The sequence below is a fragment of the Pseudomonas putida genome (assembly GCA_029953615.1).
Lineage (GTDB): Bacteria > Pseudomonadota > Gammaproteobacteria > Pseudomonadales > Pseudomonadaceae > Aquipseudomonas.
Genome location: CP124529.1, coordinates 1,438,395 through 1,496,065, shown reverse-complemented (window position 1 = coordinate 1,496,065; position 57,671 = coordinate 1,438,395). Strand labels below are relative to the sequence as shown.

At 62.6% G+C, this 57,671-nt stretch carries 35 protein-coding genes, 2 tRNA genes, 3 rRNA genes and 7 pseudogenes (2 of these 47 cut by a window edge); 29 read left to right on the top strand and 18 right to left on the bottom strand.

The features are described from left to right. Together pnp and QIY50_06850 are read left to right on the top strand one after the other, a co-directional pair. Positions 1-260: the 3' end of a polyribonucleotide nucleotidyltransferase gene (gene pnp / locus QIY50_06855; protein ID WGV21917.1), read on the top strand. It extends 1,846 nt beyond the left edge of the window; 260 of the gene's 2,106 nt are visible here — the last part of the coding sequence; its start codon lies off the left edge, out of view; the stop codon is at positions 258-260. Positions 261-523: 263 nt separating this feature from the next. Next, entirely contained in the window at positions 524-874 is a 351-nt protein-coding gene (locus QIY50_06850; protein ID WGV21916.1) for a BON domain-containing protein, read from the top strand. Positions 875-953: 79 nt separating this feature from the next. On the opposite strand, the gene QIY50_06845 is transcribed toward QIY50_06850, so the two are convergent. After that, positions 954-1,256, bottom strand: a complete 303-nt coding sequence (locus QIY50_06845; GenBank protein ID WGV21915.1) for a putative quinol monooxygenase — start codon at positions 1,254-1,256, stop codon at positions 954-956. Positions 1,257-1,316: 60 nt separating this feature from the next. Here QIY50_06845 and QIY50_06840 point away from each other — a divergent pair, with 60 nt between their 5' ends. Further along, entirely contained in the window at positions 1,317-1,730 is a 414-nt protein-coding gene (locus QIY50_06840) for a VOC family protein (protein WGV21914.1), read from the top strand. 120 nt (positions 1,731-1,850) lie between these two features. On the opposite strand, the pseudogene QIY50_06835 reads toward QIY50_06840, so the two are convergent. The 13 genes and pseudogenes from QIY50_06835 to dksA all read right to left on the bottom strand — a co-directional run bounded on the left by QIY50_06835 (position 1,851) and on the right by dksA (position 20,610). Continuing rightward, positions 1,851-4,788: pseudogene (locus QIY50_06835) on the bottom strand (DUF748 domain-containing protein). A 78-nt stretch (positions 4,789-4,866) separates the two neighbouring features. Then, complete coding sequence (locus tag QIY50_06830; GenBank protein ID WGV21913.1) at positions 4,867-5,736, bottom strand: oxygenase MpaB family protein; 870 nt, start codon at positions 5,734-5,736, stop codon at positions 4,867-4,869. Between the two features lie 41 nt (positions 5,737-5,777). Beyond that, entirely contained in the window at positions 5,778-7,712 is a 1,935-nt protein-coding gene (acs, locus tag QIY50_06825; protein WGV21912.1) for an acetate--CoA ligase, read from the bottom strand. Positions 7,713-7,954: 242 nt separating this feature from the next. Then, positions 7,955-9,619, bottom strand: a complete 1,665-nt coding sequence (pgi, locus tag QIY50_06820; protein WGV21911.1) for a glucose-6-phosphate isomerase — start codon at positions 9,617-9,619, stop codon at positions 7,955-7,957. A gap of 229 nt (positions 9,620-9,848) precedes the next feature. Beyond that, entirely contained in the window at positions 9,849-10,712 is an 864-nt protein-coding gene (gene panC / locus QIY50_06815; GenBank protein WGV21910.1) for a pantoate--beta-alanine ligase, read from the bottom strand. Then, a complete protein-coding gene (gene panB / locus QIY50_06810) occupies positions 10,709-11,509 on the bottom strand; it encodes a 3-methyl-2-oxobutanoate hydroxymethyltransferase (protein WGV21909.1) in 801 nt (266 codons plus the stop codon). The genes panC and panB overlap by 4 nt, the downstream gene beginning before the upstream one ends. Before the next feature lie 262 nt (positions 11,510-11,771). Then, the gene (gene folK, locus QIY50_06805) at positions 11,772-12,251 is read right to left on the bottom strand and encodes a 2-amino-4-hydroxy-6-hydroxymethyldihydropteridine diphosphokinase (GenBank protein WGV21908.1); all 480 of its coding nucleotides are present in this window, start codon (positions 12,249-12,251) and stop codon (positions 11,772-11,774) included. After that, positions 12,248-13,637: pseudogene (locus QIY50_06800) on the bottom strand (polynucleotide adenylyltransferase PcnB). The gene folK and the pseudogene QIY50_06800 overlap by 4 nt, the downstream one beginning before the upstream one ends. Positions 13,638-14,475: 838 nt before the next feature. After that, positions 14,476-15,918 (bottom strand): sigma-54 dependent transcriptional regulator, encoded by a 1,443-nt coding sequence (locus tag QIY50_06795; protein WGV21907.1) that lies wholly within the window; start codon positions 15,916-15,918, stop codon positions 14,476-14,478. Positions 15,919-15,922: 4 nt separating this feature from the next. Further along, a pseudogene (locus QIY50_06790) lies at positions 15,923-18,900 on the bottom strand (ATP-binding protein). Continuing rightward, positions 18,884-19,060: a hypothetical protein gene (locus QIY50_06785; protein WGV21906.1), complete on the bottom strand. Its 177-nt coding sequence runs from the start codon at positions 19,058-19,060 to the stop codon at positions 18,884-18,886. Before QIY50_06785 ends, QIY50_06790 begins: the two are co-directional and overlap by 17 nt. A 154-nt stretch (positions 19,061-19,214) precedes the next feature. Beyond that, positions 19,215-20,102, bottom strand: a complete 888-nt coding sequence (gene gluQRS / locus QIY50_06780; protein WGV21905.1) for a tRNA glutamyl-Q(34) synthetase GluQRS — start codon at positions 20,100-20,102, stop codon at positions 19,215-19,217. A gap of 64 nt (positions 20,103-20,166) precedes the next feature. Next, positions 20,167-20,610 (bottom strand): RNA polymerase-binding protein DksA, encoded by a 444-nt coding sequence (dksA, locus tag QIY50_06775; GenBank protein WGV21904.1) that lies wholly within the window; start codon positions 20,608-20,610, stop codon positions 20,167-20,169. A 210-nt stretch (positions 20,611-20,820) separates the two neighbouring features. On the opposite strand from dksA, the pseudogene QIY50_06770 reads away from it, so the two are divergent. Both QIY50_06770 and sfsA read left to right on the top strand, forming a co-directional pair. After that, positions 20,821-21,994, top strand: a pseudogene (locus tag QIY50_06770) (pyridoxal phosphate-dependent aminotransferase). Then, a complete protein-coding gene (gene sfsA / locus QIY50_06765) occupies positions 21,994-22,707 on the top strand; it encodes a DNA/RNA nuclease SfsA (protein WGV21903.1) in 714 nt (237 codons plus the stop codon). Before QIY50_06770 ends, sfsA begins: the two are co-directional and overlap by 1 nt. On the opposite strand, the gene QIY50_06760 is transcribed toward sfsA, so the two are convergent. After that, positions 22,697-23,014 carry a Rieske (2Fe-2S) protein gene (locus QIY50_06760; GenBank protein ID WGV21902.1) on the bottom strand — a complete coding sequence of 106 codons (318 nt, stop codon included), beginning with the start codon at positions 23,012-23,014 and terminating at the stop codon, positions 22,697-22,699. The two genes, sfsA and QIY50_06760, sit on opposite strands and share 11 nt — an antisense overlap. A 148-nt stretch (positions 23,015-23,162) precedes the next feature. Here QIY50_06760 and QIY50_06755 point away from each other — a divergent pair, with 148 nt between their 5' ends. The 4 genes and pseudogenes from QIY50_06755 to QIY50_06740 all read left to right on the top strand — a co-directional run bounded on the left by QIY50_06755 (position 23,163) and on the right by QIY50_06740 (position 26,788). Next, positions 23,163-24,047 carry an ABC transporter substrate-binding protein gene (locus QIY50_06755; GenBank protein ID WGV21901.1) on the top strand — a complete coding sequence of 295 codons (885 nt, stop codon included), beginning with the start codon at positions 23,163-23,165 and terminating at the stop codon, positions 24,045-24,047. Between the two features lie 50 nt (positions 24,048-24,097). After that, positions 24,098-25,081, top strand: a complete 984-nt coding sequence (locus QIY50_06750; protein WGV23014.1) for an iron ABC transporter permease — start codon at positions 24,098-24,100, stop codon at positions 25,079-25,081. Further along, a complete protein-coding gene (locus QIY50_06745) occupies positions 25,081-25,848 on the top strand; it encodes a heme ABC transporter ATP-binding protein (GenBank protein WGV21900.1) in 768 nt (255 codons plus the stop codon). The genes QIY50_06750 and QIY50_06745 overlap by 1 nt, the downstream gene beginning before the upstream one ends. A 57-nt stretch (positions 25,849-25,905) precedes the next feature. Beyond that, a pseudogene (locus QIY50_06740) lies at positions 25,906-26,788 on the top strand (ChaN family lipoprotein). A gap of 182 nt (positions 26,789-26,970) precedes the next feature. Here QIY50_06740 and QIY50_06735 read toward each other — a convergent pair. Continuing rightward, entirely contained in the window at positions 26,971-27,243 is a 273-nt protein-coding gene (locus QIY50_06735; protein ID WGV21899.1) for a TfoX/Sxy family protein, read from the bottom strand. Positions 27,244-27,483: 240 nt separating this feature from the next. Further along, a pseudogene (locus tag QIY50_06730) lies at positions 27,484-29,047 on the bottom strand (AAA family ATPase). A 116-nt stretch (positions 29,048-29,163) separates the two neighbouring features. On the opposite strand from QIY50_06730, the gene mrcB reads away from it, so the two are divergent. The 20 genes and pseudogenes from mrcB (at position 29,164) to QIY50_06630 (ending at position 57,164) form a co-directional block, all read left to right on the top strand. Beyond that, positions 29,164-31,485, top strand: a complete 2,322-nt coding sequence (gene mrcB / locus QIY50_06725) for a penicillin-binding protein 1B (GenBank protein WGV21898.1) — start codon at positions 29,164-29,166, stop codon at positions 31,483-31,485. A gap of 15 nt (positions 31,486-31,500) precedes the next feature. Further along, a complete protein-coding gene (locus QIY50_06720; GenBank protein ID WGV21897.1) occupies positions 31,501-32,304 on the top strand; it encodes a hypothetical protein in 804 nt (267 codons plus the stop codon). Continuing rightward, positions 32,304-32,636, top strand: coding sequence for a YqcC family protein (locus QIY50_06715; protein WGV21896.1), 333 nt, complete (start codon positions 32,304-32,306; stop codon positions 32,634-32,636). Before QIY50_06720 ends, QIY50_06715 begins: the two co-directional genes overlap by 1 nt. Positions 32,637-33,044: 408 nt before the next feature. Further along, positions 33,045-34,769, top strand: coding sequence for an acetolactate synthase 3 large subunit (locus QIY50_06710; GenBank protein ID WGV21895.1), 1,725 nt, complete (start codon positions 33,045-33,047; stop codon positions 34,767-34,769). Position 34,770: 1 nt separating this feature from the next. After that, on the top strand, positions 34,771-35,262 hold the full coding sequence (gene ilvN / locus QIY50_06705; protein ID WGV21894.1) for an acetolactate synthase small subunit: 492 nt from the start codon (positions 34,771-34,773) through the stop codon (positions 35,260-35,262). Between the two features lie 55 nt (positions 35,263-35,317). Then, positions 35,318-36,334, top strand: a complete 1,017-nt coding sequence (gene ilvC / locus QIY50_06700) for a ketol-acid reductoisomerase (protein WGV21893.1) — start codon at positions 35,318-35,320, stop codon at positions 36,332-36,334. 150 nt (positions 36,335-36,484) lie between these two features. Further along, positions 36,485-37,336 (top strand): CDP-diacylglycerol--serine O-phosphatidyltransferase, encoded by an 852-nt coding sequence (gene pssA, locus QIY50_06695; protein WGV21892.1) that lies wholly within the window; start codon positions 36,485-36,487, stop codon positions 37,334-37,336. Between the two features lie 79 nt (positions 37,337-37,415). Continuing rightward, on the top strand, positions 37,416-38,429 hold the full coding sequence (msrP, locus tag QIY50_06690; GenBank protein WGV21891.1) for a protein-methionine-sulfoxide reductase catalytic subunit MsrP: 1,014 nt from the start codon (positions 37,416-37,418) through the stop codon (positions 38,427-38,429). Continuing rightward, entirely contained in the window at positions 38,429-39,040 is a 612-nt protein-coding gene (gene msrQ / locus QIY50_06685) for a protein-methionine-sulfoxide reductase heme-binding subunit MsrQ (GenBank protein ID WGV21890.1), read from the top strand. Before msrP ends, msrQ begins: the two co-directional genes overlap by 1 nt. A 901-nt stretch (positions 39,041-39,941) precedes the next feature. After that, positions 39,942-41,478 (top strand): 16S ribosomal RNA (locus QIY50_06680). A gap of 85 nt (positions 41,479-41,563) precedes the next feature. Further along, positions 41,564-41,640, top strand: a tRNA-Ile gene (locus tag QIY50_06675). A gap of 24 nt (positions 41,641-41,664) precedes the next feature. Further along, positions 41,665-41,740 (top strand) — tRNA-Ala (locus QIY50_06670). A 243-nt stretch (positions 41,741-41,983) separates the two neighbouring features. Further along, a 23S ribosomal RNA gene (locus tag QIY50_06665) occupies positions 41,984-44,875 on the top strand. A gap of 135 nt (positions 44,876-45,010) precedes the next feature. Continuing rightward, positions 45,011-45,126 (top strand): 5S ribosomal RNA (rrf, locus tag QIY50_06660). The 16S, 23S and 5S rRNA genes sit together here with 2 tRNA genes alongside, the layout of an rRNA operon. Positions 45,127-45,398: 272 nt before the next feature. Next, entirely contained in the window at positions 45,399-48,881 is a 3,483-nt protein-coding gene (gene recC, locus QIY50_06655; GenBank protein ID WGV21889.1) for an exodeoxyribonuclease V subunit gamma, read from the top strand. Beyond that, positions 48,878-52,555 carry an exodeoxyribonuclease V subunit beta gene (recB, locus tag QIY50_06650; GenBank protein WGV21888.1) on the top strand — a complete coding sequence of 1,226 codons (3,678 nt, stop codon included), beginning with the start codon at positions 48,878-48,880 and terminating at the stop codon, positions 52,553-52,555. Before recC ends, recB begins: the two co-directional genes overlap by 4 nt. Further along, a pseudogene (gene recD, locus QIY50_06645) lies at positions 52,552-54,628 on the top strand (exodeoxyribonuclease V subunit alpha). The gene recB and the pseudogene recD overlap by 4 nt, the downstream one beginning before the upstream one ends. A gap of 205 nt (positions 54,629-54,833) precedes the next feature. Beyond that, positions 54,834-55,400 carry a YfiR family protein gene (locus QIY50_06640; GenBank protein ID WGV21887.1) on the top strand — a complete coding sequence of 189 codons (567 nt, stop codon included), beginning with the start codon at positions 54,834-54,836 and terminating at the stop codon, positions 55,398-55,400. Next, the gene (locus QIY50_06635; GenBank protein ID WGV21886.1) at positions 55,397-56,668 is read left to right on the top strand and encodes a diguanylate cyclase; all 1,272 of its coding nucleotides are present in this window, start codon (positions 55,397-55,399) and stop codon (positions 56,666-56,668) included. Before QIY50_06640 ends, QIY50_06635 begins: the two co-directional genes overlap by 4 nt. 4 nt (positions 56,669-56,672) lie before the next feature. Then, on the top strand, positions 56,673-57,164 hold the full coding sequence (locus QIY50_06630; protein ID WGV21885.1) for an OmpA family protein: 492 nt from the start codon (positions 56,673-56,675) through the stop codon (positions 57,162-57,164). A 270-nt stretch (positions 57,165-57,434) separates the two neighbouring features. Here QIY50_06630 and QIY50_06625 read toward each other — a convergent pair whose 3' ends face one another. After that, positions 57,435-57,671: the final stretch of a LysR family transcriptional regulator gene (locus QIY50_06625; protein WGV21884.1), read on the bottom strand. 714 nt of this gene lie beyond the right edge of the window; 237 of the gene's 951 nt are visible here — the last part of the coding sequence; the start codon falls outside the window, past its right edge; it ends in the stop codon at positions 57,435-57,437.

Genomic DNA, 57,671 nt, shown 5'->3' with positions numbered 1-57,671 from the left:
TCACCGCCGAGGCCGAGATCGGCAAGATCTACGTCGGCAAGGTCGAGCGCATCGTCGACTTCGGCGCGTTCGTCAACATCCTGCCGGGCAAGGACGGCCTGGTGCATATCTCCATGCTGAGCGATGCTCGCGTCGAGAAAGTCACCGACGTTCTGAAAGAAGGCCAGGAAGTCGAAGTACTGGTACTGGACGTGGACAACCGCGGCCGTATCAAGCTGTCGATCAAGGACGTTGCTGCGGCCAAGGCCTCGGGCGTCTGATGAGCGCCTCGCAGTAGCAAGAAAGGCCCCGCGAGGGGCCTTTTTTTATGGCTGTACGGAACCTTTTGCGGACTTGCATCTTGCATGCAGTTTTATCGTGCAGATTGCAGAATGCACGACGCCCGCCAAGTCGAATTTTGTCTAACTTATTGATTTATAAGAAAACAAGCGAAGCGGAAAAGCTGGCACAGCGCATGCAACTACCTTCATACCTGACGCCAGGACATACGGCGCAGACCCTTCGAAAAACAGGAGTGACTCACATGAAGAAGTTCGCCATTGCTGCCGCTACTGCTACCGCCCTGACCCTGACCATGGCTAACGGCGCGTTCGCCGCAGAGCCAACCCAGGCGCCAGTCATGTTGGCCGCCAATACCGTGGACAACGCCAAGCAGGAAGGTTCTGACACCTGGATTACCACCAAGGTGAAAGCGGACCTGCTGACTGAAAAAGGTATCCCAGGCAGCGACATCAAAGTCGAGACCAGCCAAGGTGTCGTCTCGCTGTCGTCTGACGTGGCGGTGACTCAGTCCCAGAAAGAAGAAGCTGTTCGTATTACCAAGAACATCAAAGGCGTCAAGAGTGTGATGGCTGACGGCCTGAAAGCTGAATAAGGAATGTCCCGTCGGCCAAACGGATTTGGCCCCCTTTGCTCCAGGCCCCGGCGCTTTGCCGGGGCTTTTCATTGCGCGCCTAGTACACCGGGTTACGCGCAACCACGTCACTTTCGAAGCATTCCTGTTCGAGTATCAGCGGCTCGACCAAGGGCCGGCTGTCGCGAAAATGCGCAGTCTGGGTGTGCGCTTCGTACGCCTCGTCATCGCGATAGATCTCGTACAGGTAGATCAGCTCCGGGTCGATTCTGTCTTGCGACACATCGAACACCAGGCAACCGGGTTCGGTGGCGACGGAAGCCGCCGCGTTGACTTTGATCGCGTTCAGAAAATCCACTGCGCAACCGGGCTTCACCCGGGTCTTGATGAACAGGCTATACACAAGGTGCTCCTTTTGTTTTAAATTCAATTCTAAATTGTATACAAAAATGGAGCTTCGCCAATGTCCGAATTGCCTGCCCGCCCTGGCCGCCTGAACGGCCTGCGCCATATTGCCTTGTTGGTGCCCAACCTTGAGGAGTGCGAACGCTTCTACGTCGATGTGCTGGGCATGGAAGTGCTGAACCGCGCCAACGAAGACCTGGTGTATCTCACTTGTGGTAACGACAACCTGTCGCTGGGACGCGGGGCAGGGGCCGCCAATGGGTTGCAGACCCTGGATCACTATGGGTTCATCGTCGACAGCGTGGAGGAGCTGGAAGCCTGGTATCAGTATTTCAAGGCCCATGGCGTGACCTTGCTGGACCGACCGTTCAACCATGGAGACGGGGCGCGCAGCTTCCACCTGCTGGACCCGGCGGGGAACAAGGTGCAGCCGCTGTATCACCCGGCGGTGTCGGGGCAGCGGTTGGTGTGAAGCCTGTACCGGCCTATTCGCGGGCTGCCCGCTCCCACAGGGTCCGCACACAGCTCAAGGCCGGTGCAGTACCTGTGGGAGCGGGCAAGCCCGCGAAGAGGCCAGACCTGCTAGTAGAAGTTACTCGGCATCCAGATGCATCGGCGTCACCACGCGCCCATCGCTCTCGGCCTGGCCCAGGCTGGTATCGATGAAGTACACCCGGTCATCTTCCAGCTGGCCCTTGTCCACCAGGTAGTCCTTGATGCTGCTGGCCCGCTCCTGGCCCAGTGTGCGCAGCAGTGCAGTACTCTCGGCCCAGGACTTGATCACCGCCTCGCGAAGCTTGGCAGCGCGCTCGTCGCGGCCCAGTTGCTCCCATTCGGCAGGCGGTTGCTGTTTCAGGCGGTTACGGTAGATGCCTTCGAGCATCGCCGGCTTGTCGCTGTCGTCGACCACCAGCATCGACGCATTGGCCGGCACTTTGTCGCCGCGACGTTGCAGGATCTTGTACCAGGTGGCCTGGTACTCACGCTCCAGGCGCTGCTGGGCGATCAGCGGGCCATCGCTGGCCTGGGCGCTGGTGCCTTCGATTTCCAGGCGCAGTTCCGGGCGCTCCTTCAGCGCCGATGCCAGCTTGTCCAGCGATGCCTGGGCGTCGCCACTGAGTTCGCTGGAGCCCGGGGCGAAGGACACATTGCCCAGGTCTTGCGCGCCACCACCGGCAACCAGCCCGCCAATGAACTTGAACGGTGCCTGCGCCGCACGCAGCACCAGGTTGCGCAGGGTTTGCCAGACGATCGGCATCACGCTGAACTGCGGGTTGTTGAGGTCGCCGGATACCGGCAGCTCGATCGAGATCTTGCCTTCGGTATCCTTCAGCAACGCCACCGCCAGGCGGATCGGCAGGTCCACGGCGTCCGGGCTGTCGACCTTCTCACCCAACTGCAGCTGCTCCACCACTACCTTGTTCTCGGCCTTGAGCTGGCCATTGGTGATCAGGTAATGCAGGTCGAGGTTGAGCCGGCCCTTGCGGATACGGAAACCGGCGAACTTGCCGGAATAGGGCGTCAGCGTGGTCAGCTCGACCCGCTTGAAGCTGGTGGCGATATCCAGGCTGGCCAGCGGGTCGAACGGGTTGAGGGCGCCCTTGATGGTGACCGGCGCGTAGCGGTCGACCTTGCCCTTGACGTCGACCTTGGCCGGCAACGGCTTGCGGTTGTCGATGGTGCCGATCTGGCCGTTGAGCTGCTGAATGGCCGTGGCGAAGTTGGGGGTGAGGGACAGGTCGGCGAAGTTGGCCGAGCCATCGTTGATGTCGATCTGGCCGATGTGGATGCCCAGCGGCTTGTCGTTGCTGGCCGCGGCTGGCTTGGCCTGGCTGGTCGCCGGGGCGCCGGTCGGCTGCGGGATCAGCAGGTCGTTGATGTTGGTAGTGCGGTCTTCGTTGATGATGAAGCGTGCATAGGGTTGCAGCAGGGTCACCTTGTCGATCGACAGGGCATCGCCGTGCACATAGGAAAGGCCATCGACATTCACCTGCTGCCATTTGACGAAGTCACGGCTCTTGATGGTGTCGAGGGTATGCAGTTGGCTGACCTGTGCCTTGCCGGTAACGCTGAAAGCCAGCGGTGCGGTGTTCTTCAGGTCGACCTTGAGGTCGCTGGCGAGCATGCCGCTGCGCAGCTCCAGCAGGATGAACGGGCTGATGTAGGCCTGGGCCACCCGCAGGTCGATGTCGCGGCTGCTCACGTCCAGCTTGGCCCAGATGGGCGCCAGGTTGACCTGGCCGGCCGCCTGCAGTTTGCCTTGCTTGCCCACGCCGGTATCGAGCTTGAGAGTGAAGGGCGACTGGTTGAGGCTGTCGAAACCTTGCAGGTCGGCGTTCAGTGGGCCGACGTCGAGGGCCACCGGCTCTTTCTGGGTACGGTCTGCCAGGTGCACCAGGTAGTTACGCAACTGCACGTCCTTGAGCAGCACCTGCCAGGGCTTGCTCGGCTGCTTGGCGGCTTGCTGTTCGGGGGTGGGCTCGGCGGTGGCTGGTTCGGCCTTTTGCTTTGGCGTGGCCTTGGCCGGCTGGCTGGCGAACAGCTTCTGCCAGTCGAGTTGGCCGTCCTTTTCCAGCGCGGCCCAGGTTTCCAGCTTTTCGCTGCGGATCTTGCCCACGGTGACCAGCTGCTTGACCAGGTCGACCGAGGTCTCGCTCACCTCCAGGCTGGCCAGGCGTGCCAGCGGGCGGCCATCCGGTGCCTTGATGGCGAACGGTGCAATGCGTACCGACGCGTTTTCCAGCAATAGCTCGGTCTGCTTGGCGAGGTTGAGCTTGTAGTGGGTGTCGAGGCTGACTACGCCGTTTTCCAGCACCAGCGGCACGGCATCGCGCACATAGGGCCAGAACGCCTTCATGTTGCCGTCGGTGACCTTCAGCGTGCCTTCAGAGGCGATCGGCGCCAGGCTCAGGGTGCCTTTCCAGTCGATGCGCCCGCCGTTGGGGCCGATGGCCACCAACGTCATGTCGGCATTGTCGTTGGGCAGGGTGCTGAGGTTCTTCAGCTCCAGGTTCATGTTGTCGTAGAGGAATTCGATCGGCTCGCTCGGGCGCAGGTCCTCGAAGTGCAGGTAGCCGTCGCTGAGCTTGATGCTGCCGATGCGCAGCGGGAACGGGTCGGTGGGCGGCTCGTCGGGCTTGGCTTCGCTTGGGGGTAACCTGAACAGTTGGGTCAGGTTGAGGGTACCGTCCTTGGCGAACAGCACTTCGTTGCGTGGCTTGACCAGTTCCACTGCGTCCAGGTGCAGGGCACCGCTCCACAGGCTGTCGAGCGAGAGGTTGGCGTACAGCCGGTCGAAGCCGACCTGCTCCATTGCCCGGCTCGCCGATCTGCAGGCCCCATAAGGTCAGCTCGAGGCTGAAGGGGTTGAGCTCGATCCGTTCGAGGTGGGCAGGCACGGTTGCGTACTGGGCCAACTGCTGGTTGGCGATGCGCAGCGCGACACCGGGGAGAACGAGAAAGCCGAGAAGGCTGTAAAGGGCTACGAGGGCCAGCAGTGCGCCAGCGGCGCGAGTCAATCCTTTGTACATGTGTCGCTTCGTCTGTCTAAGCAGGAGAGCTTGGAGTATGGCACGTTAAATCAGTTCCGCTGAGGCGACCATTCGACCTCATTCGATGCCCATGCGCCGTCTGGCCCGGTGCGCCGAGCCGTCACGCATCGCCCAGCGCAGTACTGGCGCGGTGCGCTGCAGGCCCAGCCGGATCATGCGCCGCTGCAACGGACCTTGCTGCAGGCCGAGCATGGCCTGGGCCCAATCAGGTAGCAGGTCGAGGCCAGCGTGCAGCATCAGCTTGCCCACCGGCTGTGCCAGGCGGCTGGGGGCGGGGGCGTCGAGCAGGATATCGAGCACCTGCAGGCTGCGGGCATCGCAAAGCAACTGTGGGCGCATACGCAGCAGGTAATCCTCGACCTGCTGGCGCGAGCGCGGCACGTTGCGCGCACCCAGGCGCTCGGCAATCAGCGCGATCTCTGCGTAATAGGCGTCCTGTTCGGCAACTGCAAGATGCGGGTTGCAGTAACGCAGGTGGGCACTCAGGAAGCTGCTGACTTCCGCCACATGCACCCAGGTCAGCAGGTCGGGGTCGCTGGCCGCATACGGGCGGCCATCCGGTGCGGTGCCGGTCACCTGCAGATGGATAGTGCGTACCTTGTCGATCAGCCATTCGGCATCGCGGGTGGCGCCGAAGGTGGTGCCGGAGATGAACTGGCTGGTACGGCGCAGGCGGCCGAGCAGGTCTTCACGGAAGTTGGAGTGGTCCCACACCCCGGCCAGGGCCAGCGGGTGCAGGAGCTGCAGCATGAGGGCGCTGATGCCGCCCACCAGCATGCTCGGGAAGTCGCCATGTACCCGCCAGCTGATGCTGTGCGGGCCGAACAGGCCGGGATCGCCCTTGGGCGACTCCAGGTCGAGCTGGCCGAGGGCCAGCCCGGTAAGGCTCATGACCTGGGTTTCGATGCGACGGCGAAGGGCTTCCATGGCGACCTGTGTTCAGGGCGGCCATGGACAGCGGCCGCCGGTTACTGGTTGAGGCGTTTGTCGATCAGGCCCTGCACCACGCTGGGGTCGGCCAGGGTCGAGGTATCCCCAAGGTTGTCCAGCTCGTTGCAGGCGATCTTGCGCAGTATACGCCGCATGATCTTGCCTGAGCGTGTCTTGGGCAACGCCGGGGCCCACTGGATCAGCTCGGGTTTGGCGAAACTGCCGATTTCCTTGCTGACCAGGGCCAGCAACTCGGCCTTGAGTGCGTCGTCCGGCGTTACGCCATTCATGGGCGTGACGAAGGCGTAAACGCCCTGGCCCTTGAGGTCGTGGGGGTAACCGACCACTGCCGCTTCGGCGACGCTGTCATGCAGCACCAGCGCGCTTTCCACTTCGGCAGTACCGATGCGGTGGCCGGAAACGTTGATCACGTCATCGATACGCCCGGTGATCCAGTAGTCACCATCGGCATCACGGCGGGCACCGTCGCCGGTGAAGTAATAGCCTGGCATTGGCTTGAAGTAGGTGTCGACCATGCGCTGATGGTCACCATAGACGCTTCGGATCTGCCCGGGCCAGCTGGCCTTGATCACCAGCAGGCCGGCACCGGCGCCTTCGATGAGCTTGCCCTTTTCGTCCAGCAGCGCTGGTTGCACGCCGAACATGGGCTGGGTGGCACAGCCGGGCTTGAGCGACTGCGAGCCGGGCAGCGGGGTAAGCATGATGCCGCCGGTTTCGGTCTGCCACCAGGTATCGACGATGGGGCAGCGCTTTTGCCCGACTTCCTCGAAATACCATTCCCAGGCTTCGGGGTTGATCGGCTCGCCGACGCTACCCAGCAGGCGCAGGCTCTGGCGTGAAGTGCTCTGCAGCGGCGCGGAGCCTTCGCGCATCAGCGCGCGCAGGGCGGTCGGGGCGGTATAGAAGATGTTCACCTTGTGTTTGTCCACCACTTTCCAGAAGCGCGAGGTGTCCGGGTAGTTGGGTACGCCTTCGAACATCAGCGAGATCGCGCCGTTGGCCAGCGGACCATAGACGATGTAGCTGTGGCCGGTGACCCACCCGACATCGGCGGTGCACCAGAACACCTCGCCTTCACGGTAGTCGAACACCACCTTGAAGGTGAGGGTGGCCTGCAGCAGATAGCCGCCGGTGGTGTGCAGCACGCCCTTGGGTTTGCCGGTGCTGCCGGAGGTGTAGAGGATGAACAGCGGGTCTTCGGCGCCCATCGGCTCGGGAGCGCAGTCGTCGCCGGCCTTTTCCGTCGCCTCGTGGTACCAGAGGTCACGGCCATCGGCCCAGGCAACATCGCCGCCGGTGCGGCGCACCACGAACACGCTGCTGACCGCTGGGCAGCTGGTCAGGGCTTTGTCGACGTTGTGTTTCAGCGGGATGCGTTTGCCACCGCGCACGCCTTCATCGGCGGTGATCACCGTGCGGCAGTCGGCATCGAGGATGCGGTCGCGCAGGGCGTCGGGCGAAAAGCCGCCGAACACGACCGAGTGGATGGCACCGATGCGGGTGCAGGCAAGCATGGCGAAGGCGGCCTCGGGGATCATCGGCATGTAGATGCACACCCGGTCGCCTTTCTTCACCCCGCGTGCTTTCAAGGCATTGGCCAGGCGGCAGACCTGGCGGTGCAGTTCGCGGTAGGTGATGGCCTTGGAATCCTTGGGGTCATCGCCTTCCCACAGCAATGCGGTCTGTTCGCCACGTCGGGCCAGGTGGCGGTCGATGCAGTTGTAGCTGACATTGAGTTGCGCGCCGTCGAACCAGCGGGCGTTGCCGGTCTTCAGGTCGCATTGCTGCACGCTCGTCCAGGGCTTGATCCAGTCCAGGCGCTTGGCCTGCTCGGCCCAGAAGGCGTCGGGGTCGTCCACCGACTGGCGGTAGAGGCGGCGGTACTCGTCGGGGGTGAGGGCGGCGGACTGGCTGACGGCCAGGGCCTGGGGGTAGTTGCGAATATCGAACATGGCGGGTGGTCCTGCTCTTGTAAGGGGCGATGGACTGCAACGGCTATTCGATAGGACAGTGTAGCTAGAGGTGGTGTTCCTTGAGGATAGACTCGGTCCCTGTAGGAGCGGCCTTGTGTCGCGATGGGCCGCAGAGCGGCCCCCACAATTGATGCGCCAGTGCTGAAATCCCGGGGCCGCTCTGCGGCCCATCGCGACACAAGGCCGCTCCTACACAGAGCGACCGAGTGACGGCTTTGGGATCAACCGCGGTGGCGACCGCGGAAGTAGTTGATCAGGCCTTGGGTGGAGCCATCTTCGGCGCTGTCTTCCAGGCTCCCTACAAGACGTTGGTAAACGCCCTTGCCCAGCTCCTTGCCCAGCTCCACGCCCCATTGATCGAAGGCGTTGATGCCCCAGATCACGCTCTGTACGAAGACCTTGTGCTCGTACATCGCCACCAGCGCGCCCAGGCGGCGCGGGCTGATGCGTTCCACCACCAGCGTGTTGCTCGGGCGGTTGCCCGGGATCACCTTGTGCGGGGCGAGCTTTTCGATGTCCGCTTCGTTCAGGCCTTTGCCGCGCAGCTCGGCTTCGGCTTCTTCGCGGGTTTTGCCCAGCATCAGCGCCTGGCTCTGCGACAGGCAGTTGGCGTACAGCCACTGATGATGGTCGGCCACCGGGTTGAAGCTCACCACCGGCACGATGAAGTCAGCCGGAATCAGCTGAGTGCCCTGGTGCAGCAACTGGTGGTAGGCATGCTGGCCGTTGCAGCCGACACCGCCCCAGATCACCGGGCCTGTGTCGGTCTTCACCGGGGTGCCGTCCTGCAGCACGCTCTTGCCGTTGGACTCCATGTCCAGTTGTTGCAAGTGCTTGGTAATGTTGCGCAGGTAGTGGTCGTACGGCAGGATCGCGTGGCTGCTGGCGCCCCAGAAGTTGCCGTACCAAACGCCCAGCAGGGCCAGCAGCACCGGCATGTTCTTGTCGAACGGCGCGGTCTGGAAGTGCTGGTCCATGGTGTAGGCACCGGACAGCAGTTCCTTGAAGTTGGCAGTACCGATGGCCAGGGCGATCGGCAGGCCGATGGCCGACCACAGCGAGTAGCGCCCGCCCACCCAGTCCCACATCGGGAAGATGTTTTCTTCGCGGATACCGAAGGCCACGGCGGCGGCCTTGTTGCTGGAAACGGCGATGAAGTGGCGGTACAGCTCGGCTTCCGAGCCACCCTGGGCCAGGTACCAGGTCCGCGCGGCCATGGCGTTCTTCAGGGTCTCGAGGGTGTTGAACGACTTCGACGAGACGATGAACAGGGTGGTTTCGGCGCGCAGGTTGGCCGACAGCTCGTGGAACTCACTGCCATCGATGTTTGCCAGGTAGTGGCAGCGCACGCCGCGCTGGGCGTAGGGCAGCAGCGCCTCGGAGACCAGCTCGGGGCCGAGGAACGAGCCACCGATGCCGATGTTGACCACGTCGGTGATCGGTTTTTCGCTGTAGCCGCGCCACAGGCCGTCGTGGATACGGCCGACCAGTTCGGTGATCTGGTTGAGCACCTTGTGCACTTCCGGCATGACGTTCACGCCGTTGACACTGAGCTTGTCACCTACCGGACGGCGCAGGGCGGTGTGTAGCACCGGGCGACCTTCGGAGGCGTTGATGATTTCGCCGCTGAACATCGCTTTGATGGCGTCCTGCAGGCCCACTTCGTTGGCCAGGTTCACCAGCAGGTCGCGGCTTTGTTCAGTGATCAGGTTTTTCGAATAGTCGAGGAACAGGCCACAGGAGCTCAGGGAGAACTGATCGAAGCGCTTGGTATCGGCGGCGAAGGCTTCGCGCATGCTGAAGCCTTGCATGGCGTCGCGGTGTTGCTGAAGCGCCTGCCAGGCGGGCAGGGCCGTGACATCGTGGGGTGTACGGTAATACGCCATTGCGCGGGGTTCCCTTGGTGCGTGGTGAGACCTTGGACACGGCAGGCATTGCCGGGTTCAGGCTGGCACCATTATAGGCAAAGCCCACTTGCAGGGAATGGGTATGGCGGGGGAATTTGGGGGGCGCTTTGCGCCCCATTCGCAGCACAAGGCTGCTCCTACAAAGGAAGGTGATCTTCTGTAGGAGCAGCCTTGTGCTGCGAATGGGCTGCAAAGCAGCCCCAAGGCGTTACGCGGTCTTATCTTCTACATGCAGGTACAGGTTGTCGATCAACCGGGTGTTACCCAGGTAAGCCGCAGCAATCACCACCACGTCACGGTCATCGAGCTGCGCCGGGCGCAGGCTCACGGCATGACGCACTTCCAGGTAATCGGGGCGGAACCCGGCTGCGGTCAACTGCGCCTGGCCTTCGGCAACCAGCGCGGCAAAGTCCCGCTGACCCCGGCCAATGGCAGCCGCGATGTGCTGTAACGTGCGGTACAGCGCAGGCGCGGTAGCACGTTGCTCAGGCGTGAGGTAACCATTGCGCGACGACAGCGCCAGGCCATCTTCGGCCCGCACCGTGGGCTCGCCGATGATCTGGATCGGCATGTTCAGGTCGCGCACCATGGCACGGATCACCGCCAGCTGCTGGAAGTCCTTTTCACCGAACACGGCAAGATCGGGCTGGACCATGTTGAACAACTTGTTGACCACGGTGGCCACACCTTCGAAATGCCCGGGCCGGCTGGCGCCGCACAGGCCTTCGGAAAGTTGGGGCACGCTGACGCGGGTTTGCACGCTCATGCCGTCGGGGTACATCTCTTCGACGCTGGGCGCGAACAGCAGATTGCAGCCAGCCTGGAGCAGGCGCTCCTGGTCGGCAGCCAAGGTGCGCGGGTACTTGTCGAGGTCTTCGTTGGCGCCGAACTGCAGCGGGTTGACGAAGATGCTGGCGACCACGAAATCGGCGCGCTGCGCGGCCTTGGTCACCAGCGCCGCGTGGCCGCTGTGCAGGTTGCCCATGGTCGGCACGAAGCCGATGCGCTTGCCTTCACCGCGGGCGCGGGCGACTGCGGCGCGCAGTTCGCGGACGGTCTTGACTGTATTCATGCACTGAACCCGTGTTCGCTGCCTGGGAAGCTGACTTGCTTGACCGCCTCGACGTAAGCGACGAGGGCGCTGTGGATATCCGGCTGGCCTTGCATGAAGTTCTTCACGAACTTCGGTACCCGGCCGCTCAGCGACAGGCCGAGCATGTCGTGCAGGACCAGTACCTGGCCATCGGTACCGCTGCCGGCGCCAATGCCGATCACCGGAATGGCCACGGCACTGGTGATTTCCGCTGCCAGCTCGCTGGGCACGCATTCGAGCAGCAGCATGGCCGCACCCGCTTGCTCCAGGGCGATGGCGTCGGCGCGCATTTGCCGGGCCTGGGCTTCCTGACGACCCTGGACCTTGTAGCCACCTAGCACATTGACGGTTTGCGGGGTCAGGCCCATGTGCGCGCACACTGGCACGCCACGCTCGGCCAGCAGGCGGATGGTCTCGGCCAGCCAGGCAGCGCCTTCGATCTTGATCATGTGGGCGCCGGCCTGCATCAGCGTGGCGCTGTTGGCAAAGGCCTGCTCCGGGGTGGCATGCGCCATGAACGGCAGGTCGGCGAGGATCAGCGCGCCGTCGTTGCCACGTTTGACGCTGGCGGTGTGGTAGGCCATGTCCGCGGTGGTCACCGGCAGTGTGCTGTCGTGGCCTTGCAGGACCATGCCCAGCGAGTCGCCCACCAGCAACACTTCGACACCGGCCTGGCTGGCGGCCTTGGCGAAGGTCGCATCGTAGCAGGTCAGCATGGTGATTTTTTCACCCTTGGCCTTGAGGCCATTGAGGGTGGTCAGGGTTACTTCAGGCATGTAGGAAATTCCTCGTTCAGGCGCTGTAAAAAACGACTGCATTCAACGCGTGTAGTCATCTTCCGGAGCGGCACATCATCGCGCGTGATGTTCGGGCACAGGTCCGTCCGGGCCTAAATACGGGTATGCGGCACTTTGGTGCCACACGGGACGCCTATAGTCGTGAGCGAGGTGGGGGAAGTCAATCACCCTGTTACCGCATTGTTACGATCAGGGTGTTACTGGCGTTACCGCGCTAGTGTACAAGGCTGGAACGCCCGGTTTACAGGCGTTCCAGGCCGACGAACGGGCAATCGTCGAGCAGTTGCGCGAGGGCGCGGCCATCGGCCAGGCGGAAATCGCCCGGTACCAGTTCCGCCAGCGGGTACAGCACGAAAGGCCGGGCATGCATGTGGTAATGCGGCACTTTCAGGCGCGGCTCGTCGAGCACCTGATCGCCGAACAGCAGGATATCGAGGTCCAGTGTGCGCGGGCCCCAGCGCTCCTTGCGCACACGGCCTTGTTCGTTCTCGATGGCCTGCAGGGCATCGAGCAGGGCCAGCGGCGCCAGGGCAGTGTCCAGGGCTGCGACGGCATTGGTGTAGCGCGGCTGGCCGGGTAACAGCGAATCGCTGGTGTACAGGGCCGAGGCGGCCACCAGGCGTGTGGCTTCGACCTGGTCGAGGGCCTGCAAGGCGCTGCGCAGCTGCTCGGCCGGTGCGTCCAGGTTGCTGCCCAGGCCGATATAGGCGCGGGTGCTCACTCGAACGCCTCGTCGCCACTGCGCTTGCGTTTGCCACCGCTGCGCTTGCGTTTGCGCGGGCCGGCACCAGTGCCTTCGTCACGGCTGCCCAGCTCGCGGATCATCTCGCGGCGCTCGCTGTCGTTGGCATCCTGGTAGTCGGTCCACCACTGGCCGAGGTCGTCGGTTTCTTCCCCGGCGCTTTCCCGCAGCAGCAGGAAGTCGTAGCCGGCGCGGAAGCGCGGGTTGTCCAGCAGCACGTCGGCGCGCTTGCCGCTGCGGCGTGGCAGGCGCTCCTGCATGTCCCAGATCTCGCGGATCGGCAGGGTGAAGCGCTTGCGGGATGGCGATGCGTGCGCACTGCTCGGCGATCAGGTCGTGGGCCGCACCGTTCATGGCCGGGATCGGCGGCACGCCCTGGTTCTGCAGGTGTAGCACGCGGGCCGGCAGGGCTGGCCACAGCAGTGCGGCGAAGAGGAACGCCGGGGTTACCGGTTTGCCTTGCTTCACGCGCAAGTCGGTGTTGTGCAGCGCCTGGCTGATCAGCGTGTGGGTGTAGGTCGGGCGCTCGTCCAGGGCATGCGAACTGGCCGGGAACAGCGGCTCGAACAACTGCAGGTCGACCAGCATTTCGAAGGCGATGGCGCCCTGGCCGGAAAGGAACAGCTTCAGGCTTTCTTCGAACAGGCGCGCGGGCGGAATCTCGCGCAGCAGCGGGGCCAGTTCGCGGATCGGCTGGACCGTGTGCTTTTCGATGCCGAAGTCGAGCTTGGCGGCGAAGCGCACCGCGCGCAGCATGCGCACCGGGTCTTCCTGATAGCGGTGGGTAGGGTCGCCGATCAGGCGCAGCAGGCGGTTGCGGATATCGTGTACGCCATTGGCGTAGTCGAGTATGCGCTCGCTGACCGGGTCGTAGTACAGGGCGTTGATGGTGAAGTCGCGACGTTGCGCGTCTTCTTCCAGGGTGCCGTACACGTTGTCGCGCAGGATGCGGCCACTGGCATTGTGCGACGAACGGTGGCTGTCGCCCTGGTCGTCTTCCGAGTGGTGGGCGCGGAAGGTGGCAACTTCGATGATCTCACGGCCGAAATGCACGTGGACCAGCTTGAAGCGGCGACCAATGATGCGCGCGTTGCGGAACTCGGCACGGACCTGTTCGGGGGTGGCGCTGGTGGCGACGTCGAAGTCTTTCGGCGTGATACCCAGCATCAGGTCGCGGACGCAGCCACCGACCAGGTAAGCCTGGTAACCGGCGCTCTGCAGGCGTTCCACGATGTTCACCGCATGGCGGCTGAACTGGTGGCGTTGCAGCGAGTGCTGGCTCTTGTTGATCACCTCAGGCGTGGTGCGCCTGTGGTGCGGGCCCGGTACGGGCGGGCGAAACGACTGGAACAGCTTCTTCAGCATGGGATGCACTGTTTGAAGGAATGTTCGGCCAAGAATAGGAGAATGGCCGCATGATGGGCGGGGATTCTAGCATTTACTCAAGGAATGGTGTAGGCGGGTAGCAGGATGCCTGCCGGAGGGTAGAAACGACAAGGGGAGCCTAAGCTCCCCAAGAAGTCGTTGCGTGCTCTTATTGTTTTTTTGCTGGGCTTCTTGTTTTTGTTGAGTGCCCTGTCCACAAATCTCGAAGCTTGTGGACGACCCCTAATCCAGGGGTTAAGAGCAAACGGATTGCTTTGGTCGCTGATGTCACGTTGATCTGTCGATCCAACCAGTTCAGGCGCTGCTTTTTAGTGCAGTTTTTATTGTTCTCTGCCTGGTTGTGGGGCAAGCCCCAAACACGCATCCTCTCCAAAAGAATCAGTTAGCTGCGCCTCCGCCGTCTTGTTTTTATTGTGCGTGAGCCGTTTCGTCTTGTTCTTATTCTGAGTTGCAGTGCTTGTTATTGTTCTTGTACCAGACATATAGCAGGTGCCGTGCCAACTTTTGCAAACCCAGTAAAATCAAGGGGTTGCGGGCGACTGACAGTTTTTCAGTGGTCGAAAATGTCGAAATTTCGTTACCGTACGCCTCGGGAACTGTTACGGCGGAAAGCTTGGGTAACAGATTTTTGCGGGGGCTGATGTGTTACCCAGGGGTGTGCGCTGGCTTTGCTGGCCCTTTCGCGGGCACGCCCGCTCCCACAGGCATTGCATCACCCTTGAGGGCAATGAAATTCCTGTGGGAGCGGGCGTGCCCGCGAAGAGGCCGGAGAGGTTGTCGATAGAGGCAGGAGGAACCTCCCGCCCAGATAACGCGGTTACTCGCTGGTAGCGTTGCTCTTGCGCCGCGGGATGCCCAGGCGCTGGCGGCGTTCCCACAGGCACTTGCGGCTGACCCCGAGCTTGCGGGCCAGCTCGGTCTCGGTCATGTGATCCTGGTGTTCGAGAACGAAGTGCTGGAAGTAGTCCTCCAGCGACAGGTCCTCGGTCGGCTCATGGCTGGCATTCGTCGCACTGGCCACGGCCAGGGCGTTGTCGAGGATTTCGTCCTCCTCCAGGTCACCCAGCTCGATGTCGATGCCCAGCAGGTCGGCGGAGATTTCTGCGCTCTCGCTGAGGATCACCGCACGCTCCACGGCGTTTTCCAGCTCTCGCACGTTACCCGGCCAGCTGTAGTGACGAATGGCCTGCTCGGCTTCGGCCGAGAAGTGCAGGTCGTCACGGCCGATGCGCGCACTCTGGCGGGCGAGGAAGGCGCTGGCGATTTCGTTTACGTCACTGCCGCGCTCGCGCAGGGCGGGGAGTTTCAAGGCGATCACGTGCAGGCGGTAATACAGGTCTTCACGGAACTGGCCGGCCTTGGCCAGGTTCTTCAGGTCACGGTGGGTCGCGGCGATCAGGCGTACATCGACCTTTTGCGACTGTACCGAACCCACCCGGCGAATCTCGCCTTCCTGTAGCACGCGCAGCAGGCGGGCCTGGGCTTCCAGCGGCAGCTCACCGATTTCGTCGAGGAACAGGGTACCGCCATCGGCGGCTTCCACCAGGCCGGCGCGCCCGGCGCTGGCGCCGGTGAACGCGCCTTTTTCGTGGCCGAACAATTCGGATTCGATCAGTGTCTCCGGGATGGCCGCGCAGTTCACCGAAATCATCGGCGCCTTGGCCCGGCGCGAGAGGTTGTGCAGGGCGCGTGCAACCAGCTCTTTACCGGTGCCTGACTCGCCCTGGATCAGCACGTTGGAGTCGGTGGGCGCGACCTTGCGGATCTTGCTGTACATGTCTTGCATCGGCGGGCATGAGCCGATGATACCGATTTCGCCATTGGCGGCTGCTGCGCTGCCTTTGTCGGCCGGTGCGGCCTTGCCATTGGTGGCGCGTGGCTCGGCCGCTGGAGCGGCAGCCGGAGCGTTCTGCCTGTCACGCAGGATACGCGCCACCGCTTGCAGCATTTCGTCGTGGTCGAAGGGCTTGGCGATGTAGTCCACCGCGCCCATTTTCATCGAGTCTACCGCCGAGCGCAGGCTGGCGTAGCTGGTCATGATCAGCACCGGTGTGCCTTGGCCGAGCTTGATCAGTTCGGTGCCGGGCGCGCCTGGCAGGCGCAGGTCGCTGACGATCAGGTCGAAGGTGGCAATGCTGAAGCGTTCCTGGGCTTCCTGCACCGAGCCGGCTTCGCTGACCTGGTACTGGTTCCGTTCGAGCAGGCGACGCAAGGCCGAGCGGATGATGGTTTCGTCTTCGACGATCAGAATGTGCGGCATTGATTCAATTCTCTCGACGGTCTCGAATTTCAGGGGACGTCGCTACGACATGCCGGGGCAGGGTCACGCGGATCCGGGTGCCACGTTGCCGTTCGATATCGGCCGGGCTGTCGATGGTGATTTGCCCATAATGCTCTTCCACGATGGAATAGACCAGAGCGAGCCCCAGTCCGGTTCCTTCGCCCGGGTCCTTGGTGGTGAAGAAGGGTTCGAACAGGCGGTCCATGATGTTCTTCGGGATCCCGCTGCCTTCGTCCTCGACGATCAGGTCGACGGTGTGCTCGTTGACCTCGCTGCGCACGCGCACGGCACTGCCGGGCGGAGAGGCATCGCGGGCGTTGGACAGCAGGTTGATCAGCACCTGGGCCAGGCGCTGCGGGTCCCCTTCGACCCAGTGGTCCGGGTCGCAGAGGTTGAAGAACTGTACTTCGAAATTACGCCGGTTCAACGCCAGCAGACCAATGGCGTCCTGCGCCACTTCGGCCAGGCACACCGGCTCTTCGCTGTTCTGGTGGCTGCCGCCGGCATGGGCGAAACTCATCAGCGACTGCACGATGCGCGATACTCGCTTGGTCTGTTCGAGAATCTGGCTGGACAGCTCGGTGATTTCGCCATCACCCTCACGCTCTTCGCGCAGGTTCTGCGCCAGGCACGGCGATGCCGGTGATCGGGTTGCCGATCTCGTGGGCCACGCCAGCCGCCAGGCGGCCGATGCTGGCCAGGCGTTCGGAGTGTACCAGCTTGTCCTCCAGCGCCTGGGTTTCGGTAAGGTCCTCTACCAGCAGCACCAGGCCGCTGTTGCCGGGTGCCAGCGGCTCGTCGATCGCCGCCTTGTGCAGGTTCAGCCAGCGCGGCTGGCCATCCAGCGCCAGGCGCTGCTTGTGCAGGTGTTCGTCGGGCACGTTGATGAACCCTTGCAGCAGGCCGCGCCAGGGCTCGTCGATGGTGACCAGGCGCGAGCCGACCACGTGCTTGGCGGCGATGCCGGTGAGCTCCTCCATGGCCTTGTTCCACATCAGGATTTCCTGGTCCTTGGCCAGTGAGCAGACGCCCATTGGCAGCTCTTGCAGAGTCTGGCGGTGGTAGCGGCGCAGGGCGTCGAGTTCGGCGGCCAGGCCGGTCAGGCGCGAGTGGTAGTCTTCCAGGCGGCTTTCGATGAAGTGGATGTCTTCGGTCACGTAGTTTTCGTTACCAGACTTGTACGGCAGGAAGGTCTCGACCATGTCCTGCGCCACACTCGGCCCCATCAGGCCGGACAGGTTGGCCTCGATACGGTCGCGCAGGCGGCGCAAGGCATAGGGGCGGCGCTCATCGAACGGCAGATAGAGGTCGCGCAGGGCCTGTTCCACTTCCTTCTGCGCAGCCTTGGCGCCCAGTGGCTTGGCCAACTGGGTGGCGAACTCCTGCGGCGAGGCGGCGTGCAGTTCGCGGCGTTGCGGGCGGCGTACGTTGTCCACTGCGCAGGCTTCGGCGGCGCTGACCTCTTCATTGCTGGCGTTGGTGAACAGCGAGATCAGGGTGAACAGCAGCACGTTGGCTGCCAGCGAGGCGATCGCCGCCATGTGCCAGCTGGTGTCGTCCAGCACGTAGATCATGTCCAGCAGCGGGATGTAGAAGCCCTGCAGGTTGCCCAGCAGCGGCAGCAGCATGGTCACCATCCACACCAGGGTACCGGCCAGCAGGCCGGCGATGAAGCCGCGGCGGTTGGCAGTGGGCCAGTACAGCACCGACAGCACGCCGGGCAGGAACTGCAAGGTGGCGACGAAGGCGACAATGCCCAGGTTGGCCAGGCTCTGGTGGTTGTTCTGGGTCAGGTAGAACATGAAGCCGGCGGTGATGATGGCGACGATCAGCGCGCGGCGGGTCCACTTCAGCCAGCGGTAGATATTGCCTTCGGCCGGCGGCTGGTACAGCGGCAGCACCAGGTGGTTGAGGGCCATGCCGGACAGCGCCAGGGTGGTGACGATGATCAGCCCGCTGGCAGCCGACAGGCCGCCGATATAGGCCAGCAGCGCCAGTGCCTGGTTGTTGGCGGCAATCCCCAGGCCCAGGGTGAAATACTCGGGGTTGGTGCTGGCGCCCAGGCGCAGGCCGGCCCACAGCACCAGCGGTACGGCCAGGCTCATCAGCAGCAGGAACAGTGGCAGGCCCCAAGCTGGCGCTGACCAGTGAGCGCGGGTTGAGGTTTTCGGTGAAGGCCATGTGGTACATGTGCGGCATGACGATGGCCGAGGCGAAGAAAACCAGCAGCAAGGTGCGCCATGGCCCCTCCTGCAGCGGGGTGTGCAAGGCCGCCAGGGCGGTCTGGTTCTGCAGCAGCCACACCTCCAGCTGGTGCGGGCCGCCGAACACGCCATACAGGGCATACAGGCCGATGCCGCCCAGTGCCAGCAGCTTGATCACCGACTCGAAGGCGATGGCGAATACCAGCCCTTCGTGTTTTTCGCGCGTGGCGATGTGCCGTGAACCGAAGAAGATGGTGAACAGGATGATCAGCGTACAGAAGGCGAAAGCCACCCGGGCCTTGACCGGCTCACCGGTCAGGATGCTGATCGAGTCGGCCACCGCCTGGATCTGCAGGGCCAGCAAGGGCAGCACACCGATCAGCATGATGATGGTGGTCAGTGCCCCGGCCCAGGTGCTGCGGAAGCGGAACGCCAGCAGGTCGGCCAGCGATGAAAGCTGGTAGGTGCGGGTGATCTTGAGGATCGGGTACAGCAGCACCGGTGCCAGCAGGAACGCCCCGGACACCCCCAGGTAACAGGCAAGGAAGCCGTAGCCGTACTGGTAGGCCAGGCCCACCGAGCCATAGAAGGCCCAGGCACTGGCGTACACGCCCAGCGACAGCGTGTAGGTCAGCGGGTGGCGAATGATGGAACGCGGGATCAGCCCCCGCTCGCTGATCCAGGCAACGCCGAACAGCACCATGAGGTACGCGGCACTGATCAGGATCATCTGGGTCAGGCTAAAGCTCATCGGCATCTCGTTGGCTCTGCAGGATGAAGGTGACGACGATCAGGATCAGCCAGAGCAGGTAAGGGCGATACCAGGCTCCGGTCGGCTCGATCCACCAGTCCATGATGGCCGGGGAGAACAGGTAGATCCCCACGACCAGAAGCAGGACCAAACGATAGATGTACATGCTGGCCTCGATGGTTGGGCGCTGCGGGCTTGGACTTATTATTGGCGCAAATGGCTGGGGGGATGCTAGCGGGAATCCATAGGGTTCGCCAAGAGGTTGAATTTGTTGGGCTTTTGTTTTGGGGGCCTGTGCCCGCGAAGAGGCCGGTAATGCCTCAGCGCAAATCAGCCTCTGGCACCGTGGTCCGCTGCGCAATCGCCTCGGGCCGCCACTGCTTGCGGGCCACAGCCAGCACTTCGGCTGGCGTTGCCAGCAGCAACTCGGGGTTTGCTTCTTGCCCCAGCGCCCGCAGAGCCCGCAGCAACAGCGGCGTCGCCTGGTCCGCCTGCAGCGGCGGCGAGCGGTACGATTTGCCCAGTTTGTGTCCGTCCGGCTGCACGATCAGCGGAATATGCAGGTAACGCGGCTGAGAGAAGCCCAGCAGCTCTTGCAGGTACAGCTGGCGCGGGGTGTTGTCGAGCAGGTCGGCGCCCCGCACGATATCGGTAACACCTTGCCAGGCATCGTCCAGCACCACTGCCAGCTGGTAGGCATAAAGCCCGTCGCGGCGCTGGATGACGAAATCGCCCACCTCACGACCCAGGTGTTGCTGGAAATCGCCCTGCACCCGGTCGCTAAAGCGGTAGATCAGCTCTGGCACCCGCAGGCGGATCGCCGCACCTTCACGCGCATGCCGGGCATTGCGGCAAAGGCCCGGGTAGATGCCGTTGTAACCCTCAAGCTGCTTGCGCGAGCAGGTGCAGGCGTAGGCCAGGCCCATGTTGAACAGGCGGTCGACCACTGTGGCATAGGCATCGTGCCGCTGGCTCTGGAACACCACTTCACCGTCCCACTCCAGGCCGTAGCGCTCCAGGGTCTGCAGGATCGCATCGCGAGCACCGGGCATTTCCCGAGGCGGATCGGTGTCTTCCATGCGCAGCAGCCAGCGGCCGTTCACGGCGCGGGCATCGAGCCAGGAGGCGAGGGCGGCGACCAGCGAGCCGAAGTGCAGGAAGCCGCTGGGGGTGGGGGCGAAACGCCCGATGTAGCTTGAGTCGGTCATGTTCAGGCTGGGCATATAAATGAAACGGGGCGCATGATGCGCCCCGTTCTGGTGGAAAGAAAGATCAGCCTTTGCCGACCGTCTTTTCCTTTTTCTCGGCGATTTCCTTGCAGTCGAAGCACAGGTCGGCGGTAGGGCGGGCCTCCAGGCGACGCAGGCCGATCTCGATGCCGCACGATTCGCACCAGCCGTACTCGTCAGCCTTGATCTTGTCGAGGGTCTTGTCGATTTTCTTGATCAGCTTGCGCTCGCGATCGCGGTTGCGCAGCTCAAGGGCGAATTCTTCTTCCTGGCTGGCGCGGTCGGCCGGGTCGGGGAAGTTGGCTGCCTCGTCCTTCATGTGGTCCACAGTGCGGTCGACACTGTTCATCAGCTCTTGTTTCCAGGCGCCGAGAAGCTTGGTGAAGTGCTTTTTCATGGGCTCGCCCATGTACTCTTCACCTTTGGTTTCTACGTAGGGCTCGACACCGTACATGGTCTGGGCTTTTTGCTTTTCTACGGTGGACATGAATAGACCGCCTCTCACTCATCTGATCCAATGCGCAGGCTGCTCCATCTCCGGCACCCGCCGGCCCTGCGACTGCGAGCCGCCGAACTTACCAGATAGATCGGGGGTGCGCTACCCCGCCCGATCTCGGTAATTGACAGCGGCGCGAGCCGCACGTTCGGTGGCGTGCAGAGGTAGAATCTCCAGTTTAGACCCAATTGAGAGAAGGTCATGGCCCACCCCTACAGTGCGCGCAGCCGCGCCATCGAACCCTTCCACGTCATGGCGCTGCTGGCCCGGGCCAACGAGTTGCAGGCGGCCGGACACGACGTGGTCCATCTGGAAATCGGCGAGCCGGACTTCACCACGGCCGCGCCCATCGTTGCTGCCGGCCAGGCGGCACTGGCCGCCGGGCATACCCGCTACACCGCTGCACGCGGCCTGCCGGCGTTGCGCGAAGCCATTGCCGGTTTCTACGGCCAGCGTTACGGCCTGAGTGTCGACCCAGAGCGCATTCTCATCACCCCGGGTGGCTCCGGTGCGCTGCTGCTGGCCAGCAGCCTGCTGGTCGACCCTGGCAAGCACTGGCTGCTGGCCGACCCGGGCTACCCGTGCAACCGCCACTTCCTGCGCCTGGTCGAGGGCGGGGCGCAGCTGGTGCCGGTGGGCCCGGAGGTGAATTACCAGCTGACCGCCGACCTTGTCGACCGCTACTGGGACAAGGACACGGTCGGTGCCCTGGTCGCCTCGCCAGCCAACCCGACTGGCACCGTGCTGGGGCGTGACGAGCTGGCCGGCCTGTCCCGCGCCACCCGCGAGCGGCATGGCCACCTGGTGGTGGACGAGATCTACCACGGGCTGACGTATGGCATGGACGCACCCAGCGTGCTGGAAGTGGACGACTCGGCCTTCGTACTGAATAGTTTTTCCAAGTATTTCGGCATGACCGGTTGGCGCCTTGGCTGGTTGGTGGCGCCACCTGGGTGCGGTGGCCGACCTTGAGAAGCTGGCACAGAACCTGTACATCAGCGCGCCAAGCATGGCCCAGCATGCCGCGCTGGCGTGTTTCCAACCCGAGACCCTGGCCATTTTCGAGGAGCGCCGCGCCGAGTTCGCCCGCCGCCGCGACTACCTGTTGCCCGCCCTGCGCGAACTGGGCTTCCGCATTGCCGTCGAACCGCAGGGGGCGTTCTACCTGTATGCCGACATCAGTGCCTTTGGCGGTGACGCCTTCGCCTTCTGCCGACACTTCCTGGAGACCGAACACCTGGCTTTCACCCCGGGCCTGGACTTCGGCCGCCATCTGGCCGGGCACCATGTGCGCTTTGCCTACACCCAGAGCCTGCCGCGCCTGGAAGAAGCGGTGCAGCGCATTGCCCGCGGCCTGCGGAGCTGGCAAGGCTGATGCAGTTCTTTCCCGCACTTGAACAGGGCCGCCTGCTGCGCCGCTACAAACGCTTTCTGGCGGATATCGAACTGCCTGGCGGCGAACAACTGACCATTCACTGCCCGAACACCGGCTCCATGCTCAACTGCATGCGTGAAGGCGGACAGGTGTGGTTTAGCCGCTCCAGCGACCCCAAGCGCAAGCTTCCGGGCACCTGGGAAATCAGCGAAACCCCGCAAGGGCGGCTAGCCTGCGTGAATACCGGGCGGGCCAATACACTGGTCGAAGAGGCCCTGCGTGCCGGTATCATCGCCGAACTGGCCGGCTTCAGCGCGCTAAGGCGGGAAGTGGCCTACGGCGAGGAAGGCAGCCGCATCGACTTTCGCCTGGAGTTCGGTGCTGCCCCGGCCTATGTCGAGGTCAAGAGCGTGACGCTGGGCTACCCCGACAGCACGGTCGCGGCCTTCCCTGATGCGGTGACCCAGCGCGGTGCCAAGCACCTGCGCGAATTGGCGAAGCTGGCCAGGCGAGGCGTGCGGGCGGTGCAGTTGTATTGCGTGAACCTGACCGGTATCGACGCGGTGCGCCCGGCCGAGGAGATCGATGCGGTCTATGCCCAGGCCCTGCGCGCGGCGGTGGCGGAGGGGGTGGAGGTGCTGGCCTACGGCACACGCCTGGATGCCGAAGGCATCGTCATCGACCGCCGCCTGCCGGTGCTGCTTACCCCTTGAACCAGATGCCCTGGCTGTCTTCGTGGCAGCCCAGGGCCTGCAGTTGCTCGCCCTCGCACGGCCCGGCCACGCATTCGCCACTTTCGATCAGGAACAGCGCGCCATGATGGGCGCAGTGGATCAGGCTGGCGCTGTCATCGAGAAACGCATCTTCCGCCCAGTTCAGCGGGATGCCACGGTGCGGGCAACGGTTGCTGTAGAGGTACACCTGGCCCTGGCGGCGCACGCCGAACAGTTCGATGCCGTCTACGCTGAAGGCGCGGCTTTGGCCTTCGGCCAGGTCGCGGGAAGTACAAAGGAAGTGCATGGCAAGGACGACTCGTTAAACACGTGGTGGCTTGACGCTTCAATGCGAATAATTATCAAATTGCCCGCATTCGCTGCGCCCGGCTGCTTATGGTGCGCAGTTCCGTCGCCCGCCACAAGGCGCGCGGCCCGCCAGCAGAAGGAACCCGATGATGCGCCGTCCCGTCGCCTTGCTTGCCCTGTGCGCAAGCCTTGTGTTCTCCAGCCAGGCCTTGGCGGCCGAAACGCCGCAGCGTTGGGTCAGCGCGGGTGGCGCACTGAGCGAATGGATCAGCGCGTTGGGCGGTGAAGCGCGACTGGTGGGGGTGGACACTACCAGCCAGCATCCGTCATCACTGAAGTCACTGCCCAGCGTCGGCTACCAGCGGCAGCTGTCGGCGGAAGGCGTTCTCAGCCTGCGCCCGGATGTGCTGGTGGGCACCGAGGAAATGGGCCCGCCACCGGTACTGGCACAGATCCGCAAGGCTGGCGTGCGGGTCGAGCTGTTCTCCAGCAAGGCCGAGTTGGCGGCGGTGGATGAAAACCTCAAGCATCTGGGGCAATTGCTGGGCGCAGAACAGCAGGCTGCAACGTTGGTGTCGGGCTACCACCAGCAGCTTGATGCCTTGCAGGCCAAGGTCAGGCAGGCCCAGGCCGGGCAAAAGGCGCCAGGGGTGTTGCTGTTGGTCGGGCATGCCGGGGCCAAGCCGCTGATTGCCGGGCAGGGCACCGTCGGTGATTGGCTGCTGAGCCAGGCAGGCGGGCGCAACCTGGCGGCACATCAGGGCTACAAGAATTTCTCCAGCGAAGCACTGGCGGCGCTGGATCCGGATGTGATCGTGTTCTCCGACCGGGCGCTGGCCGATGAGCAGGCCTTGCAGGCATTGTTGAAAGAAAACCCCGCGCTGGCGGCCTCCCGCGCCGTGCGCGAGCAGCGCCTGGTATCGCTTGACCCGACACTGCTGGTCGGCGGGCTCGGGCCACGCCTGCCGGCAACCCTGCATTCGCTGGCAGCTACCTTCTACCCGGCGGCCAAGGCCAGCCTCGCCCAATGAAGCAGCGGGTCCAGCCACGCACGCTGTTCATTTGCCTGAGCCTGTTGTGCCTGTTGGCGGTGTGGTTGTCATTGGCTCTGGGGCCCGTCAGCCTGCCGCTGTTCGATACCCTGCGGGCCGGCCTGCGCCTGCTGGGGCTCCCCATTGCGGCTGATGGTTTGCAGCAGGCCGAGATGATCCTCGGCCAGATCCGCCTGCCGCGCACCTTGCTGGGGCTGGCGGTGGGCGCGGTGCTGGCATTGTCCGGTGTGGCCATGCAGGGGCTGTTCCGTAACCCGCTGGCCGACCCCGGGCTGGTAGGGGTGGCGGCCGGGGCGGCGGTGGGCGCGGCAGTGGCCATCGTTGGCGGCAGTTGGCTGGGCGGTTTGCCGGAGGTGCTTGCCCCGTACCTGTTGTCGCTGTGTGCTTTCTTCGGCGGGCTGGGCGTGACTGCGCTGGTTTATCGCCTGGGCCGGTGCGATGGCCAGACCAACGTCGCCACGATGCTGCTGGCCGGTGTGGCCATGACCGCGCTGGGCGGTGCTGTCGTGGGGCTGTTCTCCTACCTGGCCGACGACGCCACCCTGCGCACGCTGACCTTCTGGAACCTGGGCAGCCTCAATGGTGCCAGTTACCAGCGGCTGTGGCCGTTGCTGCTGGTGGCCGCGGGCGTGGCAGTATGGCTGCCACGTCGGGCCATGGCCTTGAATGCCATGCTGCTGGGTGAGTCGGAGGCCCGCCACCTGGGCATTGACGTGGAGCGACTCAAGCGCGAGCTGGTGTTCTGCACGGCGCTGGGCGTTGGAGCGGCGGTCGCGGCAGCCGGGCTGATCGGCTTCATCGGCCTGGTGGTGCCGCACCTGGTGCGCCTGTTGGCCGGGCCTGATCACCGTGTGGTGCTGCCCGCTTCGCTGTTGGCCGGCGGCGTGCTGATGCTGTTCGCCGATTTGGCTGCGCGGCTGCTGCTGGCGCCTGCCGAGCTGCCGATTGGCATCGTCACGGCCTTTATCGGTGCACCGTTCTTCCTGTTCCTGCTGATACGAGGACGCAGCTGATGTTGCAAGCCGAGGGCCTGTACTTGCAGCGGGGCAGCAACGAAGTGCTGCATGACATTCATCTGCAACTGAGCCCGGGGCAGGTGGTAGGCGTGCTCGGCCCCAACGGTGCCGGCAAGAGCAGCCTGCTGGGTGTGTTGTGTGGTGAGCTGGCGCCTGATCGGGGGCGGGTGACGCTGCAGGGTCGGGCACTGGCCGACTGGGCCGGGCAGGAACGGGCCAGGCGCCTGGCGGTGCTGCCGCAGGTGTCCAGCCTGGGGTTCCCGTTCCGGGTCGAGGAGGTGGTGAGCATGGGGCGCATGCCCCACGGCACTGGGCAGCGGCGCGATGCGGAGATCGTCGAAGCGGCCTTGCGGGCGGCGGATGCCTGGCACCTGGTGGCGCGCAGTTACCTGGCGTTGTCGGGCGGCGAGCGGCAACGGGTGCACCTGGCTCGGGTGCTGGCGCAGCTGTGGCCGGGCGAGGCGGGTACCACGCTGCTGCTCGACGAGCCAACCTCGATGCTCGACCCGTTGCACCAGCACACCACCCTGGAGGCCGTGCGCCGTTTTGCCGAGCGTGGCGCCGCAGTGTTGGTGATCCTGCATGACCTGAACCTGGCGGCGCGCTACTGTGACCGTATCCTGCTGCTGGAACAGGGGCGCTGCCATGCCTTTGCAGCACCCGAAGCAGTGCTGACGCCGGCGGCGTTGAAGGCGGTATACGGGATCGACGTACTGGTACAGGCGCACCCGGAGCGCGGGCATCCGCTGATCATCACCCGCTAACGCTGGCGCGATCTTTGTAGGAGCGGCCTGTGCAGGCCATGAATGGAGGTACTGCCCATGCGTCATCCGCTGCTGTCCGCCTTCTTGCTGTGCCTGATGCTGGAACTGGGTGGCTGCCAGGCCAGCCTGCCGCCGCTGCCCGCCTGGCAGAGCAGTGAGGGGCGCAGCCATGCCGAGCTGGGGCAGATCGTCGATCTGGCCAATGGTCAGCTGATCAGCCCTGAGGCAACTGGTGCAGCACCTTTCTGCCGCCCGCCGGGTGCTGGTCGGCGAGAAACACGACAACCCCGACCATCACGCACTGCAGCTGTGGCTGCTGCGCGCCCTGCAAGGCCAACGTGAACAGGGCAGCCTGCTGTTGGAAATGCTGCAGCCCGAGCAGCAGCCGCTGCTGGACAAGCTTGCGGAGCAACCTTTGCCGACAGACCTGCCCAAAGCCCTGGCCTGGCAGGAAGGCTGGGATTGGCAGTTGTACGGGCCCATCGTGGCTGAGGCCTTGCGGCAGCGGGTGCCTTTGCTGGCCGCCAACCTCTCACCCGACGAGATGCGCCAGGCCTATCGCCAGCCGGCTTCGTTGCCAGGCGACCGGTCCAATGCGCCGGCGGTCAAGGCCGCCTTGCTGGAGCAGGTGCGTGCCGGGCATTGCGGGATGCTGCCGGAAAGCCAGTTGCCGGCGATGCTGGCCGTGCAACAGCGGCGCGACCGGCGCATGGCCGAGCGCTTGCTGGCGGCGCCGCAGCCGGCACTACTGCTGGCCGGGGCTTATCACGTGCGCAAGGACCTGGGTGTGCCATTGCACCTTGCTGATCTGCGAGCAGGGGGGGAGAGCAAGGTATTGCTGCTGGCCGAGGTGGGTGAGCAGATCAAGGTGGGCGAGGCTGACTATGTCTGGTACACGGCAGCGATGCCAGAGCAGGACTATTGCGCGCAACTGCGATGACCGGGCGGCGAAAGAAAAAAAGACCCGGCAGATTGCCGGGTCAATAACCGTGATTAGCCTGATGAGGAGATAATCTGAGAGTCCGAACCAGGGGCTCTTAGCTTATCCAACCAGTCTCGCGACCAGTTGTGATAATCATAACGATTCTCATTACGGCGTCAATCCCTTTCCCGTGACTATTTCTATTTTTTTTGCGCGGGGCTTTTCGCATCCAGTTGTTGGTTGAGCGCTTCTTTGCGCTCGAGCGGCAAATCGTTCCAGTGCATGTCCAGCAGGGCGCCTTCAATGGCATACAACAGCACCTTCGATGCGCGGAACCCTCGCGTCTTCACCGCCTGGTACGCACCCACCGCGCCCAGGCGGCGCAGATCCGATGCGCTGTGGATGCCGGCTGCATGCAGCCACTGCGCAGAGGTCTTGCCAAGGTTCTTCAGATGCTGCAATTCATCGTTCATCGAGCCTCCTTGCGATGGCTGAACGGGGATTGGGGGATAAATCGCGAGCAGGTCAGAGAGGAGTGTAGCGGGGGTTGGGAAATGCGCGGCCTTTTGCCATGGGGGGCGACGAGATGTCCTTTGCCGGCCTCTTCGCGGGTAAACCCGCTCCCACACGGTTATCTGCAAGCCTCACGACTGACGCAGTACCTGTGGGAGCGGGTTCACCCGCGAATAGGCCGGCCCAGGAAAACGCTGACCTTACAGCCCAGGCAAGCGCTGGCGGATCTGCTCGATCACCTGGTCCATGCTACCGGCACTCTGGGTATCGACGCGGGTGCTCTGCACCAGTATCCTCTGTATCCAGCGGCTCACGGCTGGCCTGCTGGGCCTTGACCACTTCCAGGGTGGCATCCGACGGGTCGGTGTTTTCTGCCTGGCGCTGCTCCAGCCAGCTGGCGATGACCGCATCCGGCGCATGGCAGTCGAGGATCAGGAACGGCACCCCGGTCTGGCTGGCGATGTCTGCCGCGGCCTGGCGCTGCTCACGTTTGAGGTAGGTGGCATCCAGCACCACCGGGAAGCCGGCGCGCAGCACGGTCGCCGCCACCTCGTGCAGGCGCTGGTACGTCGCGGCACTGGCATCCTGGTCATAGATGCCGGTACTCAACTGGCCGGCGCTAGCCTGCTGCTGTTCGCCGAACAGGCGTTTGCGCTCCACGTCCGAACGCACGCGGACGGCACCCAGGGCCTCGACCATGCGCATGGCCACGTGGCTTTTGCCCACGGCCGAAACACCGTGGGTGATGGCCAGCAGGCGCGACGGAATGGCGCTGTAGCTTTCTGCCAGGTTGGCATAGTTGCGATAGGTGCGCAGGGTGGTGGCGCGCTGCACGCCATCGGCATCGGCTGGCATGCTGAACAATGCCACCTTGGCCCGCACCAGCGCGCGATAGGCTTTGTAGAAGTTGAGCAGTTCCAGGCCTTCGTAGTCGCCGGTCAGTTCCAGGTACTGGCTGATGAAGCGCCGGGCCAGGCATTTCAGGCCGCGGTCTTCCAGGTCCATGGCCAGGAAGGCGGTATCGGCATACACGTCGGTCAGGCGGAACGGTTCGTTGAACTCGATGCAGTCGAAGATTACCACCTTGCCGTCGATCAGGGTGGCGTTGCCCAGGTGGATATCACCGTGGCATTCACGGATGAAACCACTGGCCTTGCGCTTTTCCAGCAGGCCATGCAGGCGCTCGAAGCTGCTGCGTGCCCAGGCCTGCAGGGCGTCGAGTTGCTGCAGGTCGGCCTTGTCGCTGAGGAACGGACGAATCTGCTCGAAGTTCTGCTCCACTGGTGCCATCACGCTTTCCGGTGTGCCCAGTGGGTGCTCCACCGGTACACGCGGCGCCTGCAGGTGGAACTCGGCGATCTGCCGGGCCATCTGGTCGATGTGCGCGGCGTTCAGTTCGCCGTTGGCCTGCAGGGTGTTGAGCATCTGCCCCTGGGGGAACTGGCGCATCTTCAGCGCGTATTCGATGGCTGGGCCTTCACCCGCGATCTGCGGTGCGTCGACGCTGCCGGTGATCGGCAACACTTCCAGGTACAAGCCGTTGGTCAGGCGCTGGTTCAGGCGCAATTCTTCGTTACAGAAATGCTGGCGCTGGTCCAGGCCGGTGAAGTCGAGGAAACCGAAGTTCATCGGTTTCTTGATCTTGTAGGCATACTCGCCGGTGAGCAGGACCCAGGAGATATGCGTCTCGATGAGCTGGAACCCATCCACGGGGTGAGGGTACAGGGCTGGGTTCTGCAACGCAGTGATAAGGGCTTGGCTCACGGGAAATCCTTCCGGGGGCAGGGAATTCGAATGCGCCATTATGGTCAATGGTGCCGTCCCTGCCTACCGCCTGGGGCGCCTGCCCTGCCTTTATAAAGTGCGTATAATCCGCCGCCATGACCCGAACCCGAAATCCCCGTACCCCTCAGAAACGCCCGACCGGCCGCTCCCGCGCCTGGCTGGGCTGGGCTTTGAAGCTCAGCCTGGTCGGCCTGGTGATCGTCGCCGGCTTCGCGGTTTACCTCGATGCAGTCGTCCAGGAGAAGTTCTCCGGCAAGCGCTGGACCATCCCGGCCAAGGTGTATGCCCGGCCGCTGGAGCTGTTCAGCGGCCAGAAACTGAGCAAGAACGACTTTCTTACCGAGCTGGACGCGCTCGGCTACCGGCGTGAAAGCGCGGCCAACGGCCCGGGCGCGGCGGCAGTCAACGGCAATACTGTCGAGCTCAATACCCGTGGCTTCCAGTTCTACGAGGGCATGGAGCCCGCGCAGTTCGTGCGCGTGCGCTTCTCCGGCGATTACGTGGCGGGCCTTTCCGGTGCCAACGGCAAAACGCTGGACGTAGTGCGCCTGGAGCCGCTGATGATCGGCGGCATCTACCCGAAAAACCTCGAAGACCGCATTCTGATCAAGATCGACCAGGTGCCGCCGTACCTGCTCGAAACTCTGGTGGCGACGGAAGACCGCGATTTCTACAGCCACTTCGGGGTGTCACCCAAGTCCATCGCCCGGGCGATGTGGGTCAACACTTCGGCAGGTTCCATGCGCCAGGGTGGCAGTACCCTGACCCAGCAGCTGGTGAAGAATTTCTATCTCACCAGCGAGCGCAGCCTCAGCCGCAAGCTGACCGAGGCGATGATGGCCGTGCTGCTGGAGCTGCACTACGACAAGCGCGAGATCCTCGAGGCCTACCTCAACGAGGTGTTCGTTGGTCAGGATGGCCAGCGTGCGGTGCACGGCTTCGGTCTTGCCAGCCAGTTCTTCTTCAGCCAACCGCTGTCGGAGCTGAAACTGCACCAGATCGCCTTGCTGGTGGGGATGGTCAAGGGGCCTTCCTACTACAACCCGCGGCGCTACCCCGATCGCGCCCTGGCCCGTCGCAACCTGGTGCTCGACCTGGTGGCCGAGCAGGGCGTGGCCAGCCAGGCAGAAGTCGATGCCGCGAAGAAAATGCCGCTGGGCGTGACCAAGCGTGGCAGCCTCGCCGACAGCTCGTTCCCGGCGTTCCTCGACCTGGTCAAGCGTCAGCTGCGCCAGGACTACCGCGACGAAGACTTGACCGAAGAAGGCCTGCGCATCTTCACCAGCTTCGACCCGATCCTGCAGATGAAGGCCGAGACCTCGATGAGCGAGACCTTCAAGCGCCTGGCGGGTCGCAAGGGGGCTGACGAGGTGGAGTCGGCGATGGTCGTGACCAACCCGGAAACCGGTGAAGTGCAGGCGCTGATCGGCAGCCGCCAGGCCGGCTTCGCCGGCTTCAACCGCGCCATCGATGCCGTGCGGCCGATCGGTTCGCTGGTCAAGCCGGCGGTATACCTGACTGCGCTGGAGCAACCGAGCAAGTACACCCTGACCAGCTGGGTGCAGGACGAGCCGTTCTCGGTCAAAGGGGCTGATGGCCAGGTCTGGCGCCCGCAAAACTATGACCGCCGCCCGCATGGCACCATCTACCTGTACCAGGGCCTGGCCAACTCCTACAACCTGTCGACTGCCAAGATCGGCCTGGAAGTGGGTGTGCCCAACGTGATCAAGACCATCGGCCGGCTGGGCGTGAATGTTGACTGGCCGGCGTTCCCGGCCATGTTGCTGGGGGCCGGCGGCATGTCGCCGATGCAGGTCGCGACCATGTACCAGACCATCGCCAATGGCGGCTTCAACACCCCGATGCGCGGTATCCGCAGCGTGCTCACCGCCGAGGGCGAGCCGCTCAAGCGCTACCCGTTCCAGATCCAGCAAACCTTCGATCCGGGGGCCATCTACCTGGTGCAGAACGCCATGCAGCGGGTGATGCGCGAGGGCACCGGCCGCTCGGTATACAACACCTTGCCGCGCAACCTTACCCTGGCGGGCAAGACCGGTACCAGTAACGATTCGCGCGACAGCTGGTTCTCCGGCTTCAGCCAGGACCTGCTGGCTGTGGTGTGGATGGGCCGTGACGATAACGGCAAAACGCCATTTACCGGCGCCACCGGGGCCCTGCAGGTGTGGACCAGCTTCATGAACAAAGCCGACCCGCTACCACTGGACATGCCACAACCGGACAATGTGGTGCAGGCCTGGATCGACCCGTACAGTGGCCATGGGTCTGATGGCAGCTGTCCGGGAGCGGTGCAGATGCCGTATATTCGCGGCAGTGAACCGCCCGCCGGCGCGACCTGTGGCGGCGAGCAGGATCCAGTTGAATCGGTCATGGACTGGGTCAAGGGCTGGATGAATTAAGCACAGGCTGCATTGATGAGGTGTGACGTGAACAAGTGGCTGTTTCCTGCCGTGACGGCGCTGGCAGTGCTCCAGGGGTGCGCCAGCGTCCCGCGCGGCAATATTCCGGTGGTCGACTCGAGCACCCGCGTGTCCAACAGCGAACGCGTGACGGCCAACCGCTCTGCGGTAGGCTATAACGCGGGCACCGCGCAGGCGCAAACGCTGCCTGAGGACTCCGGCGTCACCGTGATGATCCCGCAGGGCGCTGGCGCTTCGGGCATCCAGACGTTCCCGGCGGCCAATGGTGCGGCGCCGATCAGCACCTCGCCGATTACCCCAGGGCCGATCAGCACAGGGCCAGTCAGTTCGGCACCGATGACCACCAACCCTAACCCGATCGCCGACGAACCCTTCGATATTGCGGCGATGAACAGCGCCTCGCAAAGCACCAGCGCGCCAACCGGTATCCCGCGTAGCAGCGCTGCTGCAGGTGGCCTGTCGGCCGATGAGCAACTGGACGGCCCGGTGCTGGCGCTGTTGACCACCGCGAAAACGCAGCAGGGCAGTGGCGACTTCAACGGTGCCGCGTCGAGCCTGGAGCGTGCCCAGCGCATTGCCCCGCGCGAGCCGCAGGTGCTGTACCGCCTGGCCCAGGTGCGCCTGTCGCAAGGTGATGCGCCGCAGGCCGAGCAGCTGGCGCGTCGCGCCCTGACTTACGCTAACGGCCGCCCGAGCCTGCAGGCCGAGCTGTGGAACACCATCGCCCAGGCCCGCGAGAAGCAAGGTGACAGCGCAGGCGCCGCACTGGCCCGGCAAAAGGCCCGGGTCAATTCGTGATGATCGAGCAGCGCATTCTGGATATTGCCGACCACCTGATGCTGATTGAGCGTGAACTGCAGGTGCAAGGCTGGTGGGATGACGAGCCACCAAGCGATGAGGCACTGGCCAGCACGGTGCCTTTCGCGGTCGATACCCTCAGTTTCGAGCAGTGGCTGCAATGGATCTTCCTGCCGCGCATGAAGATCATCATCGAGCTGGGCCACCCGCTGCCCAATGCTTCCGGCATTCTGGTCATGGCCGAAACCGTGTTTACCGACCGGCCGGAGCAAAGTCGTGAGCTACGCCGCCTGTTGGCAGCATTTGACCAATTGATTGCTCCTTCCGCCTGATTTCTTCAGTTTTTCCCTTGAGGGCCGCAGATTGTGGCCCTTTTTTATGGAAATCTTATTAATTCTGCTGCTGAAGCGATTTTTAGTGGTGGCAGGAATTCATCTTCGGGAAAAATTGGCAATAATTTTTCTTGACTTGTTGGCGCCGAATCAGAAGAATCCAATCTCCGCTGTAGAGGGACTGCCAGAAGCAGACCCGCTAAGCAGATCATGAGGCGCACACCCGCGCCGACCTGTTACACCCCGCAACGCGTTACCTCGCGCTGGGTGGGATATCCCCGCAACACTCAGGGGCGCTCCCAATACTTGCTCAGTCAGTGCTGACGTTCGCTCATGCTCTGCTTGGCAGTAAACCTATTAAGACCCGTCCAGTGAGGGCGGTATTCTGGCGTTTTAGAGGTGAACAACGTGGAGCTTTTATCTGGCGCTGAGATGGTCGTCCGCTTCTTGCGTGACGAAGGCGTTAAGCACATCTACGGGTACCCTGGTGGTGCTCTCCTGCATGTTTACGACGCGCTGTTCAAGGAACCGGAAGTCGAGCACATCCTGGTTCGTCATGAGCAGGCGGCTACCCATATGGCGGACGGCTACGCCCGCGCCACCGGCAAGGCCGGCGTGGTGCTGGTAACCTCCGGCCCCGGCGCGACCAATGCCATTACCGGTATTGCCACTGCCTACATGGATTCGATTCCGATGGTCATCCTGTCCGGCCAGGTGCCCAGCACCATGGTGGGCACCGATGCCTTCCAGGAAACCGACATGATCGGTATTTCGCGGCCGATCGTGAAGCACAGCTTCATGATCAAACACGCCAGCGAAATCCCCGAAGTTCTGAAAAAAGCATTCTACCTGGCGCAATCCGGTCGCCCAGGTCCGGTCGTGGTCGACATTCCAAAAGATATGACCAACCCGGCCGAGAAGTTCGAATACGTCTACCCGAAAAAGGTCAAGCTGCGCTCCTACAGCCCGGCAGTACGCGGCCACTCCGGCCAGATCCGCAAGGCGGCCGAGATGCTGCTGGCGGCCAAGCGCCCGATCGTCTACTCCGGTGGCGGCGTGATCCTCGGCGGTGGCTCCGAAGCCCTGACTGAAATCGCCAAGTCGCTGAACCTGCCAGTCACCAATACCCTGATGGGTCTGGGTGGCTTCCCGGGTACCGACCGTCAGTTCCTCGGCATGCTGGGCATGCACGGCAGCTTCACTGCCAACATGGCCATGCACCATGCCGACGTCATCTTCGCCGTCGGTGCCCGCTTTGACGACCGTGTGGTCAACGGCCCGGCCAAGTTCTGCCCGAACGCCAAGATAATCCACATCGACATCGACCCGGCGTCGATCTCCAAGATGATCAAGGCTGACGTGCCAATCGTCGGGCCGGTCGACAGCGTGCTCAGCGAAATGCTCGGCATCCTCAAGGAAATCGGCGAGCAGCCTGACAAGGCGGCGCTGGATGCCTGGTGGAAGCAGATCGACGAATGGCGTGGCGATGGCGAGCTGTTCCCCTACGACAAGGGCGACGGCAATGTCATCAAGCCGCAGAAAGTCATCGAGACCTTGTGCGAAGTGACCAATGGCGATGCCTTCGTCACCTCCGACGTGGGTCAGCACCAGATGTTCGCTGCGCAGTACTACCGCTTCAACAAGCCGAACCGCTGGATCAACTCCGGTGGCCTGGGCACCATGGGCTTCGGCTTCCCGGCGGCGATGGGCGTCAAGCTCAACTTCCCGGACCAGGACGTGGCCTGTGTGACTGGCGAAGGCAGCATCCAGATGAACATCCAGGAGCTGTCCACCTGCATGCAGTACGGCCTGCCGGTGAAGATCGTCAACCTGAACAACGGTGTGCTGGGCATGGTTCGCCAGTGGCAGGACATGGCCTACAACGGTCGTCACTCGCACTCGTACGTCGAGTCGCTGCCTGACTTCATCAAGCTGGCCGAGGCCTATGGCCATGTGGGTATCCGCATCACCAGCCTGAAGGACCTCAAGCCGAAGCTGGAAGAAGCGTTTGCGATGAAGGACCGTCTGGTGTTCATCGACATCGCGGTTGACCGCAGCGAGCACGTCTATCCGATGCAGATCAAGGATGGCTCGATGCGTGACATGTGGCTGAGCAAGACGGAGCGTACCTGATATGCGGCACATCATTTCCCTGCTGCTGGAAAACGAACCCGGTGCTCTGTCCCGTGTGGTCGGCCTGTTCTCCCAGCGTAACTACAACATTGAAAGCCTGACCGTGGCGCCGACCGAAGACCCGACCCTGTCGCGTCTGACGCTGACCACCGTTGGCCATGACGAAGTGATCGAACAGATCACCAAGAACCTGAACAAGCTGGTCGAAGTGGTCAAGCTCGTCGACCTGTCGGAAAGCGCTCACATCGAGCGTGAACTGATGCTGGTCAAGGTCAAGGCCACCGGTGCCCAGCGCGCCGAGATCAAGCGCACCACGGATATCTTCCGTGGCCAGATCGTCGATGTGACCGCCAGCGTGTACACCGTACAGCTGAGCGGCACCAGCGACAAACTGGACAGCTTCATCCAGGCGATCGGCACTGCATCGATTCTCGAAACCGTGCGCAGCGGCGTTACCGGCATTGCCCGTGGCGACAAAGTGCTCAGCATCTAAATTCAAAAATTAGCGATGGCTCCGCAGGGGCCGAGATATAACCAGGGGTATTTTCATGAAAGTTTTCTACGATAAAGACTGCGACCTTTCCATCATCCAGGGTAAGAAAGTCGCCATCATCGGTTACGGTTCCCAGGGCCACGCTCAGGCGTGCAACCTGAAGGACTCCGGTGTAGATGTCACCATCGGTCTGCGTAAAGGTTCGGCCACCGTCGCCAAGGCAGAAGCCCACGGCCTGAAAGTGACCGACGTTGCCTCTGCCGTCGCTGCTGCCGACCTGGTCATGATCCTGACTCCGGACGAGTTCCAGGGCCAGCTGTACAAGCAGGAAATCGAGCCGAACATCAAGAAGGGCGCTACCCTGGCCTTCTCCCACGGTTTCGCGATCCACTACAACCAGGTTGTTCCGCGTGCCGACCTCGACGTGATCATGATCGCGCCGAAAGCCCCGGGCCACACTGTGCGTTCCGAGTTCGTCAAGGGCGGCGGTATCCCTGACCTGATCGCCATCTACCAGGACGCTTCGGGCAATGCCAAGAACGTTGCACTGTCGTACGCTTCGGGCGTAGGCGGTGGCCGTACCGGTATCATCGAAACCACCTTCAAGGACGAAACTGAAACCGACCTGTTCGGTGAGCAGGCCGTTCTGTGCGGCGGTACCGTCGAGCTGGTCAAGGCCGGTTTCGAAACTCTGGTCGAAGCGGGCTACGCGCCGGAAATGGCCTACTTCGAGTGCCTGCACGAGCTGAAGCTGATCGTTGACCTCATGTACGAAGGCGGCATCGCCAACATGAACTACTCGATCTCCAACAACGCCGAGTACGGTGAGTACGTAACCGGTCCGGAAGTCATCAACGAAGAATCCCGCAAGGCCATGCGCAACGCCCTGAAGCGCATCCAGGACGGCGAGTACGCGAAGATGTTCATCTCCGAAGGTGCTACCAACTACCCATCGATGACCGCCAAGCGCCGCAACAACGCCGCTCACGGCATCGAAATCATCGGCGAGCAACTGCGCTCGATGATGCCGTGGATCTCGGCTAACAAAATCGTCGACAAGACCAAGAACTAAGTCTTGTCGAAAGATGAAAAACGCGGCTTCGGCCGCGTTTTTTCGTTCTGACAGTCAGCTTCTGGTATAAAGCAGACCAGTGGCCTGCCGTCAGAACGTGTTTCGCAGGCCCGTGTCGAACATTTTCCATCCTGTTGCAAGGTACCCTCCATGAGCGAACGTCCCGAAGAGCCGAACAAGCCCTCCGACGCCGAAAGCCTGCTACCTGTCGATGAGCACGTTGAAGAAGGGCATGACGCCGAAGGGCGCAAGGTGCGCCACCGTGGCATCTACCTGCTGCCCAACCTGTTTACCACCGCCAACCTGTTTGCCGGTTTCTATTCCATCATCAGCTCGATGAGCGCGCAGAGCGCCCTGAGTGCCGGTGACCCGCGCGAGGCGAGCAAGTACTTTGCCTTCGCTGCCATCGCCATCTTCGTGGCCATGGTGCTCGACGGCCTCGATGGCCGTGTTGCGCGCATGACCAACACCCAGAGCGCCTTTGGTGCCGAGTACGACTCGCTGTCGGACATGGTCGCCTTCGGTGTGGCGCCGGCCTTGCTGGCCTTTGGCTGGGCGCTGGGTGACATGGGCAAGGTCGGCTGGATGGTCGCCTTCATCTACGTGGCCGGTGCAGCACTGCGCCTGGCACGTTTCAATACCCAGGTTGGCACCGCCGACAAGCGCTATTTCATCGGCCTTGCCAGCCCGGCTGCCGCGGGCGTGGTCGCGGGTACCGTGTGGGCATTCAGCGACTACGGCATCCAGGGCTCCAAGCTGTCGTTCCTGGTGGCGCTGCTGGTGGCAGCTGCGGGCATGCTGATGGTCAGCAATATCAAGTACAACAGCTTCAAGGAGCTGGACCTCAAGGGCCGTGTTCCCTTCGTGGCGATCCTGGCCGTGGTGCTGGTGTTTGCCGTGGTGTTCAGCGACCCGCCGCGTATCCTGCTGCTGATCTTCCTCGCCTATGCGGCTTCGGGGCCGATCCAGTTCCTGCTGAAGGCGCGTCGTCGCAAAGCGTGACAATCATTTAATGCTGGAATAACCCGCCGGCTCCATAGTCTTACTGGTACATCCGTTATCCAGTGCTGTGGAGCCGCTCATGCTCATCAAGCTACCCAGGTCTTCCGAATGCAAGGCGTCGGAGATCACCCCCGAAGGCATCTACCTTTCCCGTCGTACCCTGCTGGGTGGCTCGTTGTCCGGCCTGGCCTTGGGTGCCTTGCCGAGCATGGCGCGCGCAGATGAAGCCAGCCGTTACGCCGATGTCGAGGCGGGCAGGGCGCCTGGCTGGTTCAGTGAAAAGCTCGCGGCCACCCGATGGCAGGCAGTAACGGTCAAGGGAGAGTCAATTACGCCGTTCAAGGATGCCACCCACTACAACAACTTCTACGAGTTCGGGCCCGACAAGGGTGACCCGGCGGCCAATGGCGACAGCCTGAAAACCGAACCGTGGAGCGTTGTAGTCGATGGCGAAGTAGGTAAGCCCGGGCGCTATGCACTGGAAGATTTCGTCAAGCCGTATCAGCTTGAGGAGCGCATCTACCGGCTGCGTTGCGTCGAGGCGTGGTCGATGGTCATTCCGTGGCTGGGCTTCCCGTTGGCGCAGGTGCTCGAGCAGGTCGAGCCGACTTCCAGGGCACGCTACGTGCGTTTCGAAACCCTGAAAGACCCGGAACATATGCCGGGGCAGCGTTCGGGATTCGCCTTGATCGACTGGCCTTATAGAGAAGGCTTGCGTCTGGATGAGGCGATGCATCCTTTGGCGATCCTGGCGGTCGGCATGTATGGCCGGGAGCTGCCCAGCCAGAATGGCGCGCCGTTGCGGCTGGTGGTGCCGTGGAAGTATGGCTTCAAGAGCATCAAGTCGATCGTGCGTATCAGCCTGGTGGCCGAGCAACCGGGCACCACCTGGGAAGGGCTGGCGCCGGATGAATATGGGTTCTATGCCAATGTGAACCCTACGGTCGACCATCCCCGTTGGAGCCAGGCCCGCGAACGGCGGCTGCCCAGCGGGCTGTTCAGCCCCAATGTGCGGGAAACCCAGATGTTCAATGGCTATGCCGATGAAGTGGCGTCGCTGTATACCGGGCTCGATCTGCGGAAGAACTACTGATGCGTTACCCCTGGTTGCGTCTGGCCATCTTTGCCGTCGGCAGCGTGTTCCCGGTGTGGTGGTTGTATGAGGCGGCGATGAATCTGCTGGGGCCTGATCCCGGAAAGATCATGATGGATCGCCTTGGGCTCGGGGCGCTGACCTTCCTGCTGGTTACCTTGAGCATGACGCCACTGCAGAAACTGACGGGGTGGTCGGGCTGGATCGTGGTACGCCGGCAGCTGGGGTTGTGGGTGTTTGCCTACATCGTGCTGCATATCCTGGCTTATCTGTTCTTTATTCTTGGGCTGGATTGGGGGCAGTTGGCGGTGGAGTTGCGCAAGCGGCCTTACATTATTGTGGGGGCGCTTGGGTTTCTCGGGTTGTTGGTGCTGGCGGTTACCTCGAATCGGTATAGCCAGCGGCGGCTGGGGGCGAGGTGGAAGAAGCTGCACCGGTTGGTGTACGGGGTGCTCGGGTTGGGATTGCTGCATTTTTTGTGGATCGTGCGCTCGGACCTGCGGGAGTGGGCGATTTATGCGGTTATTGGGGTTGTGCTGATGGTGTTGAGGGTTCCTGCTGTTGCTCGGGCTCTTCCTCGGATTGCTCGGAGGCAGGGGAGGGCGGTTTGAGTGCGGGGTTGGGCTGCTGGGGGCCTGTCTTGGGATGGCATTGTCTTTAAGAGGTGTCCGCTTTGGGTTCTCTGGCGCCTACAAGATCGAGCGCCGCCCGCGCGGCGCATCGCCGGCAAGCCGGCTCCCACATCTGTTTCGGGCCAGTCTCTCCTGTGATTTCACCGCTGCCCGCCTTGTTTGTTCCCTTCGATATTGAAGGTGTCGCCTGTGCTTTTCTGCGATTTCCAGCCATGCGCCCAGGGTGCGAGCGGGGAGGAGGCAGGAGTAACTGGCCCGAAACAGATGTGGGAGCCGGCTTGCCGGCGATGCGCCGCGCGGGCGGCGCTCGATCTCACAGGCGCTGAAGGTGTCGTGGCGAGCACCTGGCGGCCTTGATAAGGTCTTCGCCTGGAATATTTCAAATAAATGAAATTAACCCTTGACCGCCCTCCGAATCCCCTTATAATGCGCCCCACTTCCAGCGACGCCGGAACGACAAACTCCTTGAGATTCAATGAGTTAGATAGTCAAGGCGAAGTTGTAAGGGCTACGATCAGATGGTCGACAGCGGTTGAAATGGTGGTTGACAGCTCTTCTAAACGCTGTATGATTCGCCTCCCGCTACGAGAGATCGCAGCGAGTCAAGTGTTTGAAGCTAAACGAGTTTCTCGCAAAAAAATTCAAAATAAACGCTTGACAGCAAATGAGGAAAGCGTAGAATGCGCGCCTCGGTTGAGACGAAAAGCTCTTAACCAAACGCTCTTTAACAAATCGAATCAAGCAATTCGTGTGGGTGCTTGTGAGTACGGACTGATAGTCACAAAGATTATCAGCATCACAAGTGGCCATGCGAGAAATCACATAGTCATTTGAGGTTGCTGAGCCAAGTTTAGGGTTTCTTAAAAACCCAAGCAGTATTGAACTGAAGAGTTTGATCATGGCTCAGATTGAACGCTGGCGGCAGGCCTAACACATGCAAGTCGAGCGGATGACGGGAGCTTGCTCCTTGATTCAGCGGCGGACGGGTGAGTAATGCCTAGGAATCTGCCTGGTAGTGGGGGACAACGTTTCGAAAGGAACGCTAATACCGCATACGTCCTACGGGAGAAAGCAGGGGACCTTCGGGCCTTGCGCTATCAGATGAGCCTAGGTCGGATTAGCTAGTTGGTGGGGTAATGGCTCACCAAGGCGACGATCCGTAACTGGTCTGAGAGGATGATCAGTCACACTGGAACTGAGACACGGTCCAGACTCCTACGGGAGGCAGCAGTGGGGAATATTGGACAATGGGCGAAAGCCTGATCCAGCCATGCCGCGTGTGTGAAGAAGGTCTTCGGATTGTAAAGCACTTTAAGTTGGGAGGAAGGGCAGTAAGCTAATACCTTGCTGTTTTGACGTTACCGACAGAATAAGCACCGGCTAACTCTGTGCCAGCAGCCGCGGTAATACAGAGGGTGCAAGCGTTAATCGGAATTACTGGGCGTAAAGCGCGCGTAGGTGGTTCGTTAAGTTGGATGTGAAAGCCCCGGGCTCAACCTGGGAACTGCATCCAAAACTGGCGAGCTAGAGTACGGTAGAGGGTGGTGGAATTTCCTGTGTAGCGGTGAAATGCGTAGATATAGGAAGGAACACCAGTGGCGAAGGCGACCACCTGGACTGATACTGACACTGAGGTGCGAAAGCGTGGGGAGCAAACAGGATTAGATACCCTGGTAGTCCACGCCGTAAACGATGTCAACTAGCCGTTGGAATCCTTGAGATTTTAGTGGCGCAGCTAACGCATTAAGTTGACCGCCTGGGGAGTACGGCCGCAAGGTTAAAACTCAAATGAATTGACGGGGGCCCGCACAAGCGGTGGAGCATGTGGTTTAATTCGAAGCAACGCGAAGAACCTTACCAGGCCTTGACATGCAGAGAACTTTCCAGAGATGGATTGGTGCCTTCGGGAACTCTGACACAGGTGCTGCATGGCTGTCGTCAGCTCGTGTCGTGAGATGTTGGGTTAAGTCCCGTAACGAGCGCAACCCTTGTCCTTAGTTACCAGCACGTTATGGTGGGCACTCTAAGGAGACTGCCGGTGACAAACCGGAGGAAGGTGGGGATGACGTCAAGTCATCATGGCCCTTACGGCCTGGGCTACACACGTGCTACAATGGTCGGTACAGAGGGTTGCCAAGCCGCGAGGTGGAGCTAATCTCACAAAACCGATCGTAGTCCGGATCGCAGTCTGCAACTCGACTGCGTGAAGTCGGAATCGCTAGTAATCGCGAATCAGAATGTCGCGGTGAATACGTTCCCGGGCCTTGTACACACCGCCCGTCACACCATGGGAGTGGGTTGCACCAGAAGTAGCTAGTCTAACCTTCGGGAGGACGGTTACCACGGTGTGATTCATGACTGGGGTGAAGTCGTAACAAGGTAGCCGTAGGGGAACCTGCGGCTGGATCACCTCCTTAATCGACGACATCAGCCTGCTGATGAGCTCCCACACGAATTGCTTGATTCATTGTAAAAGACGATGCTGTAACGCGACCCTGTTATAGGTCTGTAGCTCAGTTGGTTAGAGCGCACCCCTGATAAGGGTGAGGTCGGCAGTTCAAATCTGCCCAGACCTACCATTACATGGTTTAGCCGTAGAATACGGGGCCATAGCTCAGCTGGGAGAGCGCCTGCCTTGCACGCAGGAGGTCAGCGGTTCGATCCCGCTTGGCTCCACCACTTTCGTAGTACGCAGTTACTTGCCAGAACTTAGAAATGAACATTTAGTTCGAATGTTGATTTCTGACTTTTGTCAGATCGTTCTTTAAAAATTCGGATATGTGATAGATATAGACTGATGACCAGTTTCACTGCTGGTTAATCAGGCTAAGGTAAAATTTGTGAGTTCTGCGCGAAAGCGCAACATGCGAATTTTCGGCGAATGTCGTCTTCACAGTATAACCAGATTGCTTGGGGTTATATGGTCAAGTGAAGAAGCGCATACGGTGGATGCCTTGGCAGTCAGAGGCGATGAAAGACGTGGTAGCCTGCGATAAGCTTTGGGGAGTCGGCAAACAGACTGTGATCCAGAGATCTCTGAATGGGGGAACCCACTCAGCACAAGCTGAGTATCTTGTACTGAATACATAGGTGCAAGAGGCGAACCAGGGGAACTGAAACATCTAAGTACCCTGAGGAAAAGAAATCAACCGAGATTCCCTTAGTAGTGGCGAGCGAACGGGGACCAGCCCTTAAGTTGATTTGAGATTAGTGGAACGCTCTGGAAAGTGCGGCCATAGTGGGTGATAGCCCCGTACACGAAAATCTCTTGTCAATGAAATCGAGTAGGACGGAGCACGAGAAACTTTGTCTGAATATGGGGGGACCATCCTCCAAGGCTAAATACTACTGACTGACCGATAGTGAACCAGTACCGTGAGGGAAAGGCGAAAAGAACCCCGGAGAGGGGAGTGAAATAGAACCTGAAACCGTATGCGTACAAGCAGTGGGAGCCTACTTTGTTAGGTGACTGCGTACCTTTTGTATAATGGGTCAGCGACTTATATTCAGTGGCGAGCTTAACCGAATAGGGGAGGCGTAGCGAAAGCGAGTCTTAATAGGGCGTTTAGTCGCTGGGTATAGACCCGAAACCGGGCGATCTATCCATGGGCAGGTTGAAGGTTAGGTAACACTGACTGGAGGACCGAACCGACTACCGTTGAAAAGTTAGCGGATGACCTGTGGATCGGAGTGAAAGGCTAATCAAGCTCGGAGATAGCTGGTTCTCCTCGAAAGCTATTTAGGTAGCGCCTCATGTATCACTCCAGGGGTAGAGCACTGTTTCGGCTAGGGGGTCATCCCGACTTACCAAACCGATGCAAACTCCGAATACCTGGAAGTGCCGAGCATGGGAGACACACGGCGGGTGCTAACGTCCGTCGTGAAAAGGGAAACAACCCAGACCGTCAGCTAAGGTCCCAAAGTCATGGTTAAGTGGGAAACGATGTGGGAAGGCTTAGACAGCTAGGAGGTTGGCTTAGAAGCAGCCACCCTTTAAAGAAAGCGTAATAGCTCACTAGTCGAGTCGGCCTGCGCGGAAGATGTAACGGGGCTCAAACCATGCACCGAAGCTACGGGTGTCATCTTTGATGACGCGGTAGAGGAGCGTTCTGTAAGCCTGTGAAGGTGAGTTGAGAAGCTTGCTGGAGGTATCAGAAGTGCGAATGCTGACATGAGTAACGACAATGCGAGTGAAAAACTCGCACGCCGAAAGACCAAGGTTTCCTGCGCAACGTTAATCGACGCAGGGTTAGTCGGTCCCTAAGGCGAGGCTGAAAAGCGTAGTCGATGGAAAACAGGTTAATATTCCTGTACTTCCAGTTATTGCGATGGAGGGACGGAGAAGGTTAGGCCAGCCTGGCGTTGGTTGTCCAGGTTTAAGGTGGTAGGCTGGAATCTTAGGCAAATCCGGGATTTCAAGGCCGAGAGCTGATGACGAGTTGCCTCTAGGCGACGAAGTGGTTGATACCATGCTTCCAAGAAAAGCTCCTAAGCTTCAGATAACTGGGAACCGTACCCCAAACCGACACAGGTGGTTAGGTAGAGAATACCAAGGCGCTTGAGAGAACTCGGGTAGAAGGAACTAGGCAAAATGGCACCGTAACTTCGGGAGAAGGTGCGCCGGCGAGAGTGAAGGACTTGCTCCGTAAGCCCATGCCGGTCGAAGATACCAGGCCGCTGCGACTGTTTATTAAAAACACAGCACTCTGCAAACACGAAAGTGGACGTATAGGGTGTGACGCCTGCCCGGTGCCGGAAGGTTAATTGATGGGGTTAGCGCAAGCGAAGCTCTTGATCGAAGCCCCGGTAAACGGCGGCCGTAACTATAACGGTCCTAAGGTAGCGAAATTCCTTGTCGGGTAAGTTCCGACCTGCACGAATGGCGTAACGATGGCGGCGCTGTCTCCACCCGAGACTCAGTGAAATTGAAATCGCTGTGAAGATGCAGTGTATCCGCGGCTAGACGGAAAGACCCCGTGAACCTTTACTATAGCTTTGCACTGGACTTTGAATTTGCTTGTGTAGGATAGGTGGGAGGCTTTGAAGTGGGGACGCCAGTTCTCATGGAGCCATCCTTGAAATACCACCCTGGCAACTTTGAGGTTCTAACTCAGGTCCGTTATCCGGATCGAGGACAGTGTATGGTGGGTAGTTTGACTGGGGCGGTCTCCTCCCAAAGAGTAACGGAGGAGTACGAAGGTGCGCTCAGACCGGTCGGAAATCGGTCGTAGAGTATAAAGGCAAAAGCGCGCTTGACTGCGAGACAAACACGTCGAGCAGGTACGAAAGTAGGTCTTAGTGATCCGGTGGTTCTGTATGGAAGGGCCATCGCTCAACGGATAAAAGGTACTCCGGGGATAACAGGCTGATACCGCCCAAGAGTTCATATCGACGGCGGTGTTTGGCACCTCGATGTCGGCTCATCACATCCTGGGGCTGAAGCCGGTCCCAAGGGTATGGCTGTTCGCCATTTAAAGTGGTACGCGAGCTGGGTTTAGAACGTCGTGAGACAGTTCGGTCCCTATCTGCCGTGGACGTTTGAGATTTGAGAGGGGCTGCTCCTAGTACGAGAGGACCGGAGTGGACGAACCTCTGGTGTTCCGGTTGTCACGCCAGTGGCATTGCCGGGTAGCTATGTTCGGAAGAGATAACCGCTGAAAGCATCTAAGCGGGAAACTTGCCTCAAGATGAGATCTCACTGGGATCTTGAATCCCCTAAAGGGCCGTCGAAGACTACGACGTTGATAGGTTGGGTGTGTAAGCGCTGTGAGGCGTTGAGCTAACCAATACTAATTGCCCGTGAGGCTTGACCATATAACACCCAAGCAATTTGCGCACGAAAGCCAAATTGTGGTGGTGAAGACGAAAGAACCGAAAGTTCGCAACTTCACAAGATCACATATCCGAATTAGCCAAGAGTGTTCAAAAGACATTCTGGCAACAGAATTTCTTGACGACCATAGAGCATTGGAACCACCTGATCCCATCCCGAACTCAGCAGTGAAACGATGCATCGCCGATGGTAGTGTGGGGTTTCCCCATGTGAGAGTAGGTCATCGTCAAGATTCATTTCGCAAAACCCCTATCTGCACATGCAGGTAGGGGTTTTGTCTTTGTGGCGCAAAAATCTCCTGCCCTACGCAATCCCCTGTGTGGGAGCGGGCAAGCCCGCGAAGCAGGCGACGCGGTGCATGGCACCGGCTGCGCCGGTGTTCGCGGCCACGGCCGCTCCCACAGGGGCCGTGTGAACACGTGAGGAGCTTGGTGTCATTCGGTCCTTTCATATCCGCGTGATATCGTTCCCCCTTAGCCACCAGCGCCTGCCAGAGACCTCCCGATGCCCAACACCACCCATCTTCACCCCGGCTTCATGATCGTCCACGGCAACCGCCTTGACGACCTGCGCAGCCTGGTGGTGAGCTGGATGCGTCGCTACCCCTTGGCGCCGCTGGAAAACGAAATCGCCTTGGTGCAAAGCAATGGTATCGCCCAATGGCTCAAGCTGGCCCTTGCCGAAGACCCTCAGGAAGATGACCAAGGCGGCTGCGGCATCGCCGCCGCCATCGACGTGCAACTGCCGGGCAGCTTCATGTGGCAGCTGTACCGCAGTGTGCTGGGCCGTGACGAAATTCCTGAAGTCTCCCTGCTCGACAAGGCACCGCTGACCTGGCGCCTGATGCGCCTGCTTCCGGCTTTGATCGAACGTCCGCATTTCGAGCCGCTGCGGCGCTTCCTTACCGAGGACAGCGACCTGCGCAAGCGCTACCAGCTCGCCGAGCGCCTGGCCGACCTGTTCGACCAGTATCAGGTCTACCGCGCCGACTGGCTCAAGGATTGGGCGGCTGGTGAGCACGTCCTCAATACCGCCCGCGGCGAGCGCAAGGCGCTGCCCCCGGGCAACCGCTGGCAGGCCGAGCTATGGCGGGCATTGCTGGAAGATGTTGGTGAACAGGGCATGGCGCAGAGCCGCGCCGGCGTACATCAGCGCTTCATCGAACGAATCGACAGCCTGGAGCAGGCTCCTGCCGGGCTGCCTGCCCGGGTGATCGTATTCGGCATCTCCTCGTTGCCAGCCCAGGCCCTTGAGGCACTGGCCGGCCTGGCACGCTTCAGCCAGGTGCTGCTGTGCGTGCACAACCCCTGTCGTCACCACTGGGCCGATATCGTGGCCGACAAGGACCTGCTGCGCCACCAATACAAGCGCCAGCAACGCAAGCAGGGCATGCCCTTGCAGCTGGACGAGCAGTCGCTGCACCAGCATGCCCATCCCTTGCTGGCCGCCTGGGGCAAGCAAGGCCGCGACTACATCAACCTGCTCGACAGTTACGACGACCCTGGGAGTTACCAGGGCGTGTTCAGCGACGGCCGCATCGACCTGTTCAGTGACGGCTCGCCCACCACGCTGCTCAACCAACTGCAGGACGATATCCTCGAACTGCGCCCGCTCGCCGAAACCCGCGAGCAGTGGCATCCCGTCGACCCGGCGACGGACCGCTCGATCCGCTTCCACATTGCCCACAGCCCGCAACGCGAAGTGGAGATCCTCCACGACCAGCTGCTGGCCCGGTTCAGCGCCGACCCTACCCTGCGCCCACGTGACGTGATCGTCATGCTGCCGGCCATCGACACTTACGCGCCGCATATCCGCGCCGTATTCGGCCAGTTGCAGCGCAACGATCCGCGCTACATCCCGTTCACCCTCACCGACCAGGGTCAGCGTGGCCGCGAACCCTTGCTGATTGCCCTCGAACACCTGTTAAAGCTGCCGGACAGCCGCTTCGCAGTCAGCGAAGTGCTCGACCTGCTGGACGTACCGGCAGTCCGCGCCCGTTTCGGCATCCGCGAAAACGACCTGCCCACGCTACACCGCTGGATAGAGGGGGCCGGAATTCGTTGGGGCCTCAATGCCGAGCAGCGCGCCAGTCTGGGCTTGCCAGCAGGGCTTGAGCAGAACAGCTGGCGGTTCGGCCTGCGGCGGATGCTGCTGGGTTACGCCGTAGGCGTGGGTGAGGCCTGTGATGGCATCGAACCCTACGATGAAATCGGTGGCCTGGACGCGGCGCTGATCGGCCCGCTGGTCGCCTTGCTCGACGCCCTCGAAGTGGCCAGCCAGGCCCTGTCCGAGCCTGCCACTGTCAGCCAGTGGGGCGAGCGCCTGCATGCCTTGCTGCACGTGTTTTTCCTGGCTGAAGGCGAGCGCGACGAGTTCCTGCTGATGCAGTTGCAGGATCTGCGGGACGGCTGGCTGGAAGTGTGCGAGGCCGTCGGCCTGCAAGACCCATTGCCGCTGACCGTAGTACGCGAAGCCTGGCTGTCGGGCCTCGACCAGGGCAAATTGTCCCAGCGCTTCCTCGCCGGCTCGGTGAACTTCTGTACCCTCATGCCGATGCGCGCCATCCCGTTCCGGGTGGTCTGCCTGCTGGGCATGAATGATGGCGATTACCCCCGCGCTCAGCAGCCGCTGGACTTCGACCTGATGGCCAGCGACTACCGCCCCGGTGACCGCTCACGCCGTGAGGACGACCGTTACTTGCTGCTCGAAGCGCTGCTGTCTGCACGCGACCAGCTGTATGTCAGCTGGGTCGGGCGCAGCATCCGCGACAACAGCGAACGCCCGGCCTCGGTACTGATCGGCCAGTTACGCGATCACCTGGCGGCCGGCTGGAAGTTGGCCGGCGCGGGGCAGGGGCTGCCAGAAGAATCGGGCGAGCAATTGCTGCACGCACTGACCCAGGAGCACCCGCTGCAACCGTTCAGCCCACGCTACTTCCAGAAGGGCAGCCCGCTGTTCAGCTTTGCCCACGAGTGGCAGGTGCTGCACCAGCAAGGTCAGGAAGACGAGCAGGGCGACCCCGGCCTGGCGCCTTACCATGAAGGTGAGGCCTTGAGCCTGACCCAGCTGAGTGACTTCCTGCGCCATCCAGTGCGGCACTTCTTCAGCCAGCGTCTGAAGGTGTACTTCGAAGCGCTGGAAGCACCGACCCCGGACGAAGAACCCTTCGTCCTCGATACCCTTCAACGCTACGGCGCCAGTGAAAGCCTGCTCGGTGCAGCGCTGGCCGAGCCGGACAATGCCGAGCAGGCCCTGCAGGCCCAGGCTCGGCGCTTGCAGGCCTGTGGCGTGCTGCCTCTGGCCGGCTTCGGCGAGCTGCTGCAGCGCGAGCTGATCGAACCCCTGCCGGACCTGCTGCAACGCCACCGCCAGTTATTGCAACGCTGGCCGCGCTTGGTTGAGGGGTCATTGCCGGTGCATTTCGAGCACGGCCCGCACCGCCTTGAAGGCTGGCTGGGCCGGGTGTTCCAGGCGGATGACCAGAGCCTGCTCAGCATCACCACTGTTCCCAACACCATCAGTGCCGGGCGTAATGCCCTCAAGTGGCACCGCCTGATCGCGCCTTGGGTCACGCACCTGGCGGCCTGCGCAGCGGGCTACCCCTACAACAGCGCGCTGGTGGCCAGCGACCTGACCCTGCTGCTTGCGCCACTGCCGCAAGCCCAGGCGGCGCAACTGCTGGGCGACCTGCTGGTGGCCCGCCAGGCGGCAATGAATGCACCGTTGCCGGTCGCGGCCAAGACCGCGTTCGCCTGGCTGGCCCAGGACGATAGCGACAAAGCCCTGGCTGCTGCAGCCAGCGCCTACGAAGGTGATGAACGCACCAGCTTCGGCGAGCGCAGTGAAAGCATCGCCCTGGCCCGGCAGTTCCGCGACTTTGCCGCGCTCACCGCTGATGAAACCTTCGAAGGCTGGTGCGAAGCCTTGTACCGCCCATTGTTCAACGCCCCGTGGCAAACCCTGGGCAACCCGGAGAAAGGCGCATGACCCAGGACCGTCCACTGGCACTGAGTTTCCCCCTGCATGGCAGCCAGCTGATCGAGGCCAGCGCCGGCACGGGCAAGACCTTCACCATTTCGGCACTGTACTTGCGCCTGATCCTCGGTCACGGTGGCGAGCAGGGCTTTGGCCGCGAGCTGCTGCCACCGCAGATCCTCGTGGTGACCTTCACCGACGCGGCCACCAAAGAACTGCGCGAACGTATCCGCGCTCGCCTGGCCGAAGCTGCACGGTTCTTCCGTGGCGAGCTGACGGCGGCCGATCCGCTGCTGCATCAACTGCGTGACGACTACCCGGAAGAAGTCTGGCCACGCTGTGCCGGCCGCCTGGAAATTGCCGTGCAGTGGATGGACGAGGCTGCGGTGTCGACCATTCACGGCTGGTGCCAGCGCATGCTGCGCGAACATGCCTTCGACAGCGGCAGCCTGTTCACCCAGACCCTGGAAACCGACCACAGCGAGCTGCTGGGTCAGGTCATGCGCGACTACTGGCGGCGCTTCTGCTATGGCATGCAAGGCGACGCGCTGGCCTGGGTGCGTAGCCACTGGGGCAGCCCCGATGCCTTGCTGCCGCGGATACGCCCGCTGTTCGGTCGCGTGCGCACCCAGCAGGACGGGCCAGAGCCTGCCGCACTGATCCAGGCATCGCTGCAGCAGCGTGGCGAGCAGTTGGCCCGGCTCAAGGCGCCCTGGGCGCAGTGGGCCGAAGAACTGCGGCAGATCTGCCGTGATGCGCTGGCCGCCAAACAGGTTGACGGCCGCAAGATGCAGGCTCGGTACTTCGAACCCTGGTTCGACAAGCTCTGCGCCTGGGCCGCAGACGACCAACTGGCGGAACTCGACCTGGGGACTGGCTTCACCCGCCTGACCCCGGCGGGTATGGCCGAAGCCTGGAAGGGCGAACCACCCGAGCATCCGGCCCTCGACGCCATGCAAAGCTTGCAGCAACAGTTGCAGGCGCTGGACAGCCCGGATGCTCCGTTGCTCGAGCATGCCGCCAACTGGGTATCGGCACGCTTCGAAGTGGAAAAACGCCGGCGCGCGGAAATGGGCTTCGACGACATGCTCCTGCGCTTGCAGCACGCCTTGGCCAGCGAGGCCGGCGAGCGCCTGGCCAGCCTGATCCGCGAACAGTTCCCGGTGGCGTTGATCGACGAGTTCCAGGACACCGACCCGGTGCAGTACGGCATCTTCGAGCGCATCTACCAGATCAGCGAAAACCGCGCCGAAACCGGCCTGTTCATGATCGGCGACCCCAAGCAGGCGATCTATGCCTTCCGTGGCGCCGACATCTACACCTACCTCGCCGCCCGCCGTGCCACGAGTGGTCGCCTGCACAGCCTGGACACCAACTATCGCTCCAGCAAGGCCATGGTCGCGGCGGTCAACCAGGTATTCCTGCACGCCGAGGCACGTGAAGCAGGGCGTGGCGCATTCCTGTTCCGCGAGGCCGATGACAACCCGCTGCCGTTCATCGAGGTCCGCGCCAAAGGCCGTGGCGAGCAGCTGTTGATCGACGGTGAAGCCTGCGCAGCCCTGCAATGCTGGCATCTGCAAAGCGAAACGCCGGTCTCCGGCAGCGTTTACCGCCAGCAACTGGCAGCCAGTTGCGCCAGCCATATCGTCGCCTTGCTCAATGGCGGCCAGCAGGGCACGGCTGGTTTCCAGAATGCCGAAGGTGAACTGCGCCCGTGCCTGCCGTCCGATATCGCCATCCTGGTGCGCGATGGCCATGAAGCGCAGATGGTCCGGGCCGAGCTGGCCGCGCGCGAAGTGCGTAGCGTATACCTGTCCGACAAGGACTCGGTATTCGCCGCCCAGGAAGCACACGACCTGCTGGCCTGGCTCAAGGCCTGCGCCGAGCCCGATTCGGAGCGCCTGCTCAAGGCCGCCCTGGCCAGCCTCACCCTCGATCTGTCGCTGGCTGCGCTGGACCGCCTGAACCAGGACGAGCGGGTCTGGGAAGACTGGGTCATGCGTTTTCGCCGTTACCGCGACACCTGGCAACGCCAGGGCGTGCTGCCGATGCTGCGGCACTTGCTGCATGACTTCCAGTTGCCGCGAACGCTGATTCGCCGCAGCGATGGCGAGCGGGTGCTGACCAACTTGCTGCACCTGGCCGAACTGCTGCAGCAGGCCGCCGGCGAACTGGACGGCGAACAGGCGCTGATCCGCCACCTGGCCGAGCACCTGGCCAGTTCAGGCCAGGCTGGGGAGGAGCAGATTCTGCGCCTGGAGAGTGATGAGCAACTGGTAAAAGTGGTGACCATCCACAAGTCCAAGGGCCTGGAATACCCCTTGGTCTACCTGCCGTTCATCTGCACCAGCAAACCGGTGGATGGCAGCCGCCTGCCGCTGGCCTGGCATGATAGCGAGGGCAACGGCCACCTTACCCTCACCCCGGACCAGGAGCAGATCGAGCGCGCCGACGACGAGCGCCTGGCCGAAGACCTGCGCCTGCTCTACGTAGCCCTGACCCGCGCTCAGCATGCCTGCTGGCTGGGTGTAGCCGACCTCAAGCGGGGCAACCAGAAGAGCTCGCAACTGCACCGCTCGGCGTTCGGCTACCTGCTGGGAGGCGGTCTCGCCCTGGCGAGCTCGCAACAACTGACGGACTGGTTGCAGGCCTTGGCTGCAACGTGCCCGCACATCAGCTGCCCGGGCCTGCCGCAGGCGGATGACCAGACGTACCGAATGCCACATGCCGAACGCGAGCTGCTGCCTGCCCGCAAGCCGCGCCGTGCGGCGGGGGCCGAGCATTGGTGGATCGCCTCGTACAGTGCCCTGCGCGTCGGCGACCAGACCCTCGGTGCCGACAGCTCCCAGGCCCAGCAGTTACTGGACGATGAAGTGGTCGATAGCCAGGTGCTGCGTGAGGTGCCGGCCGACAGTGGCGATATCCATCGCTTCCCGCGCGGGCCCAACCCCGGCACCTTCCTGCATGGTTTGCTGGAATGGGTTGGCCGCGAGGGCTTCAGCCAGGTTAGCGAAAATGCACGGCTGATCGAGCGAACCGTTGGCCAGCGCTGTAACCGTCGTGACTGGACCGGCTGGATTCCCACCCTGACCCACTGGCTGCAGCGCCTGCTGGGCGAAGCGCTGCCATTGCCGGGCAACAACCTCAGCGTGACGCTCGGGCAGTTGCGCCACTACCAGATCGAAATGGAGTTCTGGTTCGCCAGCCACCAGGTCGATGCCGAACAACTCGACCACCTGGTAGCGCGCCACACCCACCCCGGCCTCGCACGCCCGGCGGCGCAGCCAACCGTGCTCAACGGCATGTTCAAAGGTTTCATCGACCTGGCCTTCGAGCTGGACGGGCGTTACTACGTGACCGACTACAAGTCCAACTGGCTGGGCCCGGATATCCAGGCCTACGATACCCAGGCCATGGAAAAGGCCATCCTCGAACATCGCTACGACCTGCAGTACGTGCTGTACCTGCTGGCCCTGCACCGCCAGTTGCGCGCCCGCCTGCCTGACTACGACTATGACCGCCATGTCGGCGGCGCCTTGTTCATCTTCTTGCGAGGCGCCAGCAGCAGCGGCCACGGCGTTTACCACGCCAAGCCGCCGCGTGAGCTGATCGAAAGCCTTGATGCGCTGTTCCGTGGCGAGCATCCGCCGGTACAGCAGGACCTGTTTGCCGGAGCCGTGATATGAGCCGAAGCCTCGTCGACCTGTTGCCCACCCCGTTGCACGCCGAGCACCTGCTCGCGCTGGCGCCACAGCATGACAGCGGCGACCTGCTGCAACTGCTTGATCGCTGGGTGGAACGGGGCTGGCTGCGTGCCCTGGACCGTGCATTCGTATCGTTCCTGGAAGAGCGAGCCCCCGGTAGCGATCCTCTGCTGTTGCTGGCCGCCGCCCTTGCCAGCCACCAACTGGGGCATGGCCATGTCTGCCTCGATCTGCAGCAGACCCTGGCCGAGCCCGATTTTGCCCTGTCGTTGCCGCCCGAAGGCGACGCCTTGACCGGCCCCTTGCTGCTGCCCTCGCAGTTGCTCGCCGACCTCGACCTGCACGCCTGGCGCCAGCGCATTGCTGCCAGCCCGCTGGTCGCCGCCGGTGATACCCCGGGCCAGCAAGCGCGGCCCCTGGTGCTCAGCGGAGAGCGCCTGTACTTGCGCCGTTACTGGAGTTACGAGCGGCGCGTCGACCATACACTTCGCCAGCGCCTGACCCAGTCCGAAGCACCCCCGGCCGACTTGCGTGGCCGCCTGGCGCAGCTGTTCGACGGTGGCACGCCGGCTGGCCAGGTGGACTGGCAAAAGCTTGCCTGCGCCCTTGCCACCCGCGCAGGCTTCAGCATCATCACCGGCGGCCCCGGCACGGGCAAGACAACTACCGTGGTACGCCTTTTGGCCTTGCTGCAGGCGCCGGCGGTGGAGCAGGGCAGGCCATTGCGCATTCGCCTGGCCGCGCCGACCGGCAAGGCGGCCGCGCGCCTGACTGAATCCATTGGCCAGCAGGTCGAGCGCCTGCAGGTCAGCGCCGAGGTGCGCGGGCAGATCCCCACCGAGGTCAGCACCGTGCACCGCCTGCTCGGCAGCCGCCCTGGTTCGCGGCACTTCCGTCACCATGCCGGCAACCCGCTGCCGTTGGACGTGCTGGTGGTCGATGAGGCATCGATGATCGACCTGGAAATGATGGCCAACCTGCTGGATGCCCTGCCACCACGGGGCACGCCTGGTGCTGCTGGGTGACAAGGACCAGCTGGCCTCGGTCGAGGCCGGCGCGGTACTGGGTGACCTGTGCCGGGATGCCGAGGAGGGCTGTTACTCGCCAGCGACCGCGGCATGGCTGGAGCAGACCGGTGGCGAGTCGCTGGCAGGCAGTGGCCTCAAGGCCGGCGATGAGCAGCGCAACCCGCTGGCCCAGCAGGTAGTGATGTTGCGCTTCTCGCGGCGTTTCGGCGAAGGCAGCGGTATTGGCCAACTGGCCCGGCTGGTCAACCGCCAGGACTCCCATGCGGCGCGCAACCTGCTGGCCGCGCCGCCGCCCGACGTGCACAGCCTGGCCCTGAAGCACGAACAGGACCGCGCCTTCGACCGCTTGTTGCTCGACGGCCTCAACCGCGGCAGCGATGGCCCACAGGGTTACCGCAGCTATCTGCGCACCCTTGGCCGCTTCCGCCCGGCACTCGATACCGCCGTTGACGACCCAGCGTGGGAGCAATGGGCGGCCAAGGTGCTGCACAGTTTCGAGGACTTCCAGCTGCTGTGTGCGGTACGCCGCGGTGCCTGGGGTGTCGAAGGCCTCAACGAGCGGGTGGCGCGGGTGCTGCACAATGCCGGGCTGATCGACAGCCAGCAGCCTTGGTACGAGGGGCGTCCGGTGCTGGTGACCCGCAACGACTACGGCCTGGGCCTGATGAACGGTGACATCGGCATCGCCCTGCGCCTGCCGGATGAGCGCGGCGCCGCCCTGCTGCGCGTGGCCTTCCCGCGTAACGACGGCAGTGGCGGCGTGCGCTTCGTGCTGCCCAGCCGGCTGAACGAAGTGGAAACGGTATTCGCCATGACCGTGCACAAGTCCCAGGGCTCGGAGTTCAGCCACACTGCGCTGGTGCTGCCGGATGCGCTCAACCCGGTGCTGACCAAGGAGCTGGTATACACCGGCATCACCCGCGCCAAGCACTGCTTCAGCCTGGTCGAGCCCCGCCAGGGTATTTTCGAAGAAGCGGTCGCGCGCAAGGTACGGCGTATTTCCGGGTTGATGCTGGAGCAGGTCTGACCCTGTAGTGAGCCAATAGGAGATACCCTGTGGGAGCGAGCCTGCCCGCGAACACGGGCGCAGCCCGTGCCAGCCACCGTGGTGCCTGCTTCGCGGGCACGCCCGCTCCCACAAGGATCGCATTGGATCAGCGGCTTTCATACAAGCATGCGGCCATGTGCTATCGTTGCGCCGATATCGGAAAGGGCCTCAAGAGATTCCCCACATGAACGTGGCCGCAAGGCGGATGACGAGCTGTGCGCTTTCGCTATTGCTGGCCGTCCTGTTTCTTGCCTCAGGCTCGGCCCAGGCAGACCCAGGCATGACTGCTGCCCAGGCGCAACAACGGGCCAAGGCCGTCACCCAGGTGGTGCTGGGCATTTTCAGCTACGCACGCTGGCCCGTCGAACCTTTGCCCTTGCGCCTGTGCCTGGTCGGCCCGACCGAATACGCCGATGACCTGATCAAAGGGCATGTGCAGGAGTCCGGCCGAGCGCTGCAGGTGCGTCGGCTGCTGGCAGGCGATAGCCAGGTCGCCCAGGCCTGCGACGCCATCTACATCGGCAAACTCGACCAGGGCCAGCGCGACCGGCTGTTCGAGCGCGTCAGTGGCCACCCGGTGCTGAGCATCAGCGAGGCAGACGACCCGTGCACGGTAGGCAGCCTGTTCTGCTTGCGGGTCAGCGACCAGCAGGTAGCCTTTGAAGTCAACCTCGACTCGGTGGCACGCTCTGGTGTGCGCATCCACCCCAGCGTGCTGCAATTGTCGCGGCGCCGGGCAGGTCAGCCATGAAGCCGAGCGGCAAGCGTGGCATGCGCCCGACCCTGCGTTCGGTGCTGGGCCGTGGCCACCTCAGCGTCGCCTTGCTCGCCGTGGGCCTGGCAGGTGTTTCCCTGACCCTGCTGGGCGTGCTCGCCCTGCGTGTTTACGCCAACCACAACCTGCAGCTGATCGCCCGCTCGATCAGCTACACCGTGGAGGCGGCGGTGGTGTTTGATGACAGCGCTGCGGCCAATGAGTCGCTAGCGCTGATCGCCAGTGCCGAGGAAGTGGCCGAAGCCAGGGTCTTCAACCACGAAGGCGAGCAACTGGCGCATTGGCAGCGCAGCGATACCGGCGTGCTCGGGCGGCTCGAGGCGCAGGTTGCCACCGCCTTGCTGGATGAGCCGGTCAACCTGCCGATCACGCACCAGCAACAGCAGGTCGGGCGCATCGAACTGGTCGGCCAGGGGCGAAGCCTGTTGCTGTTCCTGCTCAGTGGGCTGGCCGGCATTCTGTTCTGCACGGTGCTCAGCGCATTGGCTGCCCAATACCTGTCGCGGCGTTTGCTCAGCGATATCGTTCGCCCGCTGCGGGGCCTCGCCAATGTCGCCCATGCCGCCCGCCGCGAGCGCAGTTTCGACCGGCGCGTGCCGGAAGCGCCGATTGCCGAACTCAACGAACTGGGCAATGACTTCAATGCCCTGTTGGATGAGCTGGAGGTCTGGCACAGCCACCTGCAGAACGAAAACCAGACCCTGGCCCACCAGGCCAGCCACGACAGCCTGACTGGCCTGCCCAACCGTGCCTTCTTCGAGGGGCGCCTGAGCCGCAGCGTGCGCAATGCCGAACGGCAGCAGGAGCACCTGGCGCTGCTGTTCCTCGACAGCGACCACTTCAAGCAGATCAACGACACCCTCGGCCATGCGGCGGGCGATGAAGTGCTGATCAGCGTCGCCGACCGCGTGCGTGCCCAATTGCGCGAGCACGACCTGGTGGCGCGCCTGGGCGGTGACGAGTTCGCCGTGCTGCTGACGCCTTTGCATTCGCGCCAGGACGCCGAGGACATTGCCGAGAAGATCGTTGCCAGCATGAAACTGCCGCTGCAGCTGGACAGTGGCCGCAGTATCGCTACCTCGTTGAGTGTCGGTATTGCCTATTACCCCGATGACGGCGCTGACCCCGCCAGCCTTCTGAATGCCGCCGATGCGGCGATGTACCAGGCCAAGCGCAAACGCCGTGGCCATTGGCAAGTGGCGCAGACGGAACGGTCCGCCAGCGAACTCAAGAACAGGAGTTGAACCCGTGATACAGGCTTTGCGTTTTCCTCTTTGGGCCTTGCTGCTCGCCGTGCTGGCGCTGACCGGCTGCCAGAGCGCTCCGCCCAAAGGCCTGAGTGCCGAACAGATTGCCGTGCTCAAGCGTGAAGGCTTTACCCCGACTGACGAAGGCTGGGCCTACGACTTGTCTGGCAAGGTGCTGTTCGGCAGCGATCTTGACAGCCTTAACAGCCAGAGCCAGGCGATTGTCGAGCGCATTGGCAAGGCGCTGCTTGGCGTTGGCATAGAGGGCGTGCGGGTGGACGGGCATGCCGACTCGTCGGGCAAGGCGGCGTATAACCAGCAGTTGTCCGAGCGCCGGGCGCAGAGCGTGGCCAAGGCGCTGGTCGAGGTGGGCATGCAGGCGCAGAACATCCAGTCCCGCGGCCTGGGCAGTAGCCAGCCGGTGGCGGACAACCGTACCAGCGCCGGGCGTACCGAGAACCGGCGCGTGTCCATCGTGGTGGCTTCCTACTGACCACGGCCTCCCGAACGGGCTTTCCCGCGAAGCAGACAACTCGGTGCCTGGCACCGGCTGCGCCGGTGATCGCCGGCAAGCCAGCTCCCACAGGTACGGCGCCTGTCTTGAATCCAGCACAGTACCTGTGGGAGCGGGCGACTCGGTGCCTGGCACCGGCTGCGCCGGTGTTCGCGGGCACGCCCGCTCCCACAGGTACTGTGCTGGATTCGAGATTACGCTGTACCTGTGGGAGCTGGCTTGCCTGCGATGGGCTGCGCAGCAGCCCCATCATTCCTGAGCAAAGCGCATCTCCCGCGTTTCACCCATCAACAACGGTGCATTCGCCTCCGTCACCCCGCGAATGTAATCCCACAGCAGGGTAATCCGCTTCAACTTCCTCAAATCCTCCCGGCAATACATCCAGAACTGCCGCGTCACCTCGATCTCTTGCGGCAACACCGTCACCAGCCGCGGGTCCTGCGCCGCCAGGAAGCACGGCAGGATCGCCAGCCCACGCCCCTGCAA

Coding starts and splice junctions, on each gene's coding strand:
- QIY50_06850 (WGV21916.1), top strand. CDS start 524: ATGAAGAAGTTCGCCATTGCTGCCGCTACTGCTACCGCCCTGACCCTG.
- QIY50_06840 (WGV21914.1), top strand. CDS start 1,317: ATGTCCGAATTGCCTGCCCGCCCTGGCCGCCTGAACGGCCTGCGCCAT.
- QIY50_06830 (WGV21913.1), bottom strand. CDS start 5,736: ATGGAAGCCCTTCGCCGTCGCATCGAAACCCAGGTCATGAGCCTTACC.
- acs (WGV21912.1), bottom strand. CDS start 7,712: ATGTTCGATATTCGCAACTACCCCCAGGCCCTGGCCGTCAGCCAGTCC.
- pgi (WGV21911.1), bottom strand. CDS start 9,619: ATGGCGTATTACCGTACACCCCACGATGTCACGGCCCTGCCCGCCTGG.
- panC (WGV21910.1), bottom strand. CDS start 10,712: ATGAATACAGTCAAGACCGTCCGCGAACTGCGCGCCGCAGTCGCCCGC.
- panB (WGV21909.1), bottom strand. CDS start 11,509: ATGCCTGAAGTAACCCTGACCACCCTCAATGGCCTCAAGGCCAAGGGT.
- QIY50_06795 (WGV21907.1), bottom strand. CDS start 15,918: ATGCCGCACATTCTGATCGTCGAAGACGAAACCATCATCCGCTCGGCC.
- QIY50_06785 (WGV21906.1), bottom strand. CDS start 19,060: ATGTACATCTATCGTTTGGTCCTGCTTCTGGTCGTGGGGATCTACCTG.
- gluQRS (WGV21905.1), bottom strand. CDS start 20,102: ATGACCGACTCAAGCTACATCGGGCGTTTCGCCCCCACCCCCAGCGGC.
- dksA (WGV21904.1), bottom strand. CDS start 20,610: ATGTCCACCGTAGAAAAGCAAAAAGCCCAGACCATGTACGGTGTCGAG.
- sfsA (WGV21903.1), top strand. CDS start 21,994: ATGCAGTTCTTTCCCGCACTTGAACAGGGCCGCCTGCTGCGCCGCTAC.
- QIY50_06760 (WGV21902.1), bottom strand. CDS start 23,014: ATGCACTTCCTTTGTACTTCCCGCGACCTGGCCGAAGGCCAAAGCCGC.
- QIY50_06755 (WGV21901.1), top strand. CDS start 23,163: ATGATGCGCCGTCCCGTCGCCTTGCTTGCCCTGTGCGCAAGCCTTGTG.
- QIY50_06745 (WGV21900.1), top strand. CDS start 25,081: ATGTTGCAAGCCGAGGGCCTGTACTTGCAGCGGGGCAGCAACGAAGTG.
- QIY50_06735 (WGV21899.1), bottom strand. CDS start 27,243: ATGAACGATGAATTGCAGCATCTGAAGAACCTTGGCAAGACCTCTGCG.
- mrcB (WGV21898.1), top strand. CDS start 29,164: ATGACCCGAACCCGAAATCCCCGTACCCCTCAGAAACGCCCGACCGGC.
- QIY50_06720 (WGV21897.1), top strand. CDS start 31,501: ATGAGGTGTGACGTGAACAAGTGGCTGTTTCCTGCCGTGACGGCGCTG.
- QIY50_06715 (WGV21896.1), top strand. CDS start 32,304: ATGATCGAGCAGCGCATTCTGGATATTGCCGACCACCTGATGCTGATT.
- ilvN (WGV21894.1), top strand. CDS start 34,771: ATGCGGCACATCATTTCCCTGCTGCTGGAAAACGAACCCGGTGCTCTG.
- ilvC (WGV21893.1), top strand. CDS start 35,318: ATGAAAGTTTTCTACGATAAAGACTGCGACCTTTCCATCATCCAGGGT.
- pssA (WGV21892.1), top strand. CDS start 36,485: ATGAGCGAACGTCCCGAAGAGCCGAACAAGCCCTCCGACGCCGAAAGC.
- msrP (WGV21891.1), top strand. CDS start 37,416: ATGCTCATCAAGCTACCCAGGTCTTCCGAATGCAAGGCGTCGGAGATC.
- msrQ (WGV21890.1), top strand. CDS start 38,429: ATGCGTTACCCCTGGTTGCGTCTGGCCATCTTTGCCGTCGGCAGCGTG.
- recC (WGV21889.1), top strand. CDS start 45,399: ATGCCCAACACCACCCATCTTCACCCCGGCTTCATGATCGTCCACGGC.
- recB (WGV21888.1), top strand. CDS start 48,878: ATGACCCAGGACCGTCCACTGGCACTGAGTTTCCCCCTGCATGGCAGC.
- QIY50_06640 (WGV21887.1), top strand. CDS start 54,834: ATGAACGTGGCCGCAAGGCGGATGACGAGCTGTGCGCTTTCGCTATTG.
- QIY50_06635 (WGV21886.1), top strand. CDS start 55,397: ATGAAGCCGAGCGGCAAGCGTGGCATGCGCCCGACCCTGCGTTCGGTG.